50 protein-coding genes and 1 pseudogene (1 of these 51 only partly in view) are annotated in these 54102 nt (G+C 65.3%); 31 read left to right on the forward strand and 20 right to left on the reverse strand.

Translation table 11 applies throughout. The annotated features are described in order from the left end of the window. From AB0H22_RS18305 to AB0H22_RS18315, 3 genes are all read left to right on the forward strand, one after another. Positions 1 to 219, forward strand: the 3' end of a protein-coding gene (locus tag AB0H22_RS18305) for a phosphatase PAP2 family protein (protein ID WP_180751325.1). It extends 417 nt beyond the left edge of the window; only the last 219 of its 636 coding nucleotides appear in the window; the start codon falls outside the window, past its left edge; it ends in the stop codon at positions 217 to 219. A gap of 74 nt (positions 220 to 293) precedes the next feature. Further along, complete coding sequence (locus AB0H22_RS18310) at positions 294 to 665, forward strand: hypothetical protein (protein WP_180751324.1); 372 nt, start codon at positions 294 to 296, stop codon at positions 663 to 665. 1 nt (position 666) lies between these two features. Further along, on the forward strand, positions 667 to 1872 hold the full coding sequence (locus AB0H22_RS18315) for a hypothetical protein (protein ID WP_358147893.1): 1206 nt from the start codon (positions 667 to 669) through the stop codon (positions 1870 to 1872). A 46-nt stretch (positions 1873 to 1918) separates the two neighbouring features. Here AB0H22_RS18315 and AB0H22_RS18320 read toward each other — a convergent pair whose 3' ends face one another. After that, the gene (locus AB0H22_RS18320; RefSeq protein ID WP_358147895.1) at positions 1919 to 4030 is read right to left on the reverse strand and encodes a DEAD/DEAH box helicase; all 2112 of its coding nucleotides are present in this window, start codon (positions 4028 to 4030) and stop codon (positions 1919 to 1921) included. 392 nt (positions 4031 to 4422) lie between these two features. Next, entirely contained in the window at positions 4423 to 4626 is a 204-nt protein-coding gene (locus AB0H22_RS18325; protein WP_180751321.1) for a cold-shock protein, read from the reverse strand. A 305-nt stretch (positions 4627 to 4931) separates the two neighbouring features. Here AB0H22_RS18325 and AB0H22_RS18330 point away from each other — a divergent pair, with 305 nt between their 5' ends. The 3 genes from AB0H22_RS18330 to AB0H22_RS18340 are packed head-to-tail and all read left to right on the forward strand — an operon-like array spanning position 4932 to position 7613. Beyond that, entirely contained in the window at positions 4932 to 5795 is an 864-nt protein-coding gene (locus AB0H22_RS18330) for an ABC transporter permease (RefSeq protein ID WP_358147897.1), read from the forward strand. Beyond that, entirely contained in the window at positions 5792 to 6820 is a 1029-nt protein-coding gene (locus AB0H22_RS18335; protein WP_358147900.1) for a glycine betaine ABC transporter substrate-binding protein, read from the forward strand. Before AB0H22_RS18330 ends, AB0H22_RS18335 begins: the two co-directional genes overlap by 4 nt. Next, complete coding sequence (locus AB0H22_RS18340) at positions 6804 to 7613, forward strand: ABC transporter ATP-binding protein (RefSeq protein ID WP_180751318.1); 810 nt, start codon at positions 6804 to 6806, stop codon at positions 7611 to 7613. The genes AB0H22_RS18335 and AB0H22_RS18340 overlap by 17 nt, the downstream gene beginning before the upstream one ends. Here AB0H22_RS18340 and AB0H22_RS18345 read toward each other — a convergent pair. The 3 genes from AB0H22_RS18345 to AB0H22_RS18355 form a co-directional block, all read right to left on the reverse strand. Next, positions 7610 to 8836, reverse strand: a complete 1227-nt coding sequence (locus AB0H22_RS18345) for an ankyrin repeat domain-containing protein (RefSeq protein ID WP_358147902.1) — start codon at positions 8834 to 8836, stop codon at positions 7610 to 7612. The two genes, AB0H22_RS18340 and AB0H22_RS18345, sit on opposite strands and share 4 nt — an antisense overlap. Before the next feature lie 143 nt (positions 8837 to 8979). After that, positions 8980 to 10455, reverse strand: coding sequence for an amidase (locus tag AB0H22_RS18350; protein WP_358147904.1), 1476 nt, complete (start codon positions 10453 to 10455; stop codon positions 8980 to 8982). 74 nt (positions 10456 to 10529) lie between these two features. Further along, positions 10530 to 11774 carry a glycosyltransferase gene (locus tag AB0H22_RS18355; RefSeq protein ID WP_180751315.1) on the reverse strand — a complete coding sequence of 415 codons (1245 nt, stop codon included), beginning with the start codon at positions 11772 to 11774 and terminating at the stop codon, positions 10530 to 10532. A gap of 164 nt (positions 11775 to 11938) precedes the next feature. On the opposite strand from AB0H22_RS18355, the gene pafA reads away from it, so the two are divergent. The 7 genes from pafA to AB0H22_RS18390 all read left to right on the forward strand — a co-directional run bounded on the left by pafA (position 11939) and on the right by AB0H22_RS18390 (position 20325). Then, positions 11939 to 13297 carry a Pup--protein ligase gene (pafA, locus tag AB0H22_RS18360; RefSeq protein ID WP_180751314.1) on the forward strand — a complete coding sequence of 453 codons (1359 nt, stop codon included), beginning with the start codon at positions 11939 to 11941 and terminating at the stop codon, positions 13295 to 13297. Between the two features lie 162 nt (positions 13298 to 13459). Next, positions 13460 to 14485, forward strand: a complete 1026-nt coding sequence (locus tag AB0H22_RS18365; RefSeq protein ID WP_358147907.1) for a YafY family protein — start codon at positions 13460 to 13462, stop codon at positions 14483 to 14485. Further along, positions 14482 to 15462, forward strand: coding sequence for a YafY family protein (locus tag AB0H22_RS18370; RefSeq protein WP_358147909.1), 981 nt, complete (start codon positions 14482 to 14484; stop codon positions 15460 to 15462). Before AB0H22_RS18365 ends, AB0H22_RS18370 begins: the two co-directional genes overlap by 4 nt. A gap of 57 nt (positions 15463 to 15519) precedes the next feature. Further along, a complete protein-coding gene (gene tatA, locus AB0H22_RS18375) occupies positions 15520 to 15780 on the forward strand; it encodes a Sec-independent protein translocase subunit TatA (protein ID WP_180751582.1) in 261 nt (86 codons plus the stop codon). A gap of 45 nt (positions 15781 to 15825) precedes the next feature. Continuing rightward, the gene (gene tatC, locus AB0H22_RS18380; protein WP_358147912.1) at positions 15826 to 16758 is read left to right on the forward strand and encodes a twin-arginine translocase subunit TatC; all 933 of its coding nucleotides are present in this window, start codon (positions 15826 to 15828) and stop codon (positions 16756 to 16758) included. Beyond that, complete coding sequence (locus AB0H22_RS18385; protein WP_180751310.1) at positions 16755 to 19523, forward strand: RNA helicase; 2769 nt, start codon at positions 16755 to 16757, stop codon at positions 19521 to 19523. Before tatC ends, AB0H22_RS18385 begins: the two co-directional genes overlap by 4 nt. Before the next feature lie 79 nt (positions 19524 to 19602). Then, the gene (locus tag AB0H22_RS18390; RefSeq protein ID WP_180751309.1) at positions 19603 to 20325 is read left to right on the forward strand and encodes a DUF4333 domain-containing protein; all 723 of its coding nucleotides are present in this window, start codon (positions 19603 to 19605) and stop codon (positions 20323 to 20325) included. Between the two features lie 59 nt (positions 20326 to 20384). Here AB0H22_RS18390 and AB0H22_RS18395 read toward each other — a convergent pair whose 3' ends face one another. After that, entirely contained in the window at positions 20385 to 21320 is a 936-nt protein-coding gene (locus AB0H22_RS18395; protein WP_358147990.1) for a 5'-3' exonuclease, read from the reverse strand. Between the two features lie 50 nt (positions 21321 to 21370). On the opposite strand from AB0H22_RS18395, the gene AB0H22_RS18400 reads away from it, so the two are divergent. Beyond that, a complete protein-coding gene (locus AB0H22_RS18400) occupies positions 21371 to 22510 on the forward strand; it encodes a Xaa-Pro peptidase family protein (RefSeq protein WP_358147915.1) in 1140 nt (379 codons plus the stop codon). On the opposite strand, the gene AB0H22_RS18405 is transcribed toward AB0H22_RS18400, so the two are convergent. After that, positions 22507 to 22932, reverse strand: a complete 426-nt coding sequence (locus AB0H22_RS18405) for a F420-dependent biliverdin reductase (RefSeq protein WP_180751307.1) — start codon at positions 22930 to 22932, stop codon at positions 22507 to 22509. The two genes, AB0H22_RS18400 and AB0H22_RS18405, sit on opposite strands and share 4 nt — an antisense overlap. Positions 22933 to 22967: 35 nt before the next feature. Here AB0H22_RS18405 and AB0H22_RS18410 point away from each other — a divergent pair, with 35 nt between their 5' ends. Genes AB0H22_RS18410 through AB0H22_RS18425 form a run of 4 tightly spaced genes read left to right on the forward strand, consistent with a single transcriptional unit; the run spans position 22968 to position 26505 of the window. Beyond that, on the forward strand, positions 22968 to 23726 hold the full coding sequence (locus tag AB0H22_RS18410) for an SDR family NAD(P)-dependent oxidoreductase (RefSeq protein WP_358147917.1): 759 nt from the start codon (positions 22968 to 22970) through the stop codon (positions 23724 to 23726). After that, positions 23723 to 25015, forward strand: a complete 1293-nt coding sequence (gene cbiE / locus AB0H22_RS18415; protein ID WP_358147993.1) for a precorrin-6y C5,15-methyltransferase (decarboxylating) subunit CbiE — start codon at positions 23723 to 23725, stop codon at positions 25013 to 25015. Before AB0H22_RS18410 ends, cbiE begins: the two co-directional genes overlap by 4 nt. Further along, positions 25012 to 25767: a precorrin-4 C(11)-methyltransferase gene (gene cobM, locus AB0H22_RS18420; protein ID WP_358147919.1), complete on the forward strand. Its 756-nt coding sequence runs from the start codon at positions 25012 to 25014 to the stop codon at positions 25765 to 25767. Before cbiE ends, cobM begins: the two co-directional genes overlap by 4 nt. 9 nt (positions 25768 to 25776) lie before the next feature. Further along, entirely contained in the window at positions 25777 to 26505 is a 729-nt protein-coding gene (locus AB0H22_RS18425; protein WP_358147995.1) for a cobalt-precorrin-6A reductase, read from the forward strand. Here AB0H22_RS18425 and AB0H22_RS18430 read toward each other — a convergent pair. The 3 genes from AB0H22_RS18430 to cobG are packed head-to-tail and all read right to left on the reverse strand — an operon-like array spanning position 26477 to position 29781. Continuing rightward, positions 26477 to 27970 carry a precorrin-2 C(20)-methyltransferase gene (locus AB0H22_RS18430; protein ID WP_180751305.1) on the reverse strand — a complete coding sequence of 498 codons (1494 nt, stop codon included), beginning with the start codon at positions 27968 to 27970 and terminating at the stop codon, positions 26477 to 26479. The two genes, AB0H22_RS18425 and AB0H22_RS18430, sit on opposite strands and share 29 nt — an antisense overlap. 8 nt (positions 27971 to 27978) lie before the next feature. After that, positions 27979 to 28605, reverse strand: a complete 627-nt coding sequence (locus tag AB0H22_RS18435; RefSeq protein ID WP_180751304.1) for a precorrin-8X methylmutase — start codon at positions 28603 to 28605, stop codon at positions 27979 to 27981. A 9-nt stretch (positions 28606 to 28614) separates the two neighbouring features. Further along, positions 28615 to 29781, reverse strand: coding sequence for a precorrin-3B synthase (cobG, locus tag AB0H22_RS18440; protein WP_180751303.1), 1167 nt, complete (start codon positions 29779 to 29781; stop codon positions 28615 to 28617). Between the two features lie 33 nt (positions 29782 to 29814). Here cobG and cobN point away from each other — a divergent pair, with 33 nt between their 5' ends. The 7 genes from cobN to AB0H22_RS18475 all read left to right on the forward strand — a co-directional run bounded on the left by cobN (position 29815) and on the right by AB0H22_RS18475 (position 39084). Continuing rightward, on the forward strand, positions 29815 to 33453 hold the full coding sequence (gene cobN / locus AB0H22_RS18445; protein WP_358147923.1) for a cobaltochelatase subunit CobN: 3639 nt from the start codon (positions 29815 to 29817) through the stop codon (positions 33451 to 33453). A 9-nt stretch (positions 33454 to 33462) separates the two neighbouring features. After that, positions 33463 to 33867, forward strand: a complete 405-nt coding sequence (locus AB0H22_RS18450; protein WP_358147925.1) for a PPOX class F420-dependent oxidoreductase — start codon at positions 33463 to 33465, stop codon at positions 33865 to 33867. Between the two features lie 10 nt (positions 33868 to 33877). Further along, a complete protein-coding gene (locus AB0H22_RS18455) occupies positions 33878 to 34279 on the forward strand; it encodes a PPOX class F420-dependent oxidoreductase (protein WP_358147997.1) in 402 nt (133 codons plus the stop codon). A gap of 69 nt (positions 34280 to 34348) precedes the next feature. Then, complete coding sequence (locus tag AB0H22_RS18460) at positions 34349 to 34870, forward strand: FxsA family protein (RefSeq protein ID WP_180751300.1); 522 nt, start codon at positions 34349 to 34351, stop codon at positions 34868 to 34870. Between the two features lie 125 nt (positions 34871 to 34995). Next, entirely contained in the window at positions 34996 to 36531 is a 1536-nt protein-coding gene (locus AB0H22_RS18465) for an amidohydrolase (protein ID WP_219603331.1), read from the forward strand. Continuing rightward, positions 36524 to 38317 (forward strand): apolipoprotein N-acyltransferase, encoded by a 1794-nt coding sequence (gene lnt / locus AB0H22_RS18470; RefSeq protein WP_358147927.1) that lies wholly within the window; start codon positions 36524 to 36526, stop codon positions 38315 to 38317. The genes AB0H22_RS18465 and lnt overlap by 8 nt, the downstream gene beginning before the upstream one ends. Positions 38318 to 38322: 5 nt before the next feature. Continuing rightward, entirely contained in the window at positions 38323 to 39084 is a 762-nt protein-coding gene (locus AB0H22_RS18475; protein WP_180751297.1) for a polyprenol monophosphomannose synthase, read from the forward strand. Between the two features lie 12 nt (positions 39085 to 39096). On the opposite strand, the gene AB0H22_RS18480 is transcribed toward AB0H22_RS18475, so the two are convergent. From AB0H22_RS18480 to AB0H22_RS18490, 3 genes are all read right to left on the reverse strand, one after another. Then, complete coding sequence (locus AB0H22_RS18480; RefSeq protein WP_358147930.1) at positions 39097 to 39795, reverse strand: SDR family NAD(P)-dependent oxidoreductase; 699 nt, start codon at positions 39793 to 39795, stop codon at positions 39097 to 39099. An 87-nt stretch (positions 39796 to 39882) separates the two neighbouring features. Next, the gene (locus AB0H22_RS18485; RefSeq protein ID WP_180751295.1) at positions 39883 to 40218 is read right to left on the reverse strand and encodes an RNA polymerase-binding protein RbpA; all 336 of its coding nucleotides are present in this window, start codon (positions 40216 to 40218) and stop codon (positions 39883 to 39885) included. Positions 40219 to 40547: 329 nt separating this feature from the next. After that, positions 40548 to 41444, reverse strand: a complete 897-nt coding sequence (locus AB0H22_RS18490; RefSeq protein WP_358147932.1) for a metal-dependent hydrolase — start codon at positions 41442 to 41444, stop codon at positions 40548 to 40550. 198 nt (positions 41445 to 41642) lie between these two features. Here AB0H22_RS18490 and AB0H22_RS18495 point away from each other — a divergent pair, with 198 nt between their 5' ends. The 5 genes from AB0H22_RS18495 to AB0H22_RS18515 all read left to right on the forward strand — a co-directional run bounded on the left by AB0H22_RS18495 (position 41643) and on the right by AB0H22_RS18515 (position 45881). After that, positions 41643 to 41972, forward strand: coding sequence for a hypothetical protein (locus AB0H22_RS18495; RefSeq protein WP_358147935.1), 330 nt, complete (start codon positions 41643 to 41645; stop codon positions 41970 to 41972). A 146-nt stretch (positions 41973 to 42118) separates the two neighbouring features. Continuing rightward, positions 42119 to 42952 carry an ABC transporter permease gene (locus AB0H22_RS18500; protein ID WP_180751292.1) on the forward strand — a complete coding sequence of 278 codons (834 nt, stop codon included), beginning with the start codon at positions 42119 to 42121 and terminating at the stop codon, positions 42950 to 42952. Between the two features lie 10 nt (positions 42953 to 42962). Next, a complete protein-coding gene (locus tag AB0H22_RS18505; RefSeq protein ID WP_358147937.1) occupies positions 42963 to 43712 on the forward strand; it encodes an ABC transporter ATP-binding protein in 750 nt (249 codons plus the stop codon). A 15-nt stretch (positions 43713 to 43727) separates the two neighbouring features. Beyond that, on the forward strand, positions 43728 to 44744 hold the full coding sequence (locus AB0H22_RS18510; protein ID WP_358147939.1) for an ABC transporter substrate-binding protein: 1017 nt from the start codon (positions 43728 to 43730) through the stop codon (positions 44742 to 44744). Between the two features lie 39 nt (positions 44745 to 44783). Next, positions 44784 to 45881, forward strand: coding sequence for an LLM class flavin-dependent oxidoreductase (locus AB0H22_RS18515; protein WP_180751290.1), 1098 nt, complete (start codon positions 44784 to 44786; stop codon positions 45879 to 45881). On the opposite strand, the gene AB0H22_RS18520 is transcribed toward AB0H22_RS18515, so the two are convergent. After that, positions 45878 to 46765 carry a hypothetical protein gene (locus tag AB0H22_RS18520; protein WP_358147941.1) on the reverse strand — a complete coding sequence of 296 codons (888 nt, stop codon included), beginning with the start codon at positions 46763 to 46765 and terminating at the stop codon, positions 45878 to 45880. The genes AB0H22_RS18515 and AB0H22_RS18520 overlap by 4 nt on opposite strands. A 67-nt stretch (positions 46766 to 46832) precedes the next feature. Between AB0H22_RS18520 and AB0H22_RS18525 the strand changes: the two genes are divergently transcribed. Further along, positions 46833 to 47267 (forward strand): pyridoxamine 5'-phosphate oxidase family protein, encoded by a 435-nt coding sequence (locus tag AB0H22_RS18525; protein WP_180751288.1) that lies wholly within the window; start codon positions 46833 to 46835, stop codon positions 47265 to 47267. A 19-nt stretch (positions 47268 to 47286) separates the two neighbouring features. Here AB0H22_RS18525 and AB0H22_RS18530 read toward each other — a convergent pair whose 3' ends face one another. The 6 genes and pseudogenes from AB0H22_RS18530 to AB0H22_RS18555 all read right to left on the reverse strand — a co-directional run. Continuing rightward, the gene (locus tag AB0H22_RS18530) at positions 47287 to 49149 is read right to left on the reverse strand and encodes a CocE/NonD family hydrolase (RefSeq protein WP_358147999.1); all 1863 of its coding nucleotides are present in this window, start codon (positions 49147 to 49149) and stop codon (positions 47287 to 47289) included. A gap of 123 nt (positions 49150 to 49272) precedes the next feature. Beyond that, positions 49273 to 50271, reverse strand: coding sequence for a type VII secretion protein EccE (gene eccE, locus AB0H22_RS18535; RefSeq protein WP_358147943.1), 999 nt, complete (start codon positions 50269 to 50271; stop codon positions 49273 to 49275). Next, positions 50268 to 51572, reverse strand: a complete 1305-nt coding sequence (gene mycP / locus AB0H22_RS18540) for a type VII secretion-associated serine protease mycosin (RefSeq protein ID WP_255486034.1) — start codon at positions 51570 to 51572, stop codon at positions 50268 to 50270. The genes eccE and mycP overlap by 4 nt, the downstream gene beginning before the upstream one ends. Positions 51573 to 51610: 38 nt before the next feature. Continuing rightward, positions 51611 to 53008: a type VII secretion integral membrane protein EccD gene (gene eccD / locus AB0H22_RS18545; RefSeq protein WP_358147946.1), complete on the reverse strand. Its 1398-nt coding sequence runs from the start codon at positions 53006 to 53008 to the stop codon at positions 51611 to 51613. Positions 53009 to 53116: 108 nt separating this feature from the next. Beyond that, positions 53117 to 53980 carry an ESX secretion-associated protein EspG gene (locus AB0H22_RS18550; protein WP_358148001.1) on the reverse strand — a complete coding sequence of 288 codons (864 nt, stop codon included), beginning with the start codon at positions 53978 to 53980 and terminating at the stop codon, positions 53117 to 53119. Positions 53981 to 54012: 32 nt separating this feature from the next. Next, positions 54013 to 54102, reverse strand: a pseudogene (locus AB0H22_RS18555) (WXG100 family type VII secretion target); the annotation flags it as partial.

Below are 54102 nucleotides of genomic sequence, written 5' to 3' on the forward strand. Positions count from 1 at the left end.
CTCGCGGTAATCCATGGGTACGGGCGCGGCCGCACCACGCGAATCTGGCTGTGGGTGGCGGCGGTCGTCGGCACGGGAGCCGTCGCCCTGACGCGGCTGTATCTGGGCGTGCACTGGCTGACCGATGTCACCGGGGGTGTGCTGCTGGGCGGTGTGATCGTGATCGTGGCGGGATGGGTGTACGGGCGATACGCGGCCCCATACTTATCCACAGCCTGAAATTGATGGAACCGCGCACCTGTATCGGCGGTCCTACCTGATATCGAACCCGCTTCCGCCAGGTAGGAGCTGCCATGTCCGTCAACGACCGGGAAACCTTGTCGTCCGCATCCATCGACGTCGCGACGCTGCGGCTTGCAGATGGCGCCTGTGAGGAGCTCGCCACTCGCTGCGAGCTCCTACGGTGCACATTTGCGGGCGCCATCGCGCGACTGGACGCATTCGTGCCCGTGAACCACGCTATCTTCGGCGATTGCGAGGAGGGCCGGGGGTGGGGCCGGGTGGTGCGTGACACCGTCTCGGCGCCGACGGGATCGCTGGCCGCCACACTCGAACAACATCGGTCCTTGCTTACCGAGTTCGCCGAGACGTTCCGGCGCATCGAAGACGCCTACCTGGATATCGACAGAACCTCCGCCGACCGCTCCCGGAAAGCGGGGCGATGAAATGGCAGGCACCGTACGGCCCGATGAATGGCTCGGCGACAAGTGGAGCCATGACGCCATCATGGACATGCAGGCACGGATGGCGCCTGAGGACATCATGCGCATCGCCGGTGAGTGGAAAGACATTCTGGGCGAGATCGATTCGCTGTTCTCGAGCTTTCTGGACGATGTGACCGCCACCATCGGCGAGGGGTGGAGCGGCCCGGGCGCACAGGCAGCGCTGAGCACCATGCGTTCCTATGTGGGAAATTCGCGTGTCGCGCTCAGGCAGGCATATACCTTGTCGGCAGGCCTGGACGTGCTGGCAATGGCGACGCGCGAATTGCAGCAGAAGATCGCGTCCCCGTCCGCCCGCACGCCGGTGGGCAAGCTTGGGGAGGTGTATAGGTCGGGAAGTTCATTCGCGCAAGAATTCGGCCTCTGGGAAGAGGCATTGAATCATGTGCGCACCATGTACAGCGGCCCGGCGGTGCAGGCCGGTAACGCGGTCGCCAAGCTGACCGGCCCACGGGACCGACTGCTGTTCGATTCCGGTGCGGATGCGGAGCGGTCGACCGTTGTCGACCGGCCCGAGAACGAGCACGGCGAGCAGGCCGGGCGGGCTGAGGATTTCCTGTCGCGGTGGGGGCTGGGACAGCCGGAGCCGAATTCGCAGCAGCCGGCGCCCCAAGGCAATATCGGCATACCTCTGCCGATACCGCTCACGATGGCGGGTCTACCGGGTAGTCCATTCCGGGAGAAGGGTTTTGAATCAGGACTGGGGGTCGACGAGCTCGGCGAAGACGACGTTTACGCGGGCCAAAACTGGATGCGTGATCCGCTCTGGCACGAGAACCCAACCCGCAGTGCCGGGTTCGAATCCGAGACACCCACCAGTCGACAGCCGCTTTCTGCTGACCGGATGCCCTCAGTCGGTGCGGGACCCACGGTGGCGACTGCGGGCGGGGTCGGAGCGGGAGCTACCACGCGGTCGCAGGGCGCAATGATGCCGATGATGGGTATGTATCCGCCACCCGCAGGACAGCGGCGCGGCGATGAAAACGAGCATTACAGCTCGCCATACCTGGTCAATCGCGATAACACCCGCGAGCTGCTCGGGGAGCTGCCCAAGGGGTCGGCCCCGGTCATCGGGCTGTGGCAGGGCAGCTTAGATGACGATGACGACGATATCGGGCCACCTCCGCGACGTGGGTTTCGTTCGCGCTGAGTCGGCCCCCTGAGGGCTTGGTTATTTGCGATTCCAGCGGTTTCAGTCAGGCTGGGTGATGAATGAGCAGTGGCAGCACCGCTTGCGCTCCGGCCTGCCGCAGATGAGCGGCGGCCACGGTGACGGGCCACCGGGTAGACGTCGAGTCTGCGACGAGCAGCACACATCGGCCCCTGATCGCGTCCCGCAGTGAGTCGTCCACGCCGATCGCATCACGCCAGTAGGCGGCCTCCTCCCCGCCTGATGAATCTCGGTTAGGAGCCTTGCCCGCAGCCACTGGCATCACCGCTTGTCGCAGACGACCGACCGTGGCAATTCGGTCGGTTACCGGCTGCACCGGATTAGACGCCCCGGTCAGCTGCAGCGACACCGCGATCTCGGGGCGGGCGACCCATTCGTCGCGCCATCGAGCGAGAGTGGAGACCGCGGCCTGGGCCAGAGCCTCGATCGCCTCTGGCTCGTCTGCAACTGCAGCGGTGATCACCCCGCTCCATTCCGCAGCGTCGGCGTGGACCAGCACGCGGCCAGGCTTGGCGAGCAGGTCCACTGGAATCTTGCCGCGGGTACCGAACTCTCCGCCAGGCCACATCTTTCGGGGTTCAAGCACTGTGGAGTTGGTGCGCAGGGTGGCGGCGACACTCTGCATCAGCTCAGCGGGCACCGGCAGTCCAAGCCCATCGGGTGTCCGCCCGAGGCACACCGAGCAGCGTCCACAAGATGCGGCCTGCGGATCGTCGAGTGATTCTGTGAGCAGCTGCATGAGGCAGCGTTCGCCTCGCGTGTAGGCCTTCATGATGTCAGCCTCGCGGCGGCGAGTGGCGATGATGCCGTCATAGTGCTCAGCGTCGAAACGCCAAGGGCTACTGGTGGATTGCCAACCACCGTCGACCCGTTCCACTGCGCCGTCGACGGCGAGCTGTTTGACCATGAGCTCGATTCGTGTGCGCCGAATACCGGTCTTGGCCTCGAGTGCGTTTACCGATACCGATTCCGCACCGTCGCGCGTCTCAGCGGCGAGAGCAGTGAGAACTGTGCCCATCTGTTGGGGATCTGGAATCGAAGCGGTGGTGAAGTAGTCCCATATACCGGCATCGGACTCCGATGGGAGCAGTACGACCGCCGCGTGGTCGATGGCACGGCCGGCGCGCCCCACCTGCTGGTAGTAGCCGACTGGTGACGGCGGCGAGCCGATGTGGACTACGAACCCGAGGTCGGGCTTGTCGAAGCCCATCCCCAGGGCAGAAGTGGCGATCAGCGCCTTGATCCGGTTGTCACGTAACGCGTCCTCTAGCCGAGCTCGAGTGTCCGCATCGAGCTGACCGGTGTACGCAGCGACTTTCGCCTGTGGGTGTACTGCGTGGATGCCGTCCACTAGACGTTGCGCATCGGCCACAGTGAGTACGTAGACGATGCCCGACCCTGGTAACTCATCCAGGTGCTGAGCGACCCAGGCATAACGTGCCAGCGGCGACATCGGTGGCAACACGTTGAGCTGCAATGACCGGCGGGCTAGCGGTCCGCGGAGGACAAGGGTGGCGTCCCCAAGCTGGGTGGCCACGTCATCGGTGACCCGCGCGTTCGCGGTGGCAGTGGTGGCGAGTACCGGCGTCTGCGGGTTCATCCGGGTGAGCACGTCGGACACCCGGCGGTAGTCGGGACGAAAATCGTGTCCCCAGTCCGACACCGCATGCGCCTCGTCGATGACGAGCAGTCCCATGGAGCCTTCGAGTGCCGAAAGCACCCTCCGGCCAAACGACGGGTTAGCCAGCCGTTCCGGTGACACCAGCAGCACGTCGATGTCGCCAGCCACGATCTGCGCTTCGATCGCACTCCAGTCGTCGAAATTGGACGAGTTGAGAGTTGCGGCTCGCAGCCCTGCCCGAGCGGCGGCGGCGACCTGATCGCGCATCAGAGACAACAGCGGCGAGACGATCAGTGCCGGTCCGGAGCCCTCGGCGCGTCGGATCGCTGTCGCGACCCAATACACCGCGGATTTGCCCCATCCTGTGGCTTGGACCACCAGCACCCGAGCTGCGGGCTCCAATAGCGCTGCCACCGCGGTTTCTTGATCTTCTCGCAGCATCGCACCGGGACCGGCCAGCGCCGCTATCACCTCGCGAGCCTGATCCGCCCTGGCCCCGCTGAGTCGTTGGCTCATGATCCAGATCCCCCTCGTGTTCGGTTACCGGTTGGTCGCAACCTATAAGGGATGGCCGACGGGCGGCAGTACGGCAAAACCGGTCCAGGCGCACCAGGGAACTAACGTCGACGAAGAAGGTGTTGTGCGTGACGGGACAATCGCGCAGAAACCGCGAAAACGATTGATATATGGCGTGATAACCGCTTGCGGTGCATGCAGGTGATCGATTCGCCAGCAGCAGCAGGCAACGCACCGCATCGAGGGCGGGGGCCTTAAAGCGCTCCGACGACGAGCTCGTCGGCATGGTTGTTGGGTGTCGGCCAGGTGGCCTTTCGGCTTGACTTGCCGACCCTAACGATCCATGGGCCGGCAAAAGATAGTCTCTTGCCGACCCATGGATCGCGTAAAGATCAGACCGCGGTCACTCCGGTGGCCTGGGGGCCCTTGGCGCCCTGTCCTACCTCGAACTGAACCCGCTGGTTCTCCTCTAGCGAGCGAAAACCACCGCCCTGGATCTCGGAGTAGTGGACGAAGACGTCCGCACTGCCGTCATCGGGAGAGATGAAGCCGAAGCCCTTTTCCCCGTTGAACCATTTCACGGTTCCTTGAGTCATATTTCTTGTACTTCTTTCGTTTACTTTCGCGAATGCAGAACACATTCGCGATGCAGTGTACCCGGTTTACCCGGCCGGTAATGCTAATTGGAGGTAGACCGGTCAGCAGTGTTCGTAGATGCCGGGCAGGCGCGCCTTGATGAGGGGCCACCTCCGCGACATGGGTTTCGTTCGTGCTGAGCCGGACCCTTGAGGGCTTGGGTTTGCGCCGGTACCAATATCGGGTGCCTTCGACACTGTCCGCTGATTGCTGCTGTCGCCTGACGCCGTCCCGTCGCGCCTAGCCACAGAAAGCCGTTTGCATAGTGTCTGTTTTCGTCGACGTCGTTCCCGATGAGTCTTCCGCTGAAACGGCGGAAGATGTTGCGCGTCCGTCACAATGGCGCCGCCGGTTGACCAATGCCGCCCTGCCGCTGCTGTCGGTGATCGTCTTCTTCGGCCTTTGGCAGCTGGCGGCGGTAAGCGGCATCTGGAATCAGACCTTTGTGCCGTATCCGAGCAGCATCTGGAACGCGTTCATCGAGGTGTCCACCACCCACGACAACGTGCGCGGCTACGGCGGCTACCTGTTGTGGGAGCACCTGTATATGACGTTGCGCCGCTTGTTTTTCGGCGTCGTCATCGGTGTCACCGGTGGTGTACTGCTGGGTCTGGTCATGGGGTCGATCGGCTGGGTGCGCAGTGTGCTCGAACCCTGGCTGACCTTCCTGCGCACACTGCCGCCGCTGGCGTACTTCTTCCTGTTGGTCATCTGGCTCGGTATCGACGAGGCCCCCAAGATCACCCTGCTGGCACTGGCAGCACTGCCGCCCGCTGCCGTCGCCACCACGGCCGCCGTGGTCGCCGCCCCGGTGGGCCTGGTGGAGGCCGCCCGCGCGCTGGGCGCCACCCGCTGGCAGGTGGTCCGTGACGTCGTCGTCCCCTCGGCGCTGCCCGAAACCTTCACCGGCGTGCGCCTCGCGGTCGGCATGGCGTACTCGTCGGTGGTGGCCGCTGAGCTCTTCAACGGCATACCCGGTATCGGCGGCCTCGTGAAGGACGCCAGTAACTACAACAACACCCCGGTGGTGCTTGTCGGAATCTTCTCGATCGGGATCTCGGGCTTGGTCATCGACGCGATCCTGCGCGCGGTCGAGCACCGTGCGGTGCCGTGGAGAGGCAAGATATGAGACTGGGCCGAATCGCGGCGGCGCTGATGGTCACGATCGGGGCCCTATCGGGGTGCGCCATCGACCACTCGGGCCTGCAGGACGGCAAGCCGACGATCCGGATCGGTTACCAGAACTTCCCCAGCGGTGACCTTGTGGTCAAGCAAAACCGTTGGCTGGAAACGGCATTGCCCGAATACAACATCAAGTGGACACGTTTCGACTCCGGCGCCGATATCAACACGGCATTCATCGCCCGAGAACTGGACTTCGGAGCGTTGGGTTCGAGTCCCTTCGCGCGGGGGTTGTCGGCCCCGTTGAACATCCCCTACCGGGTGGCCTTCATCCTCGATGTGGCCGGAGACAACGAGGCGCTGGTGGCGAGTAATCGCAGCGGTGTCACGACGATCGCCGGCCTCAAGGGCAAGCGCATCGGTACCCCGTTCGCCTCCACCGCGCATTACAGTCTGCTGGCCGCGTTGGCACAGAACGGATTGTCGGCGAAGGATGTTCAGCTGGTGGACCTGCAGCCGCAGGCCGCGCTGGCCGCCTTCGACCGTGGTGACGTCGACGCCGTCTACACCTGGCTGCCCACGGTTGACCAGGTGCGCAAAAACGGCAGAGATCTGATCACCAGCCGACAGCTGGTCGTGGGAGGTAGGCCCACCCTCGACCTCGCCGCGGTATCCAACGCCTTCGCCGACGCACATCCCGAGGTTGTCGACGTGTGGCGCCAGCAGCAGGCGCGGGCACTGAGACTCATCCGCGACGATCCCAGTACGGCAGCCAAGGCGATCGCAGCCGGGAACGGGCTCACCCCACAGGAGGTGGCCGGACAGCTCAAGCAGGGGATCTACCTCACTCCGGAAGAGATCGCCTCACCGAAATGGATTGGTGGGGAAGGAAAGCCGGGACACATCGCCGTAGACTTAGAGAGCGCCTCGCGGTTCCTGGCCGACCAGAAACAGATCCCCGCGGCAGCGCCGCTGACGACGTTCGAGAACGCCATCTACACGAAGGGCCTACCCGGTGTCATTAGTCGATGATGTGGAAACCGCTGTCGAGGAACGGAACACCGGATCGATACGGATCAGCGGCGTTACCCACCGCTACGGCAGCGGCGCAGCCAGGACGACGGCGCTGGGCCCGGTCGACCTGACCGTCGATCCGGGGACATTCCTGGTGTTGGTGGGGGCGTCGGGCTGCGGCAAGAGCACCCTGCTGCGGCTGCTTGCCGGATTCGAGTCGCCGAGTGAAGGCGCCGTGCAGGTGGCCGGCGGCGCGCCCACACCGGGCATCACCTCGGGAGTGGTGTTCCAGCAGCCACGCCTGTTTCCCTGGCGCACCGTCGGAGGAAACATCGAGCTCGCCCTGAAGTACGCGAAGGTGCCCCGCGAGCGGTGGGCGCAACGCCGTGACCAGCTGCTGACCCGAGTCGGGCTGGAAGGCACTGCGGGCCGACGCATTTGGGAGATCAGTGGCGGCCAGCAGCAACGAGTGGCCATTGCCCGCGCCCTCGCGGCGGAGACCCCGCTGTTTCTGCTCGACGAGCCATTCGCGGCGCTCGACGCACTCACCCGGGAACGCCTCCAAGAGGACGTCCGCCAGGTGAGTGCCGAGTCGGGCCGCACCACGGTATTCGTCACGCACAGCGCCGACGAGGCCGCCTTCCTCGGATCGCGCATCGTGGTGCTGACCCGCCGTCCCGGCCAAGTGGCACTGGATATTCCGGTGGAGCTGCCCCGAACCGGTATCGACCCCGACGACCTGCGCCGCTCGCCCGAGTACGCGGAACTGCGCACCGAGGTGGGCAAGGCTGTGAAGTCCGCAGCGGCTTAGGTTGTTTCCCGATACTCCCGCAAGAGCTCCGCGGCCTCGTTCTGGTAGGCGTGCTCGGCCCATTCCCGTGGTGTCGATCCGAATCGGGTATCGGTGATTGAGCGGTCGGCCCCCACTTCCAGGAGCCTGCGAATCAGCGCGAGATCACCGGCCCAGGCCGCCTGATGCAGCGGTGTCGCACCCTCTTCGTCGCGGGCATTGACATCGGTGGGGAAGGAGGACGCCACGAGAGTGGCTCCCGTGGTGTCAATTCCGTGCCGAGCAAGCAACTCCAGCCGGTCTGCGAACCCGTGCTCGGCCGCCCAGTCGACCTGCCGTCGCCACATCTGGTCGCGGGTCTCCATGGCCTCGCCTAGACGGCGCTCCCACGGGCTCGCGTCGGTATCGGCCAACCCGTGGGCGAACAACAGCTCCAGATGCGCATCGTCGGGACGGAACATCCTGTTGTAGAGGGTCTGCTGATCCACTGGATGCGCACCCCGCTCCAGCAGCAGGGTGGCCAGCTGATCGGCGAAGGGATGGCGGGGCTGGCGCCCCGGGCCCTGCTCTCCCTCACCGAACACTCCGGTCAACGCGGTGAATGGGGTGGACAATCCGCGCCACAGGTATCCCGAGTTCGGGTCGGCGCCGGCATCGAGAAGAAGGTGCGCAGCAGACAGCACCTCCTGCGCGGTGCGCCGCAGGGGTGCACGGCCATAGCACAGGTAGATCAGCGGAAGCCATTGGTACGGACCACCGCTGGTTGTCGCCAACGTCGGTCTCGCAGCCAGATGTCGGGTGAGCGCGGCCGGATCGGCGGCAGCCGCGGCGGCCCACACATGCCGGTTCACCAGAGCAGGATCTGCGGCGAGAAGATCTGCTGCCGCCTGCCAGCGCGGCGGCGCATCGTTCTCGTCATACCGCAGTGAGGTGAGGGCACAGAACCGGTCGGCGGAATCGAGAGCGGCTTCGTTCACCGCGCTCGGATCGGTGCTGAGTGCGGCCGCGAGCTCCAGATAGTGCACGAGCGTGGCCCAGCCGGTGAACCCGTATCGGCGCGCGACCGTCAACTGGGCATCATGTAACGCGAATTGCTCACCTGCCAATGCGATATCGGGGCGTGGATGGTACTGACGCACCGTGCCGATCGCCTCGGGGTCCGCGGCTCGGACCGCGCGCTGAAGTCTGCGCGCATCATCACGAAGCCGATCGAGTGACGGATTGGTGGGAAGGGTGCTGGCCATGACGGCCTCCTCTCGTAAGCCCGATGTCCGCGAGACCAGGCCGAGAAGAGGTCGATGAACCTTCCAGTGGCACAGACAGGGAGGCTGAGCCTCTTCGGGCGGACACCGGGCGTTCCTGCACGCCCGGTGTCCACATTACCGCCCTACAGCGCGGGGCGCCGGTTCACCCACGGTTCGGTGGCTTCGAGCTGAGCGGCCAACCGTATGAGCTGTGATTCGCCACCGAGGGATGCGACGAACTGCACGCCGAGCGGCAGCCCCTGCGGAGTCTGATAGAGCGGCAACGAGATTGCCGGGCGCCCAGTCAGATTCGCCAACTGGGTGTACGGAACCCACCCGAGATTGTCGTTGATCATGCTGTCGACGATGTTGGCGTACTTGAGCAAGCGAGCGGTCTTGGTGCGTAGCAGCACATCGGAAACCGCCGCGAGCGGTGCCGGGAGATCGAATTCGCCGATCTTTGGTGGGATCTTGGCCAGCGTCGGCGTCAGCAGCAGGTCATAGTCACCGAAGAATGTCGCCAGCTCTCGCACATAGTTGTGTCGGCGCTCCACGGCCGCAACGTAATCGGGTCCGCTGGTGGTGCGGCCGAGCGCCGCGATGAGCAGGGTGTCACGTTCGAATCCCTCGTCACCGGCACCGGTCATTTGCTTAGTGAGGTCCACCTCGTACGCGGCATGCACGAACCAGGTCAGCAGGAAATCGCGTGCGAGCTGTCCGTCGTCATAGGGAGCGCTGACCTCTTCTACCTCGTGACCCAGGTGAGTCAGGATGCGGACGGCGTTCTCGACAGCGGCCACCGCGGCCGGATCGGGGTTTGGGGTGATGACAGTAGGGACCCGCACGCCGATCCGCAGCTTGCCGGGGTCCCGGCCGGCCTGTGATGCGTACGAATCCTCTGGTACCGCAGGCAGATACGGCGAGGTGGGCTCTGGGCCCGCAATGACGTCGAGCATTGCGGCGGTGTCGCGAACTGTGCGCGACACCGTCCCCGCGGTGGCCGCACCGTGCATCGGCTCGCCGGCCATCGGACCCATCGGCACCAGACCGCGGCCGGGCTTGAGGCCCACCAGCCCGCAGCATCCCGCCGGGATGCGGATCGACCCACCGCCGTCGCTGGCGCCCGCCACCGGCACGATTCCCGCTGCCACCGCAGCGGCGGAACCGCCCGAGGAGCCACCCGGGGTGCGGTTGAGATCCCACGGATTACGGCTCGCCCCAAACAGATCCGGCTCGGTGATGCCCTTCGAGCCGAATTCGGGGGTGTTGGTCTTGCCGAAGATGACGAGGCCGGCATCGAGCCAGCGCTGCACGACGGTGGAGTTCTCCGCGACGGGGATCGTGGACAACGCCCGGCAGCCTCCCGCCGTCGGGTGCCCCTTGTAGTCCTGGCCGAGATCCTTGATGAGGAAGGGCACCCCCGCGAACGGTCCGCTCAGGTCACCGGCGACCTGTTGGTCTGCCTCCGGGATATCGCGCACGATGGCGTTGATCTTGCCGTTGACGGCTTCGGCACGGGCGCGGGCGGCAGTAAGCAGCTCGGCGGGTGTGACCTGCTTGGTGGCAACCAGCTCCGCTAGGCCGGTGGCGTCGTATTGGGAGTATTCGGTGAAGTCCACGAGACCAGATTATGCGCTCGGGGACCACATTCCAGTGGCTACGCTCGTATCCACACTGCGGTCGCCTCAACTGATCAGGCGCGTGCCTTCGACAGCACATCGTTATAGATCGCGACGATCTTCTCGGTCTGCAACGACTGCCGCGGCTCGTCCTGGTGCGCGGCGACAACCTCGGTCATCTGGCGCAGCTTGGCGCGGTCATCGGCCAGCGACCGGATGGCCGCTGCGATCGCCTCGACGGACTCGTTCTCCGTCACCAAGCCGCCGCCCTCCGGGACCGATTCGCCCAGGACCCCGTCGCAGAAAATGACCGGAGTGGACATCGAAATCGCCTCCAGCAGAACCAGGCCCTGGGTATCGAAACCGTAGGAGGTGAACAACAGGGCGCTGCTGGCCCCCATCGCCGCCAGGCAGCTGTCCTGGCTGACCCGGCCACGCAACCGGATCCGGTTGGAGGCTCCATGCGAATCGACATACTTCTTAATGGCGTGTTCCAGGTGACCGTCACCGTAGATGTCCATGATGCAGTTCTTGACCTGAGTTGCCGCCTTCACCGCTTCGAGCGCCCGCTTCTCCGGGGACAGGCGACCGCACCAGATCAGCCGCAGCGGCTCATCATCGGTCGGCTTGTCATCCGCCGCTTCGCGCGCGATATCCACGAGCTCGTCGTCGACGCCGTTCGATACGACCGAAATCGGCCGACGCAGGCCCCGGTCGGTGAGGGCCTGAGCGAAATGTGTGGTCGGGGTGATCTCGTGGTCCACCGCCTGCGCCTGAGCCATCATCAGCTGCCACGCCCGCCGCGATGCCGCGGACTCCTGAACTGTCGTCAGGTGGAAGTCCTTGGGTAGGTGGCGTTCCTGCATCTGGCTGAAGATCCACGCCAATAGCAGCGGGTTGGGGCTGGCCTTCTCGAAGTACACGTCGTACCGGGTGTGCTTGGTCTGCACGACGGGGATGCCGTGGCGGTGGGCCGCCTCCACACCCGCGATGCAGACACCCAAATCGCCCTGGCTATGGATGATGTCGATGGGCTGGCGGGCCCGAATCTCCCGATCGATGAGTTCGGCGTTCGCCGCACCCGGCCAGACGAAGGTGAAGTCGTCATGCTTGCCCAACTTGCGCATCGCCTCGGCGACAAACGGCACAGGCTTGACCTCGACGACGTTCGGATCGGGGTCGGCGGTGTGGGCCAAGGGGGCGGTGAACACAGTGACCTTGTGGCCGAGCCGTTCCAGGCCGTGACGCTGCCGCGCCACCGAGATCTGTGCCCCGCCCAGGCTCTCGGGGTGAAGATCGGTGAACAGCGCTACATGCATCGTCGAAACCTGTCGTTGTGTGCCAATACGGCGTGCGGAAACCGGGCCCAACCCGCCCCGAACCGTATCGGATCGCCGGTCATGCTGCTGAGATACCCAGACAGAAGCCCGTGAGAAAGGCCAGCCTCCCTGCCGTGGCCGAGGTCACCCAGTAGGCTCGATATGTGCAACGTCGGATCATGGGTATCGAAACGGAGTTTGGCGTCACCTGCACGTTTCACGGTCATCGCCGCCTAAGCCCGGATGAGGTCGCCCGCTATCTATTCCGCCGCGTGGTGTCCTGGGGCCGCAGTTCCAACGTCTTCCTGCGCAACGGCGCCCGGCTCTACCTCGACGTGGGCAGCCATCCTGAGTACGCCACCGCCGAATGCGACAGCCTGGTGCAGCTGGTCACCCATGACCGCGCCGGAGAACGTGTCCTGGAAGACTTGCTCATCGACGCCGAACAGCGCTTGACCGACGAGGGCATCGGCGGCGATATCTATCTGTTCAAGAACAACACCGACTCGGCAGGCAACTCGTACGGCTGCCACGAGAACTACCTCATTGTGCGTGCAGGGGAGTTCTCCCGAATCTCCGATGTGTTGCTGCCGTTCCTGGTCACTCGCCAGCTGATCTGCGGCGCGGGCAAAGTGCTGCAAACCCCGAAGGCGGCGACGTTCTGCTTATCGCAACGCGCCGAACATATTTGGGAAGGCGTGTCCTCGGCCACCACCCGCAGCCGCCCCATCATCAATACCCGCGATGAGCCGCATGCCGATGCCGAGAAGTACCGGCGCCTGCACGTCATCGTCGGCGACTCGAATATGTCCGAGACCACCACCATGCTCAAGGTGGGCACCGCGGCACTGGTGCTGGAGATGATCGAGTCGGGAGTGGCCTTCCGCGACTTCTCGCTGGACAACCCGATCCGGGCGATCCGTGAGGTCAGCCATGACCTCACCGGACGCCGCCCCGTCCGGCTTGCCGGGGGACGCCAGGCCAGCGCGCTGGACATCCAACGCGAGTACTACGCCCGCGCCGTCGAGCACCTCAACACCCGCGAACCCAATGCGCAGATCGAGCAGGTTGTCGAGTTGTGGGGCCGCACGTTGGATGCCGTTGAGGGTCAAGACTTTTCGAAGATCGATACCGAGATCGACTGGGTGATCAAACGCAAGCTGTTCCAGCGCTACGAAGACCGCTACAACATGGAGCTGTCCGACCCGAAGATCGCCCAGCTGGATCTGGCCTATCACGACATCAAACGCGGTCGTGGCGTCTTCGACCTGCTGCAGCGCAAGGGTTTGGCCGCCCGCGTCACCACCGACGAGGAGATCAAGGCCGCGGTCGACCAGCCGCCGCAGACCACCCGGGCGAAGTTGCGCGGCGATTTCATCACCGCGGCCCAGGAGGCCGGACGCGATTTCACGGTCGATTGGGTGCACCTCAAGCTCAACGATCAGGCTCAGCGCACCGTGTTGTGCAAGGACCCGTTCCGGTCCGTCGACGAGCGGGTGGAACGCCTCATCGCCAGCATGTGAGCTGTTGGTTCCGGCTCCCGCGCCGAGATGACATTGTGGCTGGGGAATTCGTCGATATCGGCCTCATGGATGTCATCTCGGCAGAAACGGCTCGAACAAACTTTCGCAACACCCCCTAAAGTGCTGGCAGGAAACACGCCATAGTCCTCTAAGCTTTCCGCCGTGGCGATCTCCAAAGTCGAGCGGTTGATGAACCTGGTGATCTGCCTGCTGTCTACACGCACCTATGTCACCGCCGAACGAATCCGTGCGTCCGTGGCGGGTTACTCGGACTCGCCGAGTGATGAAGCCTTCAGCCGGATGTTCGAGCGGGATAAGAACGAACTGCGCGACCTGGGTATCCCGCTGGAGACGGGGAAGGTGTCGTCCTTCGATGCCACCGAGGGCTACCGGATCCGTCGTGACGCCTACGAGCTACCAGATATCACCCTCACCGCCGACGAATCCGCGGCTGTCGCGGTCGCCACTCAGCTGTGGCAATCGCCCGAGCTGGTCACCGCCGCGCAGGGCGCGCTGATGAAGCTGCGCGCGGCGGGGGTGGACGTCGACCCTGCCGCCGAGAACGTGTCGGTGGCCGCACCCGCCGCCATGCCCGGCGGCCGCGGATCGGAATCGGTACTGCGAATCCTATTGTCCGCCATCGACTCCGGTCAGGCCGTGCAATTCGGGCATCGTCCCTCGCGTGCGGAGCCGTATGTCTTACGCACCGTCGAGCCGTGGGGTGTGATCACCGACCGCGGTCGGTGGTACCTCGTCGGACACGATCGGGACCGGAACGCCACCCGCACGTTCCGACTCTCCCGGATCGGGGAGGACGTCGCGATGCTGGATAAACCGGGGACGGTACGGCGTCCCGAGGGTGTGGATCTGCGTGCCATCGTCGCCAACGCTGTCGGTGACGGGCCGGTGCGGATCACCGCGCGGGTGTGGATCGCCGAGGGGCGTGCCCAGGAGCTGCGCCGGATGGGTGTCGTTGTGGAACCGCACCGGCTAGGGGAGCGCGACGGGGATGTGGTCGAGATCGAGGTTGCCTCGCCCGACCGGCTGGTCCGGTCGATTGCCTCCCACGGGGCTGACGCGGTGGCGCTGGAGCCGGGGCCGGTGCGCGACGAAGTTGTGGCCCGTCTCCGCGAGCATGCGGCCGATGAGCCGCTTGCGCGAAGAGGATCGAATGGGGTTTCGGCATGACCGAGCTGTCCAACCGTTTGACGCGATTACTGAATATGGTCCCGTACTTCCAGGCCAATCCGGGTATCAGCGCCGCCGACGCCGCCGTCGACCTGGGCGTCACCACCAAACAGCTGATGGCGGATCTGAATCAGTTGTGGATGTGTGGTCTGCCCGGTTACGGACCCGGTGACCTGATTGACCTGTCCTTCTCGGAGGAGAGCATCGAGGTCACCTTCTCGGCAGGTATCGACCGCCCGCTGCGTCTCACCTCGCCCGAGGCGACGGCGCTGCTCGTCGCGCTGCGCGCGCTGATCGATATGCCGGGCACTGTCGATCCGGAGGCCGCACGCAGTGCGATCGCCAAGATCGAGGACGCCGCCGGCGCCGGCGATGAGCCGCTCGCGCGCGGAGGTTTAGACACCGATGAGACCGCGCAGACACCCGCCCCCACCGAGTCCGCAGCGGTATCCGCGGTGCGCTCGGCGGTACGCAATCGTAAGGCGCTGCGCATCGAGTACTACTCGGCATCGCGAGATGCGTTGTCGGAGAGGATTGTCGACCCCATCCGCATCGCCGTCGTGGGGGACCATAGTTACCTGGAGGCGTGGTGCAGAGCCTCCGAGGGTGTGCGGTTATTCCGGTTCGACAGGATCGAACAGGCCGAGGTGCTCGACCAGCGAGCCGCGCCCCCCGCACCGGCGGTCCAGACGGCTACCGACACCGGACTCTTCGAGGCCGATCCTTCGCTTCCTGCGGCGACGGTGCTCGTCGCCCCGAGCGCATCCTGGGTCTTCGACTACTTCCCGATGCGTCCCACCGGTGCCCAGCACGCCGACGGATCGGTGGAGGCCGCCATGACCTATGCCTCCGAGGATTGGATGGCCCGGCTGATCCTCGGATTCGGTTCGGCGATCCAGGTGCTGGCGCCGGAATCGTTGGCGCGGCGGGTACGAGGGGATGCTGCGGTGGCGCTGGCGGCGTATCGGGCCAGCTGACCGCGGCGAGCCCTGGGGTAGCATTCAGGGCATACACGACGTCTGGAGGTGACCACATTGGGCGGTCTACAACCCATGCACTGGGTAATCGTTATCGTCGTATTCGCGCTGCTCTTCGGAGCCAAGAAGCTTCCCGACCTCGCGCGTTCGCTGGGTAAGTCGCTGCGGATCTTCAAGTCGGAAGTCAAGGAACTACAGAACGATGGGAAGGGCGCCGAGAGTGCTCCACAAGCCGTGGAGCAGCAGCAAGTGCCTCCCGCTACATCGGTGGAAGCACCGCCCATCGAAACGACGCCCGGTCACAAGCCCACTGCCTAGCCGCGTTTCGCCGCGGGTTAGGTCGGCCGGATAGGTCATGGGTTCATGAACAAGGTCCTGGCCGCTCTCCGGCTGAGCCGACAACCGAAGAATCCCGACGGCACCATGTCGCTCGTCGAGCATCTGCATGAGCTGCGCACACGTCTGCTGATCTCGGTGGCGGCGGTTTTGCTGACCACCATCATCGGATTCGTCTGGTACGAGCACACGATGTTCGGTCTGGAGAGCCTCGGCGAATGGCTGCGTGAACCGTACTGCTCGCTGCCTGCGAGCGCGCGGGCCAATCTCAGCGTCGACGGCGCCTGCCGCCTCTTGGCTACCGCCCCCTTCGAGCAGTTCATGCTGCGTCTCAAGGTGGGGCTGACGGCCGGTGTGGTGCTGGCCTGCCCGGTGTGGTTGTACCAAATCTGGCGTTTCATCACTCCGGGCCTGTACCGCAACGAGCGCAAGTTCGGCGTCATCTTCGTGACCGCCGCCGCAGTGCTGTTCGTCACCGGCGCGTTCTTGGCCTACCTGGTGCTGGCCAAGGCCCTGCACTTCCTCTTGACCGTCGGTAGCGACGTTCAGGTCACCGGCCTCAAGGGTGACGAGTACTTCAGCTTCCTGATCAACCTGCTGTTGGTCTTCGGTGTCAGCTTCGAATTCCCGCTGCTGCTCATCATGCTGAATTTCGTGGGGATGTTGTCGTACGACAAGCTCAAGAATTGGCGCCGCGGCATCATCTTCGGCCTCTTCGTGTTCGCGGCCTTCGCGACGCCGGGAGCCGATCCGTTCTCGATGACGGCTCTGGGCCTCGCGCTGACACTGCTGCTGGAGTTCTCCATCCAGATCGCCCGCGTGCACGACAAGCGCAAGGCCAAGCGTGAGGCGGCGCAGGCGCTGCGCGACGACGAAGCGTCCGCTCTGGAGGCTCCAGAGGCCATTGCCACACCCGAACCGATCGGACGTCCCGAGCGGTTTGACAACATGGGCAAGTGACCGGCATCGGAACTGACGCGCTCGCGGAGTTTTCCCAACGGCTGAGCTTTGCCCTCGATCCCTTCCAGGTGCGCGCGTGCACCGCGTTGGAAAGCGGGCACGGTGTGCTGGTGTGCGCGCCTACCGGTGCGGGTAAGACCATCGTCGGAGAATTCGCGGTGCACCTGGCGTTGGCGGCCGGGCGCAAATGTTTCTACACAACCCCCATCAAGGCGCTGAGCAACCAGAAGTACAACGACCTGGTGTCGGTGTACGGGCCAGAGAAGGTCGGTCTACTTACCGGCGACTCGTCGATCAACTCCGATGCTCCGGTGGTGGTGATGACCACCGAGGTACTCCGGAACATGTTGTATTCGGATTCGCCGGCGCTGCATGGTCTTTCGTACGTCGTGATGGATGAGGTGCACTTCCTGGCGGACCGGTTCCGCGGTGCGGTGTGGGAAGAGGTGATTCTGCACCTGCCCGAGGACGTCGCGCTGGCCAGCTTGTCGGCCACGGTGAGTAATGCCGAGGAGTTCGGCGGCTGGATCAAAACCGTCCGCGGCGACACCACGGTCGTCGTCGACGAAACCAGGCCGGTCCCCTTATGGCAGCACGTCATTGTGGGACGGCGTCTCTTCGACCTCTTCGATTATGGCAATGAGCCCCTTGGGCGAAGAGCATCAGGTTCTGATGTCGACCCCGAGCTCACCCGGTACATCACTCAGCGCCGCCAGGCCGATCGCTTCGCCGACTTTGACCGCCCACGCCGTCACGGCCCGCAGCACCGTTCATCTGGATCTCAGCCCACCCTTTACCGTCCGCCATCGCGCCCCGAGGTAATCGCCCGGCTCGACGAAGACGGCCTGCTTCCGGCGATCACGTTCATCTTCTCGCGTGCCGGATGCGATGGTGCTGTTGCGCAATGCCTTCGGTCCCGGCTACGGCTCACCACGGAGGAAGAACGGCGGGAGATCGTCGCCGTCATCGACCGCCGCACCGAAGGACTGCCCGAGGGCGACCTGGATGTGCTCGGGTACTGGCAGTGGCGTGACGGGCTGCTGCGCGGTATCGCCGCCCACCACGCGGGCATGCTGCCGGTATTCCGGCAGACCGTCGAGGAGCTGTTCACCAAGGGGCTGGTGAGGGCGGTATTCGCTACCGAGACACTGGCATTGGGGATCAACATGCCGGCGCGCACGGTGGTGCTGGAGCGGTTGGTGAAGTTCAACGGAGAGCAGCATGCCCCGTTGACCCCGGGGGAGTACACCCAGTTGACGGGACGAGCGGGGCGGCGCGGAATCGACGTCGAGGGACATGCCGTCGTGTTGTGGACACCCGATGTGGAGCCCAGCGAGATCGCAGGCCTGGCGTCCACGCGCACCTTCCCGCTGCGTAGTTCCTTTGCTCCGTCGTACAACATGACGATCAATCTGGTGCACCGCATGGGCCCGGAGCCGGCACGTGAACTGCTGGAGAGATCCTTCGCTCAGTACCAGGCCGACCGTTCCGTGGTGGGATTGGTGCGCGGAATCGAACGCGGTCAGAAAATGCTCGACGAGATCGCCAATGAGCTTGGCGGGCAAGACAGTTCTGTACTGCAGTACGTTCGGTTGCGCGCCAGCCTCACGGAACACGAGCGAGCCGCCGCACGCGCTTCGCGGCTCGAACGCCGTGGTGCCGCCAACGATGCCTTGGCCGCGCTCAAACGGGGTGATGTCATCGCGATCCCGCACGGTCGGCGCAACGGTGTGGCGGTGGTGCTGGAGCCCGCCGCTGACGGCGATGACCCTCGTCCGCTGGTCTTGACCGAAAATCGTTGGGCCGGAAGGATTTCATCGGCAGATTACTCGGGAGGTGCCGAACCGCTCGGATCTATCGTGCTACCCAAGCGCGTCGAGCATCGTCAGCCCCGGGTGCGACGTGACGTGGCGTCGGCGTTGCGCTCGGCCATCGACGAGGGCCGGGTCCGCAGACCGCAACCCGGCGCGCGGCGCAAGGACGATGCAGACGCCGACGGCTCGGATCTGGGAGCCGAAGTCGAGCGGTTACGCCGCGAAATCCGGGAAAATCCGGTGCATCGCGCCCCCAAACGCGAGGAGTTGGCGCGCACGGGGGAGCGCTATCTGCGCATCGAACGCGATAACGCACAACTGCAGAAGAAGGTTTCGGCGGCGACCAATTCACTCGCGCGCACCTTCGATCGGATTCTGGCGCTGCTCACCGAACGCGGATACATCGAGAGCAGTCCCGAGCTCGACATGAAAGTCACCAAGGACGGCATGCTGCTGGCTCGCATCTACAGCGAGACCGACCTGCTGGTAGCCGAATGCCTGCGACGTGGGCTGTGGGCGGGGCTGAAACCAGCCGAGCTGGCCGCGGTGGCATCGGCGGTGTTGTTCGAATCGCGTGGTGACGCGGTGTCGGTGACGGGAGATGCGCCGACGGCCGCGCTGCGCGCGGCACTTGCCGAGACCCACCGGGCCCTGGCACGGCTGCGACGTGACGAACAACAGCACCAGCTCTCCCCGACTCGCGAGATCGATGAGGGCTTCGTCGCGGCGGTATACAGATGGGCTACCACTGGCGACCTGGCGGCGTCCTTGGACGCAGTCGGCGACACGGGCACCCCGCTTCCCGCCGGTGATTTCGTGCGGTGGTGCCGGCAGGTGGTGGATCTGCTCGACCAGATCCATAAGGCGGCCCCGGATGCCGATGTTCGCTCGGCGGCGAGGGCTGCGGTTACCGACGTGCGGCGTGGCGTCGTCGCCGTTGATGGCACATAAGGTCGAGCAAACGCTAAGGTGGAGCGTCAGCACGCTCGTACACACCGGTAAGAAACAATGTCGCGACACGGGAGGAACGATGAGCGGTCCACAGGGAACGGAACCTGGCGGACAGTGGGCGCCGCAGCCTGGGCAAGGCCAAGAGCCGTGGCAGACACCGCAATCCTCAGATCCCGCGCAGCAGGGTGAGCAGGGCTGGCCACAGCAGCCGGCCTACGGTCAGGGACAGCAGTATCCGCAGTACCAGCAGCCGGGTTTCCCGGCTGGTGGCTTTGGGGATCCGAGCCAGTTCGGCCAGCAGCAGCCTGCCCAGCAGGGATTCGGCGATCCGAGCCAGTTCGGGCAGCCCGGTGCTTACGGCCAGCAGGGACAGTACGGCCAGCAGCCCGGATACCCAGCCCAGTATGGACAGCAGCCGCAGCAAGGCCAGCCGTTCCCGCAGTTCGGTGCCGGTAAGCCACAGCGTTCCACCAAGACCATTGCGATCATCGGCGGCATCGTCGCCGCCGCCGTGATCCTGATCGTGGTGCTGATCACCGCTTTCCTGGCCCCCGGATGGGCCATGACCACCACCCTGGACGTCAACAAAGCCCAGGAAGGTGTGACCAAGGTTCTCACCGACGAGACCAACGGGTACGGCGCCAAGAACGTCAAGGACGTCAAGTGCAACGACGGGAACAACCCCGAGGTGAAGAAGGGCGCCACCTTCAGCTGCGATGTCAGCATCGACGGCACCAAGCGCCAGGTCACCGTGACGTTCCAGAACGACAAGGGCACCTACGAGGTAGGCCGACCAAAGTAACCGGCTTTCGCTGAAACGCCGAGTGCACACCGGGAAGGTATGCACTCGGCGTTTTTCTTTTAGGGGAGTCCGTCCAGCGCTTTCTGTAGGCGTTTGATCGCCGACCCGATGCCCAATTCGGCGCCTAGCTCAGCGACTCGTTGCGGATCGCGCGCCGTCAGCGGTAACGCGTCGCTGTCCCGGTCGATCGTCACCGGCGCATCCACCGCCACGCGCACCACCGGTTCGGCGGCCGCGATGTAGTCGGTCGCCGCCAGCAGCTTGGCGCGGACCGCCTTGGGCAACCCCGTTTTTGGATCGTCGGCCGCGGCGCGGATGTCGGCCAGCGATCCGTACTCGGCAAGCAGCTTGGTGGCGGTTTTCTCGCCGATGCCGGCCACACCGGGTAGCCCGTCGGATGGGTCGCCGCGCAATAGGGCCAGCTCCGCGTATGCCGCGCCCGCTCGGTCGGCGGGCACTCCGTACTGTTCGGACACCTCGGTTGGGCCGAACAACGTGGCCTTGGCGAATCCACGTCCCATGTAGAAGACGCGGACGGGCACCGGGGCGTCGGTGACCACTTGGAGCAGGTCGCGATCACCGCTGACCACAATCACGGGATCCCGACGTTCGGTCGCCGCGAGGGTGCCCAGCACGTCGTCGGCCTCAAATCCGGGTGCGCCGGCCGAAGCGATACCGAATGCATCCAGCATCGCGGCAATCATGTCGACCTGGGGTGTCAGCTCGTCGGGTACCTCTTCGACATCGACGGCGGCGGAGTTTTGCTCAACCACGCGGTGCGCCTTGTACGAGGGAATCGCGGCTACCCGCCAGGCCGGACGCCAGTCCAGGTCCAGGCACACCACCAGCCGATGCGGTTGATGCAGGGTGATGAGCTGCGACACCGTGTCGAGGAACCCGCGCACGGCGTTGACAGGTCTGCCGTCGGGGGACTTGATCGAATCCGGAACCCCGAAATAAGAGCGGAACCAGAGGGAGGCGCCATCGAGGAGCAGGACGGGCCGCGTGAGATCTTCAGACACGGCCCCAAGATAACCTGGACCGCATGGCAGTCCAGCGTTTCGAATCCGATGTGTACGCCAACCGCCTGCAGCGTGCCGCCCAGGAGGCCGCGACCGCCGGAGTGACGGGGTTGGTTATTACGCCTGGATACGACCTGAGGTACCTCACCGGGTCGCGCGCGCAGACATTCGAGCGGCTCACCGCGCTGGTGGTGCCGGCATCGGGTACGCCCACCGTGGTCGCCCCCCGGATGGAGCTTGCGGCGCTGAAGGATTCGGCGATCGGCGACCTCGACATCCCGATCAGCGACTGGATTGACGGCGATAACCCCTACGAGCTGGTTTGCGCGGCGCTGGGGGCTTCGGACAGGGAGTCGAGCAGAGTCGCGGTCACCGAGTCGATGTCCGCGCTTCATCTGCTCCCATTGACCGACCTGATCGGGACTGTGCCGGTACTGGCCACCGGGGTGTTGCGTCGATTGCGGATGGTCAAGGACGCCTCCGAGATCGATGCGCTCCGTAAGGCTGGCGCCGCCATCGATCGGGTGCACGCGCTGGTGCCCGAGCTTCTGGTGCCGGGACGCACGGAGGCGGAGGTGGCCGCAGATATCGCTGAAGCGATTGTGGCCGAGGGGCATTCGGAGGTCGCCTTCATCATCGTCGGTTCCGGTCCGCACGGTGCCGATCCGCACCACGAGTGCTCCGACCGTGAGTTACAGCTCGGGGACATTGTGGTGGTGGACATCGGCGGAAGCTACGAGCCGGGCTACAACTCCGACTGCACTCGTACGTACAGCATCGGTGATCCCGACCCCGATGTGGCTCAGCGGATTTCGATTCTTGAGCATGCACAGCAGGCGGCCGTCCAGGCTGCTCGCCCCGGGGTGACCGCCCAGTCCGTCGATGCCGCCGCGCGCCGGATCCTCACCGAGGCGGGGATGGGGGAGGCGTTCGTGCATCGCACCGGACACGGAATCGGTTTGTCGGTGCACGAAGAGCCCTACATCGTGGAGGGCAATGACGTGATCCTGGAGCCGGGTATGGCGTTCAGCATCGAGCCGGGTGTCTACTTCCCGGGGCAGTGGGGCGCGCGGATCGAAGACATCGTCGTCATCACCGAAAACGGTTGTGAGTCCGTGAATTCACGGCCGCACGGCCTGACGGTGGTACCGTTCGGCCGCTAATCGGCCGCAGCGTCTCCTCGGTTCAACAGATCCGAGGAGCCCAACACCCGCTCGATCTTCACCTCGATGACCACACGCTGCGGGTTGACGCGCGGGGTGCGGTAGCGCTGCGCGTAACGCAGCTCAGCATCACGTACGGCGTCCTTCTCGGTGACAACGGTGGCCGCGCCCTCCAGGGAGAGCCAGCGGGCACCGTCGACCTGGCTCAGCACCGCGACGGCACCGCGTTCGGCGTTGACGGCCTTCTGCGAGCCGCCGGTGGTGATGACCCGCGCGATATGGGTTGCGGGGTCAAAGGTGAAACCGACGGCCACCACATGCGGGCTGTTGTCCTGCCGCAGGGTGGTCAGCATGGCCAGATGGCGCTCGGAGAGAAACGCCAGCGCATCATCGGTAAGTCGGGTCGTAGGGGTGTTCGACATCAACTCTTACGCTAGCGCAGGACATAATCGCTGACGTGACCGACACGGTGCGACACCCCGGCCAGCTTGTAGTGATTTTCGGCGGCCGCAGCGAAATCGGCGTTGAGGTGGCGACTCGCCTCGCGCCGGGGAACACCGTGGTCCTGGCTGCGCGGCGAGCAGATGACCTGCGCGACGAGGAACTACGCGTTCGCGAGGCCGGGGCCGTCGCGGTGGACTGCATCGAGTTTGACGCCGACCGGGTCGATACCCATGAATCGGTGCTGGCCTCGATCATCGAGCGACACGGAGCCATCGGTGTGGCGGTGCTCGCGTTCGGACTGCTGGGCGATCAGTCCCGGGCGGAGACCGATGCCGGGTACGCGGCGGCGATCGTGCATACCGACTACGTGGCGCAGGTCGCGTTGCTGACCGATCTGGCCGTCCGGATGCGCGGCGCCGGTCGAGGCGCTGTGGTGGTGTTCTCGTCGATCGCCGGGTGGCGGGTGCGGCGCGCCAACTATGTGTACGGGTCGGCCAAGGCCGGGCTGGACGGTTTCGCAAGCGGGCTCGCCGACGCACTGGATGGTTCCGGTGTGCACCTGTTGATTGCTCGCCCCGGCTTCGTAATCGGCCGGATGACAGAGGGGATGTCGCCGGCCCCGTTGTCGAGCACGCCAGCCCAGGTGGCGGAGGCGACCGTGCGGGCGCTGCACAACGGGAAGCGCACTGTCTGGATTCCGCGGGCGCTGGGGTCGTTCGCATTCGTCATGCGGTGGGTACCGTCGTTGGTATGGCGCAGGATGCCGCGATGAGCCGCTTGGGCGAAGAGCATCAAGCGCCGATGAACCTCTCGGGTGAAGAGCATCAAGAACCGATGGGTGAGCGGATCACGGTGGTCGGAATCGGTGCCGACGGGGTGGACGGGCTGTCATTGCGCTCCCGCCGTGAATTGCAGCGTGCATCAGTTATTTTCGGTTCATTGCGGCAGTTGGAACTGCTGGCGGAAGAATCCCTGACGGCCGAGTGTCGCGGGTGGCCATCACCGCTGCTGCCCGCCCTGCCCACCATGTTCGACGGTCTCGGTGACGTCCACGTCCTCGCGAGCGGCGATCCCATGTTGCACGGCGTTGGCACCACGTTGACTCGCCTGTTCGGTGCGGGGCGGGTTCACGTGCTGCCCCACGTATCGAGTGTGTCGCTGGCCTGCGCTCGAATGGGTTGGGCAGTCAACGATGTCGAAGTCGTCAGCCTGGTCAACGCGCCGGCCGTCACGGCGCTACGGCACGGCGGGCGGGCGGTGGTGCTCAGCCGCAACGCCGATACCCCGGCGGAGCTGGCGCGGATCTTGACCGACGCCGAACTGGGGGCTTCGCGGTTGACGGTGTGGGAGCAACTGGGCGGTGCGGCCGAGAATCATGTGGAGGGGATTGCCCGCGACTGGCACGCCGCACCGGGTGATGCGTTGAACATCATTGCCGTCGAATACGTTCCGGCAGGGGATGGCACCGTCCTACCGTTGGTCGCCGGGCTGCCCGATGACGTCTTCGATCACGACGGGCAGATCACCAAACGCGAAATCCGGGCGGTCACGTTGGCGTCGCTGGCACCGCGGCCGGGTCAGCGGCTCTGGGATGTGGGTGCCGGATCCGGCACCATCGCGGTCGAATGGGCGCGCAGCGGTGCCGGCTGCAGCGCCTCGACCTTCGAGGTCAAACCCTCCCGACGGGCCGCCATCGCAGCCAACGCGAGGAAATTCGGTGTCGATATCGAGGCTTTCGCCTCGGCGCCAGAGGATTTCGAGAGGGCCGCCGCTCCGGACGTGATCTTCGTCGGCGGTGGCGTGACAAGGCCCGGACTGCTCGAGGCGTGCTGGGAGTGGCTACCGGGCGGGGGGCGGATCGTCGTCAACGCGGTGACCGCAGAATCCGAAGCGCTTTTGTTGCAATGGTATTCCCGCCATGGTGGAGAGCTGCGCAGGTATCGCGTCGAGGAGGCTGCCCCGCTCGGGGCCTTCACCAGCTGGAGATCCCGGCTGCCCGTCACCCAGTGGAGCGCGGAAAAGCCGACAATCGATGGCATCCCGCACGCGGGTCATCCATGACCGTTTACTTCATCGGCGCCGGACCGGGTGCCGCCGATCTCATCACGGTACGCGGGCAACGCATCCTCGAACGATGCCCGGTATGCCTCTACGCGGGGTCGATCATGCCGCGGGACGTGCTCGCGGGATGCCCGCCGGGCGCCCGGATCATCGACACCGGGCCACTGACCTTAGACGCCATCATCGAGGAGTTATCCGCTGCCGACGCACAGGGATTGGATGTCGCCCGGCTGCACTCAGGCGATCCCTCGCTGTATAGCGCCGTCGCCGAGCAGCGTCGTCGACTCGATGCCCTGGGCATCGGCTATGAGATCGTGCCGGGCGTCCCCGCCTTCGCCGCCGCGGCTGCGGCCTTGGGTGCGGAGCTCACCGTTCCCGGCGTCGCACAGACCGTGACGATTACCCGGGTGTCGACTCTGTCCACGTCGATGCCCGCGGGCGAGGATCTGCGAGCCCTGTCCGCGCCGGGGGCGACGCTGGCCTTGCATCTGGCTGCGGCTCAGATCGATACCGTCGTGGCCGATCTCGTCGCGGGGGGATACCCGTCGGATACGCCGGCCGCGGTGGTCGCCTATGCCAGTTGGCCATCCGAAATCATCCTGCGGGGCACCCTCGCCGATATCGCGGATCAGATGAAGGAGTCGGGCGTCACCAAGACGGCGGTGATCTTTGTCGGGAAGGCGCTTGCGGCAGAGGGGTTTACCGATAGTTACCTGTATTCGGCCGGACGCCGGAGAGGGGCGACGCATTAGATGAAAATCTTGATCCTCGGAGGTTCGGCCGAGGCCCGTGAGCTGGCCGAGCGACTGGTGCCCCGGTTCGATGTCACCACCTCACTGGCGGGCCGGGTACGCAATCCGGCGGTACCGGCGGGCGCGCTGCGTATCGGAGGTTTCGGTGGCGAGGCCGGGCTACGGGAATGGTTGCTGGACAACGCTATTGATGCGGTAGTCGATGCCACCCACCCGTTCGCCGCGACCATCACCGAGAATGCGGCTGCGGCATGCGGCCGATTGGGCATTCCGCACGTGATCCTGCGTCGTCCGCCCTGGCCGGCAGGGGATGCCACCATCGTGTCCTCGGCGGTGGAGGCCAAGGATGTGGTGACCGCGCAGGGCTTTTCGCGAGTCTTCGTGACCTCCGGGCGGTCCAGTATCGGGGCATTCTTGTTCTCCGATGCCTGGTTCCTGATCAGGGTGGTGGAGGCAGTGCCCGCCGATGAGCTACCTGAGCGGCACCATCTGCTCTTATCCCGCGGGCCCTACACGCTTGCCGAGGAGACGGAGCTCATGCGCCAGTACGCGGTCGAGGTGCTGGTCACCAAGAACAGCGGGGGAACGATGACCTCGGCCAAGCTGGAAGCCGCTGCGGCGCTGAATATTCCAGTCGTGATGATCGACAGGCCGCCCCTGCCGGAGAACGTTAGCGCGGCGTCCACCGTGGACGAGGCGCAGCGGTGGGTTATTGAGCGGGATACCGACGCGGTGTGAACACCAGCGGCCCGGAATCGGTTTCTTGCCACTGGGTTTGCGACGAGCCGACGATCAGCAGGGTGCGCATGTCCACCACCGACGGGTCGAGCTCACCGAGCGTGGTCACTCGCACGGATTCTCCTGCGCCACCGACATCACGTCCCAGTACCACCGGGGTCGCCGGGTCGCGGTGTTCGAGCAGCACATCACGCATGGATGCAACCTGCCATGTCCGTGACTTTGAGGCCGGGTTGTACACGGCCAGCACGAGATCGGCCGCGGCCGCGGCACGCAACCGGGACTCGATGATCTCCCACGGCTTGAGACGATCGGACAGTGAGATCACGGCATAGTCATGTCCGAGGGGTGCCCCGACTCGGCTGGCCACCGCCTGTGCCGCTGTCATCGCCGGAAGTACCCGCACCCTGACATCCGGCCACGCCCGGGCCTCTTCCAACACCGCCGCAGCCATCGCGAACACGCCGGGGTCTCCGGAGGACACGACTGCCACCCGTCGGCCGCCCGCCGCGAGTGTGAACGCCAATTCGGCCCGCGCCGGTTCGTCGCGGTTGTCGCTGGCGTGACGAATTTGGCCGTCGCGGGCCGGGATCCGATCTAGGTACGGGCCATAGCCGATGAGATCGGTGGCACGCGCCAGTTCCCGGCGCACCTCGGTGGTGGTCCAATCGTGATGGCCCGGTCCCAGGCCGACCACCGTCACCATCCCGTCGAGCTCGGTGTCGGTGGTGGTTTGCGCTCCAGGAACCAGGACCAGCGAGAAGTACGGCACCGAGGACGGGTCGACCTCGGCCGCCGGTAGTACCCGCTGTCGTGCGGTGCTGGCCCGCTCCACGTAATACGCGCGGTCCAGCACGCCTGCCGTATCCAACGCCTGCTGCACGGCGCCGTAGGAGCGCCCCAGCTTCATGATCACCGCAGCTTCGGAATCGCGTAGCCTGCGGACGATTTCGTCGGCAGGCAGCGTGCCGGGGATGACGGTGAGAATCTCGTCGCCCTCGACGAGCGGTGTCCCCGTCGCTGCCGATGCGGCGCTCACCGACGTCACCCCGGGAATGATCACCGCATGGAACCTGTCGGTCAGGCGCCGGTGCATGTGCATGTACGAGCTGTAGAACAGCGGGTCGCCCTCGGCGAGCAACGCCACGTTCCGGCCGGAATCCAAATGGGCGGCAATCCGATTCGCGGACTCTTCGTAGAAATCGTCTATCGCACCGCGGTATCCGCCCGGGTGGTCGGTGGTCTCGGTGGTGACCGGATAGACGAGGTGTTCCTCGATCTGTCCAGGCCGCAGATACGGTTCGGCGATCGAACGGGCGATGCTGCGGCCGTGTCGCGCGCTGTGGAACGCCACCACGTCGGCCTCGCCGATGATTCGGGCGGCCTTCACGGTCACCAGCTCGGGATCGCCGGGGCCCAGGCCGACACCCCAGAGGGTGCCGCGGGGGTCGTCGGGATCGGTCATGTCATGAGTCATTCCTGGTCGCTCGCAATCGCATTCACCGCGGCGGCGGCCATCGCGCTGCCGCCCCGGCGACCCCGCACCAACAGGTAGTCCACGCCGCGCGGCCGGTCGATCAGCTCTTGTTTGGACTGCGCCGAGCCGACGAAACCGACTGGCCCGCCGAGGATGGCCACCGGGGGAGCCAGCCCTTCGTCGAGGAGTTCGAGGATTCGGAACAGGGCGGTGGGGGCATTGCCGATCGCGGCGATCGAACCGGGCAGTCGATCAGCCCAAAGGTCCACGGCAGCAGAAGATCTAGTGGTGCCGGTGCGCTGAGCCAGGTCTGCGGCACGGGGGTCGGCGACCAACGACACCACCTCATTGGCGGCGGGAAGGCGCGAGCGAGTGATACCGGCCGCGACCATCGACGAATCGCACAGGATGGGGGCACCGGCATCCAGGGCTGCCCGGGTGCGCGTCACGACGTCGGGGGTGAAGGCGATCTCGCTCGGCAGATCCACCTGCCCGCAGGTGTGGATGAGACGGACCACCACGCGCGCGACATCATCCGGGAACGCCGACAGGTCGGCCTCGGCCCTGATGGTCGCGAACGACAGCCGATAGATCTCGGCTCCGTCCCGCACGTAGTCCAGCACGCGCTAACCCTACGGGTGCCGCTCCAGTGGTCGATAACCCAGTTCCGTCGCCACCAGCACCTGCCCAGTACTAGGGCTACCGCAGGCTCGCGGGCAGCCGACCCAATGCCGGTGCACCGGTGAATGGATACCGCTCGCCAGCTCCTCGGTCACTTCGAGACGCACATCGGCGTGCACGTCGGTTCGTGAGCGCCCGCACCCCGGCGATCCTGTGCACGAACTGATATTCAGCCAGGGAGACCGTTCGTCGAACACCAGGCCCATGGGTGCCAGCACCCGCAGTACCGCATCGGCGTCTTCGTGGGGCAGATCGCAGAGCAGCACAGATCGCCACGGGGTAATGACGACGGGTTTCTCGGCCGCGGCCAGTAGCGCCGCCACGCTCGCGGTCAGCTGACCCAGCGGAACCGCGGCACCAAGCGTCACCAAGCCGTCGTCGCCAACGCCGCCATTTTCGGGATGCTGTTCGATCCATCCCACGGGTGCGTGCGGTGCGGATGCCGTATCGGGTGGGCCTTCCAACAGAGATACGCCGATCGCATCGGCGAGTGTTTCCGCACCGTTCGGTAGTTCCGTGACACGCCATGCGTTTCCCCGAATTCGTACGAAGGTCTCGGCGATCGCGAGCATGTGTTCGACGGCGGCTTCGGGGGCGTCGCGGCATTCGGAGGCGGGGCGCCCGGCGAGGAACAGCCGCCACCCTCCGGGCTCATGCCGCAATCCGATATCGGCACCCATGGCCGCCAGGTCGCCGCGACCGTCGTCGAGGCTGAACAGGAACCGGCCCGGCAGCTCGGTGAGGATGGGGGATGCGATGAGCCCGCAGTCGAGCGCTGGAACCAGGGGCCGAATGTCGGGGAAGTCGCCGACGCGGCCCGACAGCGGTGAGGCCACGATGTTGCGTGCCCGTTCGTGGCTCGGAGACGGCAGCAGCCCAGCCGCTGCCAGCAGGCCGGTCACGGCCTCGGCATCGCGAATCGCCCGAATCTGGAGATTGCCGCGCGAGGTCAGCTCCAAGACCGGCGCACCGAAGTCCCCGGCGGCCTCGGCCAACGCTCCCAGCTGCCCCGATGTCAGCATTCCCCCGGGCAGCCGTATCCGTGCCAACGGCCCATCAGCCGCCTCATGCAGACGCAGCGCACCGGGGCACGCGTCATCCGGGCTGGAGTGGGTCACCTACTTACCGTAGGACTACGGTACGAATGGGGTGTGAAAGACGCCCCGCCTCCCGCCATCCTGGTGTTGTCGACATCCGACACCGACCTGCTGACCGCGCGCGGCAGTGGTGCGAACTACCGATGGGCCAACCCTTCTCGCATCCACCTCGACGACCTGCCCGGCCTTCTCAACGAGGCGGGAGTGGTGGTCATTCGACTTCTCGGTGGCCGCCGCGGTTGGGAAGAGGGCATCGACGCCGTCATCGCCTCCGGCGTGCCGACCGTCGTGGTCTCGGGTGAACAGGCCCCCGATGCCGAGCTCATGGAATGCTCCACCGTCCCGGGCGGGGTCGCACTTCAGGTGCACCGATACCTGGCCGAGGGCGGGACGGCGAATCTACAGCAATTGCACGCCTTCCTATCCGACACCGTCTTGATGACGGGATTCGGTTTCGAGCCACCGGCCGCGAACCCGGCCTGGGGAGTGTTGGAAAGGCAGAGCAAGGCCGCCGATTCCTCTTCTCACGGACCCACCGTCGCGGTGCTCTACTACCGGGCGCAGCAGCTCGCCGGCAACACCGGATACGTCGAGGCGTTGTGTGCCGCGATCGAGAACGGTGGGGGACGGGCACTTCCGGTGTACTGCGCGTCGCTGCGCACCGCGCCTCGCGAGCTCTTGGAAGCGTTGGCGGCCGCCGACGCCATGGTGGTCACCGTGCTCGCCGCCGGTGGGGCCACCCCGGCGTCCGTGGGTGCTGGAGGAGCCGATAACGACTGGAACGTCGCCCACCTTGCGGCCCTTGATATCCCGATTCTGCAGGGGCTATGCCTGACCAGCCCCCGCGAGGATTGGGATGCCAACGATGACGGCATGAGTCCGTTGGATGTCGCCACCCAGATTGCCGTCCCCGAGTTCGACGGCCGCATCATCACCGTGCCCTTCTCGTTCAAGGAGATCGACGGCGACGGGCTCATCACCTACGTTCCCGACGCTGAGCGCTGCGCACGGGTGGCAGGTATCGCCTTGCGGCATGCGAAACTTCGATCGATACCCGCCGATGAGCGCCGGATTGCGTTGGTGTTCTCCGCGTACCCCACCAAGCACGCCAGGATCGGCAACGCGGTGGGCCTGGATACCCCGGCGAGCGCGGTGGCGCTACTGACCGCGATGCGTGAGGCGGGCTACGACGTGGGCGCCGACGGTGACATTCCCGGACTACCCGCAACCGGCCGACCCGCCGGCGAGGGCGACGGTGACACGCTGGTTCACGCCCTGATCGAGCGGGGTGGCCAAGATCCGGCGTGGCTCACCGCGGAACAGTTGGCGGGCAACCCGATTCGCGTACCGGCACGGCAGTACCGGGAGTGGTTCTCCCGGTTGTCGCCCGGGCTCGCCGAGCAGGTTGTCGAGCACTGGGGCCCGCCGCCGGGGGAGCTGTTCGTCGACACCAGCGTCAACCCCGATGGCGATATTGTGATTGCTGCGCTACAGGCAGGCAACACCTTGTTGCTCGTACAGCCGCCCCGTGGATTCGGGGAAAACCCGGTAGCCATCTACCACGATCCTGACTTGCCGCCCAGCCACCACTACCTCGCCGCGTATCGCTGGTTGTCGGCCCCGCGTGAGGAGGGTGGGTTCGGTGCCGACGCCTTGGTGCACCTTGGCAAGCATGGCAATCTTGAGTGGTTGCCCGGGAAAACCGTTGGGCTGTCGGCGGATTGCGCTACCGATGCCGCCCTCGGCGACCTACCGTTGATCTACCCGTTCCTGGTCAACGATCCGGGCGAGGGTACCCAGGCCAAACGGCGCGCACATGCGACCCTTGTCGACCATCTCATCCCGCCCATGGCCCGAGCCGAAACCTATGGCGATATCGCGCGTTTGGAGCAGTTGCTCGATGAGCATGCGAACATCTCGGCGCTGGACCCGGCGAAGCTACCGGCCATCCGCCAACAGATCTGGACGCTGATGCGTGCGGCGAAGATGGACCACGATCTGGGACTGGAGGAGCGCCCCGACGAGGACGTCTTCGACGACATGTTGCTGCATGTGGACGGATGGCTCTGCGAGATCAAGGATGTGCAGATCCGCGACGGTCTGCACATCCTGGGCAGTGCGCCCGAAGGTGCGGCCCAGGTTGATCTGGTGCTGTCAATCCTGCGCGCCCGGCAGATGTGGGCCGGCGAGCAATCGGTACCTGGATTGCGTCAGGCGCTCGGCCTGGCCGAGGACGGCACCGACGACCGCACGCGGGTGGACGAGGTTGAACAGCAAGCACATTCGCTGCTGGTCGCGCTGCAGGCGGCGGACTGGAATCCGGATGCGGTCAGCGGTCTCACCGATGACCCGCAGGTCGCGCAGATCCTGCGATTCGCGGCCACCGAAGTGGTACCCAGGCTCAACGGGACCAACGGTGAGATCGATGCGGTCTTGCGGGCCTTGGACGGCCGATTCATCGAGGCCGGGCCTTCCGGCTCGCCGCTGCGTGGGCTGGTCAACGTGTTGCCGACCGGGCGCAACTTCTACTCGGTAGACCCCAAGGCGGTTCCGTCGAAGCTGGCCTGGGAGACCGGGCGGGCGATGGCCGATTCGCTGTTGGAGCGGTACCACGCCGACTACGGAAATTGGCCGCGGTCCGTGGGGCTTTCGATCTGGGGAACCTCGGCAATGCGGACCTCGGGCGACGATATCGCCGAAGTTCTTGCGCTCCTGGGTGTTCGGCCGGTCTGGGACGATGCGTCTCGGCGTGTGGTGAGCTTGGAGATCATTTCATTGGCAGAACTTGGGCGCCCGCGAATTGATGTCACGGTGCGTATCTCCGGATTTTTCCGCGATGCCTTCCCGCACGTGGTGACGATGCTCGATGATGCCGTCGCGCTGGTGGCGGGGCTCGAGGAACCTGCCGAGCAGAACTACTTGCGAGCACACGCGCAGGCCGATCGCGCCGAACATGGGGATTGGCGACGCGCCACCATGCGCATCTTCGGCTCCAAGCCCGGAACCTATGGGGCGGGGCTGCTGCAGCTGATCGACAGTCAAAACTGGCGCAACGACTCCGATTTGGAGCAGGTCTACACCGCGTGGGGCGGATTCGCCTATGGTCGTGGGCTCGACGGTGCCGCCGCGAGCGAGGATATGCGCCACCAGTATCGCCGGATCGCGGTGGCGGCCAAGAACACCGACACCCGCGAGCACGATATTGCCGACTCCGACGACTACTTCCAGTACCACGGCGGTATGGTCGCCGCGGTGCGGGCGCTCACCGGCAAGGCGCCGGCGGCGTACATTGGCGATAACACCCGACCGGACGCGGTGCGTACCCGCACGCTATCTGAAGAAACCACAAGGGTTTTCCGTGCACGTGTGGTCAATCCGCGATGGTTGGAGGCAATGCGCCGTCATGGCTATAAGGGCGCCTTTGAGATGGCCGCGACCGTCGACTACCTGTTCGGATATGACGCCACCGCGAACGTGATGGCAGACTGGATGTACGAGCAGCTCACCAACAGCTATGTGCTCGACGAACAGAACCGCAAGTTCATGCAACAGTCCAATCCCTGGGCGTTGCACGGCATTGCGGAGAGGTTGCTGGAGGCCGCCAGCCGGGGCCTGTGGGAGAAGCCCGATCAGCAAGTTCTGGATGATTTGCGAAGAGTGTTCCTCGAGACCGAGGGCGAGCTGGAGTCGTAGCATCGGGAGATGGCCCGGGACAAAGGATTGGACATTGGCGCAGTAGCGGCGGGCCGCTACATCTTGTTGACCACCTTCACGAAAGACGGTGTGCCCAAGCCGACTCCGATGGGCTTTGTCGCCGAGGGCGACGAGCTCCTGCTCACCACGAGTGCGAACACCTGGAAGGTCACGCGGATTCGGCGAAACCCGAGGGTGACGGTGGCCGTCTGTACTCAACGTGGTCGGGTGATCAGCCCGATATCCGATGCCACCGCTGAGATCGTTGAGGATCCGGCCTCTGTCGCGCGCATCCGGGCAGCGGTGGTCAAACGGTATGGACTGCCCAGCCGCATCGCGACGGCGTGGTTGGACCGGCGCAATGGCGCCAGAGTGGGGATTTCGGTAACGCTTGGCGCGCCGGAAACGCTTTGACGTCCCTAGACTGGGCGCCATGGGTGCAAACCTCCCGACGCCGACCTTCGACGAAGTCTGTGCGGCCAAATACGTCCTACTGACCACCTACACGAAGGACGGCCGGGCCAAACCCGCCGCGGTCTGGGCGGCGCCCCAGGACGGTGAGCTCCTGGTCTGGACCGAGACGAATGCGTGGAAGGTGCGGCGTATCCGCAACACACCGCGTGTGACGCTCGCCGTCTGCGATGTGCGCGGCAAGGTCCGCAGCGGTGAGATCGAGGGAACCGCGCGGGTCCTGGATACCGAGGGCACCGAGCGGGCGCGCGCGGCCATCACGCGGAAGTATGGCGTGGTGGGGTGGGTGCTGGTCAGGGCGAGTGTCTTGCGTCGGGGTACGAGCGGCACCACCGGACTGGCCATCTCCGCCTGATTCTCTTCGCGCCAGCGGCTCATCGGCGTAATCCGGGAACCCGGCATGGGGTCGGCTCGTTGACTCGATATGTGGCCAGGCCTGTTTCTGCTCTACGTCATCCTCGAGGTGTCCGCCCTGGTGGCGTTGACCTCCGCGGTAGGCATCGGTTGGACCATCATCGCCGTCGCGGCGGCCTTCGTTGTCGGCCTGATCCTTGCCGGTTCACAGGGTCGTCGTGCCATTGACCAGCTGCGACGCGGAGTTCGGTCACCCGGTGGAGCCATCGCGGATGGCGCCCTGATCGCGCTCGGAACCGTTGCGGTGGTGATCCCCGGATTGGTGTCTTCTGCGATCGGGCTGCTGCTACTCTTGCCGCCGACCCGTGCCGTGCTGCGGCCGGTGCTGACCGTTGTCGCAGCGCGCCAGCTGAGCCGGCGCGCGCCCCTGATCACCGTCGTCCCCGCCGGATACGGCGCGTTTCAGGCCGCTCGGACCCGTCCAAGCACCGTCGATTACATCGACGGCGAGGTCATCGATGTCGATGAAGGTCAGGCGGGGCCGAGTAGTCCGTCTCAGCAGTACCGACCCGGCCGCGACCTGCCTGCGTAGACGTCGCCCGAACCCGGCAGACTTACCGAGTGCAGACTCAGCTCGACGCTCTTCGCGCAAGCGGCTCATCGCAACTGCTCGTCAACGGGCGCGTGCATAGCCCATCGCATCCTGCGGCGACCGCCATGGCCGTGACCGGTGACGTCGTCAGCTGGATCGGCGAGGACGATCTCGGTCGCGCAGAATTTCCGGCCGCCGAGATCATCGACCTGGAGGGCGCCTTCGTGGCACCCGCGTTCGTCGACGCCCACGTCCACGTCACTGCGCTCGGGTTGTCCATCATCGGACTCGACCTGTCGGATGTGAACTCCCGGGAACAGTGCCTGGATCGGCTGATTGCCTACGCCGAAGAACATCCCGACGACGTGATCTGGGGGCATGGCTGGGACGAGTCCCGATGGCCGGATCGGCAGCCCTTGACCACCGCCGATCTCGATACGGCGGCGCCCGGGAAGGCTGTCTATCTCAGCCGGATCGACGTGCATTCGGCCGCGGCGTCGAGCGCGCTCCGGAGGCAGGTGCCGGGACTGGCCGAGGCCTCTGGGTTCCACCCCGAACGCCCGCTGAGGGCGGAGGCCCATCATCTGCTGCGGGGCCGTGCGCGCGCCGCCCTATCTCTGGAGGGCCGCGCCACCGCACGGCGTGCGGCCCTCGACCGCGCAGCATCGCTGGGCCTGGTATCGGTGCACGAATGCGGTGGGCCCGAGATCGGCGGGCTTGAGGATTTCCGCGAGCTGCTGACCACGGAACACGGAGTGCAGGTCACCGGATACTGGGGCGAGGCCGCGAGCGACCCGGATCACGCGCGTGAGCTCATTGCCTCGACGGGGGCCGCCGGGTTGGCCGGTGACCTCTTCGTCGACGGAGCACTGGGATCACATACCGCCTGGCTGCATGAGCCGTACCACGATGCACCGCACACCTGCGGCGTGAGGCACCTGGACGCTGAAACGGTTGAAGCTCATCTGGACTCGTGCACACAGGCCGGTATCACGGCGGGATTCCACGTGATCGGTGATGCCGCCGTCACTCAGGTGATCGACGCGCTCGAGCGGGTCGCGCACCGTCATGGTGTGGCGGCCGTCGCCCGGTGCGGCCATCGCCTTGAGCACCTCGAAATGGTCACCGCGGCGCAGGCGGAGCTGCTCGGTCGGCTGGGGATCATCGCCAGTATGCAACCGGCCTTTGACGCCCTATGGGGTGGCGCCGACGGCATGTACGCGGACCGACTCGGCCCTGATCGAGGTACTCAGCTAAACCAACTGGCGCTGTTAGCATCCCAAGGCGTGCCCCTAGCGTTCGGTTCCGACGCCCCCGTCGCACCCATCAATCCGTGGGTGACGGTGCGGGCGGCGGCTCATCACCGCACTGCGAGCAGTTCTGTATCGATGCGCGCTGCTTTCAGTGCCGCGACACGTGGCGGCTGGCGTGCACAGGGCATTCACGACGGCGTGACCGGCGCCCTGACCCCGGGAGCGCCGGCCAGCTACGCGATATGGAAGACAGGGGACTTGACCATCAACACCAGCCAGCCGGGAGTGCAGCGGTGGTCCACCGACCCGCGTTCGCGGGTCCCGGCCCTGCCGGATCTCGCGGATGCCGCTGCTGTGCTCCCTAAATGTCTGCGAACTGTGCACCGCGGCACGGTGATCTATGGCTGACGAAGCTGTCGAAGAGGACCTGATGGACCTCCAGGAGCCGGTCGATGCTCCGGTAGACGAGGAGCAGGAGGCCGCCGGTCCGTCACGCGGCGCGGCATTTACCGAGGCTCTGCGCGTGCGCGCCGCCGCGGCGGGCCAAGCATGGCTGCGTGCGGCACCCCGCCAGGTCGGGGCCATTATCGGAGGTCTTCTCCTGTGCGCGAGTTTCCCTCCGTGGGGTTTCTGGTGGGCAGCGTTCCCCGCACTGTCGATCTTTGGACTGGTGCTGTGGTCGCCGAGGACCGCACTGCGCGGTGGGCTTGGGTATGGGCTGCTCTTCGGCCTCGCGTTCTATATCCCGCTGTTGCCCTGGACGGGCGAGTTGGTCGGTACGGTTCCGTGGCTGGCGTTGTCCTTGCTCTGCGCGATCTCGGTCGCTCTCTTCGGTGTGATGGCAGTGGTCGTGCGGAACCTGCCGGGCTGGCCACTGTGGTTCGCCGCCGCATGGTCCGCCGCGGAATGGGGCAAGGCGAGCGTTCCGTTCGGCGGATTCCCCTGGGGTCGTATAGCTTTCGGACAAGGCGACGGACCCATGCTGAGCCTGGCGCGATACGGGGGAGCGCCGCTGGTGTCCTTCGCGGTGGCCCTGGCCGCATTCGCGGTCACCGCGCTCGGCATCGAGATGATTCGCTGGTGGCGCAGCCCGGCCGTGAGTCCGTCCGGTGCCCGTCCGGTGCCCTCGGTGCTGCTGCCCGGTGCCTGTGTGTGTCTTGTCCTATTCGCCATGGCGGTGAGCTGGCAGCAGGTTCGGCACGCGAGCCACGGAGCCACCGATGGGCGGACCGTCACCGTCGCGGCGGTGCAGGGGAATGTTCCCCGCCTGGGGCTGGATTTCAACGCGCAACGGCGTGCTGTGCTGGATTACCACGTCAAGGAAACGATCCTGCTTGCCCAGGACGTCAAGGCAGGGAAGGCCCCGGCGCCGCAGTTCGTGGTGTGGCCGGAGAACTCCTCGGATATCGATCCAATCCGCAATGCGGACGCGGCCGAGGCCATCACGGAGGCGGCGCAGGCGATCGGTGTGCCCATCCTGGTCGGTGGAGTGCTGCGTCACCCTGATTCCACCCCCGGAGAGCCCAAGTCGATCAATTCGATCATCGTCTGGGATCCGGACACCGGCCCGGGTGAGCGTCACGACAAACAGATCGTGCAACCGTTCGGTGAGTACCTGCCGTGGCGGAGCTTCTTTGCGCACTTCTCCGAGTACGCGGACCGCGCGGGGTATTTCGTCCCCGGAGAAGGCAACGGTGTCGTCACTGCCGGGGGTGTGAAGATCGGCGTGACCACATGCTGGGAGGTCCTGTTCGACAGGGCGTCGCGGCTGTCCACGCTCAACGGCGCCGAGATTCTCACGGTGCCGAGCAACAACGCCCTGTTCGGCACTGCGATGAGTGAACAACAGCTGGCCATCTCCAAGGTTCGGGCCGTCGAGCACGACCGGGAGGTCATCGTCGTCGGCACCACCGGGATCAGCGCCTTTATCTCTCCCGACGGAGTCGACGCGGGCCGTACCAAGTTCTTCCAACCGGCCTATATCGATATGCAGGTGCGGCTGCACAACGACCTGACACCCGCCACCCAATGGGGTCCATGGGTCGAATGGGCTCTCGCGCTGATCGCCGGACTTGCCGTCCTGGCCTCGGCTGGCCTGGCGGTACTGCACAATGGAGGGCTGAAGCGGCGCAAGGATGTGCCGGATGGTTCAGAACTGAACACAGCAGAACAGCCCTCTACTAAGGAGACTTGAGCGGAGTGGATCCCACGACCGAACGTCCGAGCGCCCGGACCCTGGTGATCATTCCGACCTATAACGAGCGGGAGAACCTCCCACTGATCCTTGGTCGGCTGAACAAGGCGCAGCCCGAATTGCATGTGCTGATCGTCGACGACGGCAGCCCGGACGGTACCGGCGAACTGGCCGACGAGTTCGCGCTCGCCGATCCCGACCGCGTGCATGTCATGCACCGCAAGGAGAAGGGTGGCCTGGGAGCCGCCTACATCGCCGGCTTCGGTTGGGGTCTGGCACGTCAGTACTCGGTGCTGGTGGAGATGGACGCCGACGGCAGCCACGCTCCCGAACAGCTGTCCCGGCTGCTGGGCGCCGTGGACGCCGGAGCCGACCTGGCGATCGGCTCGCGCTACGTGCCGGGCGGCACGGTCGTGAACTGGCCGTGGCGGCGCCTGGTGCTCTCCCGCAGCGCGAATGTCTACGCCCGGCTGGTGTTGGGCGTCAAGCCTCACGACATCACCGCCGGATACCGCGCGTACCGGCGTGAAGTGCTCGAAAAGCTGGATTTGGCGGCTGTCGAATCCCACGGCTACTGCTTCCAGATCGATCTCACCCTGCGCACCATTGCGTACGGTTTCGAGGTTGTCGAGGTGCCGATCACTTTCACCGAACGCGCGATCGGCGAATCCAAGATGAGCGGGTCGATCATCAACGAAGCCCTGCTCAAGGTGACCAAATGGGGTGTGAGAAGCAGGCTGGACCGGGCCCGCGGCGTTAACCGCTGAGGTATTCAGACCTCAAGCATTGCGGGCCATCAGGCCACCATCGACGGGGATCACCGTGCCGGTGAGGTACGACGCGGCCGGTAGGCACACGCTCAACGTCATATGCGCGACTTCCTCGGCGCGACCGTAGCGGCGCAGCGCGGTGTGTCGGCGGGCATAGGTGTCCTTGTCCTGAGCGGAGATCGCCGCTGTCATCGCGGTATCGATGGGCCCCGGGCAGATGCAGTTCACCGTGATGCCGTCGCGCCCCAAGTCGACCGCCAAACTCCTGGTCAGACCGGCCAGGCCGGACTTGGCTGCAACGTATGGGCCGTCATACGGGGTGGCGCCGAGAGCCTCTGTGGAGGCGATGTTCACCACACGCGGGTACGGAGCTTCACGCAGGAACGGGAGTGCTGCGCGGACAATCTGTAGGGGTGCGGTCAGATGGACGGCAAGCGACCGATCCCAGGTGTCGTCATAGTCGGGGTCATCGAGTGACCTGAATGCCGCGAAACCGGCGTTGTTCACCACGATGTCCAGACGGCCGAACCGTTCGGCCACAGCCGCGACGACCTCGGCGATCTGTGTGTTGTCGGTGACATCCAGCGCCCAGGCCGCTGCAGAATCGCCGATCTCGTTGGCGACTGCTTGCGCATCTTCCAGATGCAGATCGGTGACCGCAACGAATGCGCCATCCTCGGCGAAAACCCGAGCAGTGGCCTGCCCCATGCCGCTTGCGGCGCCGGTGATTAGAACGGCTGAACCTGCTACGGATCTACCGGATCCACTCATAAGAGCGGGTTACGCTGCCGCGCCTTAGCCTCTGCGCCGGCCCTTGATCAGTTCCAAACGCTCCTTGAGCAGCTCGTCGAGCTCCTCGACGCTGCGGCGCTCCAGGAGCATGTCCCAGTGCGTACGCGCGGGCTTGACCTTCTTGGGCTCGGGCACGTCGCCGTCGAGGAGGGTGCCTTCCAGGCCGTTACGGCAAGCCCAGTTCGCCGGGATTTCGGCATCGTGAGCGAAGGGAACCTCGAACTCTTCACCGTTGTCTGTGCGGTAGCGGGCCATACGGCGGGGCGCGAGGTCGTGGTCACGATCGGTTTCATAGCTGACGGCGCCGAGCCGGCTGCCCCGTAGAACACGATCTGCCATGTGTACTTCTCCTCTTTACTGCGGGCCGGGATGATCAGGCTCCCGCGCTCGAATTGCTGGTGACTGCTTACCTCAACGCCGTCCCGGCGGCATTAGTTCCCTGTTCATGCAGGTTGTAGGCCTCATTATAGTTCGTCATCGACCGCTGGGCCGCGCGCCACGAGGCCACCCGGGTGACAGCCTTTCGCCCCGTGATCCTGGCCGAGGTACTCGGGTGCCTGGTTCTGGTCACCGGCTCCGAGATTTCTGCGTATTTCCAGTCCACCGCAGGTAATCACGATGGTCGGAAAGAGTGCCCTATTTCGCTGGCAAGTTGGTTTGTCGTGCCTCTATTTGAGGTGGTCCACCAACTGGCCCTGGTCGCCGAATAGTTCGTCGCGCCAATGGTCCAGTACCGCGCTGGTGTCGATATCGTCGGGATGGAAGCCGCGCTTCAGGTACGGCTTCCTCTCGGTGTACAGGCCCTTCAGGAACGGGCCACGCAATAATCGCACCGTCTCGCCGAGTAATCGCAGCGGTTGCTTGCGTCCTTCGGGATCGTTGGCGGCAACAGAGATCCAGACGCCGACGGTGAAGAGGGGGATCGCGATCGCGGCCATTGCTCGCATAGTCGAGATGCGCAGCCATTCGGGCCCGCCAACGGCCCGATAGACGTCGAACGCGACTGATTTATGTTCCAGCTCCTCGAAGGCATGCCAGTTCAGTAAGTTCCGTACCTCGGGATCGGTCATCAGCTCCCGGATCTCCGGTCGGGTAAGCAGGCGTTCGGCGAGAACCGCCGTGAAATGCTCAGCTGCGGCGGTCACTGATAGTGCGCCGAGCCGGGACAGGCGCAGCAGTCGCGCATCTGGGTATGCCGTATCGAGGTACTCCTCGGTCTCGTCTGCCAGGTTGCCGAGCAGCTCGATGAATTGGAAGCTGTATCCCACGGAGGCCAGTTTCCGGTTGAGTTCGCTGTGTTGCATGCCATGGGTCATCTCTTGTCCGATGAATCCCGCCACCCGCTTCTTGAGGTGCGGATCGGTCATTTGTGCCCCGTAACGACGCACAGCTCGAACGAAGAATTCCTCGCCCGGGGGGAAGGCGGCTGACAGGATCCCTACCAGGTGACTGAAGGCAATGTCGTCGTTGATGTAATACCGCTGCATGGGTTCGGGTTCGCCGAACCGGAACCGGATTCTCCTGGTCTTCGGATAGACAACTTGGGGTGCGACTTCGGCGGTCATAATTCCCCTTAACATCGGCGGTGATGCCCGGACCGTTCGATTACTAGTACCAAATGTATCAGGTACTTGATGTTCTATCAAGCCACTTTTAGTGCCTGTGAACTGGCATTTTCTAATTTCCAGTGGCGCTAACCCCCGGTGAGCCCTGGAGCTCTCGTCGTATCGGCCAACCCGCCGTCACCGCTACAGTTCTGAGGCGTGGCACGTCGCAAACATGCTCAGCCCTGCAAGTGGTGCGGACGTGAAGTCGCTGACGCCGAGCTCGGTCGCCGGCGCCAGTATTGTCGCCAATCCTGCCGTCAACGTGCCTATGAACAGCGCGCGGCGGTTAAGGGCACGTCGGTGCCTGCCGATGCCGTGGTGCTCACCGCGGATGAAGCGGCCGACCTCGCCGATCGGGTGTTTCAGGCGCGATGTGCCGCCGAGGACGTCGCGACCGCGGTCGATGAGGGCGCGACCCAGGACGAGCTGCGCCAGTTGTGCGAGGAGTTGCTGCGCGCCGCCAAGGCCGCCGACGGCTGGCGCTGATTTCTCGCGCGAGCCTCTACTCGCGCGAGAAAGGAACTCATTGCGAGATTAAACCTTCACGGAATCCGAACGCGCCCATAGTTTGTCAACATCGATCGATACCTTGTCGATGCCAGCCGCCGACCGTGAGGATTCCCGAGCTTTTCATGACCACCCGTAATGCGTTGGTGGCCGCCGCGGCAACTGACACCGATGCGCCCGCGCCCACCCCGTCCTGGCGAGAGTGGATACTCAACCGCCGCTGGGAGATCATTCGATTCCTCTCGCCGTTCACGGTGCTTCTGATTTGGCAGGCGGCTAGCGCCTGGGGTCTGATCGACGCGGATATCCTGCCGGCGCCGTCGACGATCGCACGCGCCGGAATCGAATTGATCGGCAACGGCCAACTCGCCGAGGCGCTGCGCGTCTCCGGAATCCGTGCCGCCGAGGGTCTACTGCTGGGCGGCACCCTGGGGGTTGTTCTGGGCACCGTGGTGGGGTTGTCACGGCTGGTCGACGCGGTGGTGGACCCGACCATGCAGATGGTCCGGGCGCTGCCGCATCTCGGGCTCATCCCACTGTTCATCCTGTGGTTCGGTATCGGGGAGCTGCCCAAGGTGCTGATGGTGGCGCTCGGAGCGGCGTTCCCGCTATACCTCAACACCACCTCTGCGATCCGGCAGGTAGACCCCAAACTCTTCGAAACCGCTCAGGTGCTCGGGTTTTCGTTCTGGCAGCGTTTGCGGGTCATTGTCGTCCCGGGCGCGACACCGCAGGTGCTTGTCGGATTGCGTCAGTCACTGGCGCTGTCCTGGCTCACGCTCATCGTCGCCGAGCAGATCAACGCCGATGCTGGGGTGGGGTTCCTCATCAACAACGCACGCGACTTCCTGCGTATCGACGTCATCATCTTCGGCCTGGTGGTCTACGCGTTGTTGGGCATTGTGACCGACGCCATCGTGCGCGTGCTGGAACGGCGTGCACTGCGATATCGATCATGAAAGGCGCACCATGACAGCAGTTTTCGAGGTTTCCGAACTGTCGCGGCAATCCGCCACACCGGCCGCCGAACTGACATCGGTGACCAAGTGGTACGGACGTAACCGGGTGCTCGACGATGTCTCGTTACGGGTCGGCCGCGGTGAGATCGTCGCGCTGGTGGGCCGCAGCGGCTCGGGTAAGTCGACGGTGCTGAGGGTGCTGTCCGGGCTGGCCGGCGAATACGGCGGTGAACGGCGGGTGCTCGGGGCCCCGGCCGTAGCCTTCCAGGAGTCACGGTTGTTCCCGTGGCGCTCGGTCCGCGACAACGTTTCGTACGGGCTCACCCGCACCAAACTGTCGAAGGCGGAAGCACTTTCCCGGGTCGATCGAGCGCTCGACGAGGTGGGGCTTGCGGATAAGGCGCAGGCCTGGCCGCTGACCCTCTCGGGTGGCCAGGCGCAACGGGTGTCTCTGGCCCGTGCGCTTGTCGCGGAGCCTCAGCTGCTGCTGCTCGATGAACCCTTCGGTGCACTCGACGCACTGACCCGGCTGTCGATGCACCGCCTGCTCTTGAACCTATGGCGGGAACACGAGTTCGGCGTGCTGCTGGTCACCCACGATGTAGACGAGGCGATATCGCTGGCCGACACCATTCTGGTGCTGGACGAGGGTCGGCTGGCGCACACATTGCATATTCACAACCCGCGGAAACCGCAGGGGAAACATGACGGCGAGACGGAGAAGTACCGAGGTGAACTCCTTGCGCAGCTTGGTGTTTGACGAAAGGGGAGGGCAGTGAAGCGCTGGATCGCTGCGACCGCGGCCGTGAGTGTATTGGTGCTGTCGGCGTGCACCTCCGGTCGCGAAGACAAGGGCGATTCCGCTGTGCCGCAGCTCGTCCCGCTCTCGGAGCTGACGGGGCTTACTCTCCAGGTGGGTGATCAGAAGGGGGGCACCGAGGCGCTGCTGCGCGCAGCGGGTGAGCTCGACAACGTGCCGTACAAGATCGACTTCTCCACCTTCACCTCCGGACCGCCACAGATCGAGGCGGCGACCGCGGGCAAGATCGACTTCGCCGTCACCGGTAACACGCCGCCGATCTTCGGGGCGGCCTCGAACGCGAAAATCAAAGTGGTATCCGGGTATTCCAATGATGCCTCGGGCGACCAGATCCTGGTCCCTGCCGATTCCACGGTCCAGTCGGTGGCGGACCTGCGGGGTAAAAAGGTGGTGGTCGGCAAGGGCAGCTCGGCACACGGTCACCTCTTGTTGCAGCTGCAGAAGGCCAATCTCACCGTGAAGGACATCCAGCTGGTGTTCTTGCAGCCCGCCGACGCGTTCACGGCGTTGAGCCAGGGGCAGGCCGATGCCTGGGCGATCTGGGACCCGTACACCGCCCTCGCCGAAAAGCAGCTGAAGGTCCGCACGCTTGCCACCGCGAGCGACGTCTCGAACGGGTATGGATTCGGTGTCGCCTCGCAGGCGGCGCTGCGCGATGCCAAACACAACACCGCGCTTTCGGACCTGGTGCAGCGCATCGCTCGGGCGAGCAACTGGGCCCAGGCCCATCAGCAGGAGTGGTACGGAAAGTATGCCGCGGCAATCGGAATCGACCCCGCCGCCGCGGCCCTCGCGCAGTCGCGCAGCTTGCGTCCGCCGATACCGCTGACCGATCAGGTGAGTGCCTCGGAGCAGAAGCTGGCCGATCTCTTCGCGCAATCCGGTCAGATCCAGGGCAAGCCCAAATTCGCCGATTTCGTCGACAGCCGATACGACAGCGTGCTGGCGCAGTTCTTCACCAAAACGCAGTAGAAGCTCCCGGTTTCTCAGCTCATAAGGAGGGCAATTCCCGTGGCCGCCAAGTTTTTCTGGTTTCTCCCCACCAACGGCGACAGTCGTTCCATCGTGGGCGCCTCACATGCGTCATCGCATCACACCATTCCGGCGGGGTATCGGGAGCCGAGCCTGCGATATCTCGGCGAAATCGCCCGTGCGGCCGACCGGCTGGGCTTTGAGGGCGTGCTGACCCCGACGGGCACCTGGTGCGAGGATGCGTGGCTGACCGCGTCGGCACTACTGGAGCAGACCGAGCGCCTGAAATTCTTGGTGGCGTTCCGGCCCGGGCTCGTCCCACCGACGCTTGCCGCGCAGCAGGCGGCCACATTCCAGCGATTCTCGGGTGGGCGTCTGCTGCTGAACGTCGTCAGCGGAGGCGACGATGCCGAGCAACGTCGCTTCGGCGACTGGCTCACTCACGATGAGCGCTATGAGCGCACCGGTGAATTCCTGCAGATCGTCCGGGATATCTGGAAGGGCGAACCCGTCGACTACTCGGGTAAGCACTACACCGTGACCGATGCGCGGGTGTCGGAGCCGCCGACGCCGTTGCCGCAGTTGTATTTCGGCGGGTCCTCCCCGGCGGCACTGCCGATCGCGGCTGATCATGTCGATGTCTACCTGACCTGGGGTGAGCCGCCCGCCGCGGCCGCCGCCAAGATCCAGGCGGTGCGGGCACTGGCGAAGGAGCGTGGCCGCACCCTGCGATTCGGCATCCGGCTGCACACCATCACCCGGGACACCTCCGAGGCGGCATGGGCCGTCGCCGATTCACTGGTCGCCGAGCTGACCCCAGACCAGGTCGCCGCGGCCACCGCGCTGCATGCGAAGTCGGAGTCCGAAGGGCAGCGGCGCATGACGGCGTTGCACGGTGGGCGGCTCGACAAGCTGGAGATCTATCCGAACCTGTGGGCGGGAGTCGGATTGGTGCGCGGCGGTGCGGGCACGGCGTTGGTCGGCAGCCACGAAGAGGTCGCCAATCTGATCTCCGAGTATCACGCGCTTGGGTTCGACGAGTTCATCCTGTCCGGGTACCCGCACTTGGAAGAGGCGTACTGGTTTGCCGAGGGTGTGCTTCCGCTGCTCAAGAAGCGGGGAGCGCTGGCGGCTTAGCTCAAATGGGCGCTCTCATCGTCAAGATCGTTGCGCTGCAATCCCATTGGTGTTGACATCGGTATGTCGCCACCCGCGATGACCTGACGGGTAATGGGGGTGAGGGTGCGAAAGAGCGTCTCCACCTCGGCGTTCGTGAGCGCATCGAGCGTCGGTAGTGCGGCCCGGTCGGTACGGTCCTCGATATCGGTCTTCAGGGCGTGGCCCTCGGCGGTCAATAGGCCGGCGCCGTCGAGTAGACCGCGTTGAGAAAGGGCCTGCTCGATATCGGCCCACTCGGCGTCGTCATAGTCCCGAGTGCGCATGATGTGGTCCTTGGCCGCCCTGCCTGCCGCGACCTGCAACACATTCGACTCGCGACCATTGATGCCGGCGGCGACCAGGACAGCGATGTGGGCGTCACCACGCTGCTCGCGTAGCAGGGTGGCGGCATGCCACAGTGCCGCCACGGGTTCGTCCGGCCACGGGACGGTGGACAGTGCGGCATACAGCGGGCGACCTGCCAACGAGGCATTGCGGGCTGCCTTCCCGAGTAAATCGGCAGCGGTGCATAGATTTTCGTCATCCGCGAGGCCAAAGCGTCGCAGCGCTGCGACGGCACCGGCTTGCCGCGCGGCCAGAGCCTGTTCGGGACTCGCGGTATCCCATGCGCCGTCGAGGGACTTGGCTACCCGGAATGATGCGAAGTTGTAGAAGACGGCCTCGACGAGGCGCGGCACCACTGCACCCAGCGGAGCCGATCGGGTAGCGAAGTACCCTCGCCAGAATCCGCGGTAGCCAAGCTCATCGACGGCGGCACGGGCTTCCGCTGTGAAGTAGGTGATTCCGTGTACCGGCTCAAACCGTTCGTAGAGGCGACGGGCGAGGGCAGGGGGACGTGCCATGAGCCCAGTGAACCACGGGAATCTTTAGACCGGTGCGGCTGTCGGTCGGTGATCGTAGGGTGGGGACATGGGATTGAGTTTGGAAGAACGACAGGCATTTCTGGCCGAGCCCCATGTGGCTGCCATCTCGGTGAGCGCCGGGTCGGACCGTGCTCCGCTAACCGTGCCGATCTGGTACTACTACACCTCTGGCGGCGATCTGTGGATTCCGACGGGCAAGGGTTCGCGTAAGCATCAGCTGATCGAGGCGGCAGGTCGGTTGACGCTCATGGTCGATCGGGAACAACCGACGGTGCGCTACGTGAGCGTGGAGGGGCCGGTGACCAAGATCGAGCCGCTCGGCCACGACCAGCATCGGCAGGTGGCCGCGCGATACATACCGGAGGAGCTGCTCGACGGGTACCTCAAGTACTCGGAGGGGTACGGGGAGCAGATCGCGGTCTATGTCTCGCCGGAGCATTGGCTTTCGGCGGACCTCGGCGGCCCCGAGAACTGGGGCTAGCGCCCGGTTGGTTACGGATTTAGTTTTGGGCTGGCATCGGGAAGTTCTCGGTGCCCGGATCACCGGCCGGTATGACGGGCAGCGTGAGCGTGGATGGATGCGCCGCATCATGCAGGATCGTCTGCGTCGCGGTGCGTAGCTCGGCGTTCTGTCCGAACGGTGCTCCCGTATTTGGGTTGGGCGCGTACTGGGGGAAGTCGCTGCTGGAAATCTCCAGCCGGATGCGCTCGCCGGTGCGGAACTGGTAGCTCACCGGCCATACATCGATGCGGTACTTACTCGGCTGGCCCGCCGGGACGAGGTGCCGCTCGGACAGCGATTGCGCCATTGAGGTGCGGACGATGCCGTTGTTGAGGTTGATGGCAGCGCCATCGACCCGAACGACAACGAGTTTCGCGGTGAAATCGGTGTCCGGTGCTGAGGATGCCGCCCACAGATCGACACTGATCGGACCGGTGACCTCGGTGTCGGCGGTGAGTGGCTCGCTGGTGTACGTCAGCACATCGGGACGCTGCTCGACGACGTTCTGGCCATAGCGACCTTCTGGTGCCGAATCGGCGGCGCAACAAGAGTGCCCACCGGCGCTCGGTACCGGATTCGCGGGGTCGTAGACGTAGGTATCGGGCGGGTCGTGAGGCGAAACCGAGTTACCAAGTGTGCCAACATGTTTTGCTCCGGAGCCGCCGAGCTGATACACCGTCCAATCCGTTTGTGGCAGTGGCCAGGTCGGGGCGGTCTTCCAACGGTTGGCGCCCATCAGGTAGTAGTCGACGCGGGGTGTTCCGGAAGTGACGCCATTGTCGGCGCCCTTGAGGAAGTGGTCGAACCATGCCAGCTGTAGTTCATTGACGGGGCTGTTGGCACCGGCCCCCAACTCCTTCAACAGTGTTGATGGACTTGATGATTCGCGGCCCCAGGCGAGGTGGTCCCACGGACCGATGACGATGCGCTGATCGCGGCGCGCCTCGGGTGACCCGCCGCGGGCGGCCATACCTGTGAAGTTCTCCAGGCCGCCACGTAGGAACGAGTCGTACCAGCCCTCGAAGTGCAGCACCGGAACCTTCACCTTCTCGTACCGGTCTCTGATGCTCCACTGCTTCCAGTAGTCATCGCGGGTCGAATGCCGGATCCAGTCGAAATACCACGGTGCGACCTGAGGATTGTCCGGCTGCATGGGTGGAAGATCTTTGTATGGAAGGAAACTGAGCCAGCGACTCCGCTCTGTGGCTGCAGTCTTGAGTTGTTGGACTGCAGCGTCATCGCCACGGTTCTGCGCCGCGGAGGTGGCGATGGTTTCTATAGCCCACGGCAGCGCAAAGCCCAGCCGGAACGCGCCGCCCTCGTACGTCCAGCCGTCGTAGTAGTCGGAGGCGGTATTGGAGGGGACGATGGTTGTCAGGTGCGGGGGAGTTGTGGTGGCGGCGAGCCACTGTGTCGCACCGACATACGAGGAGCCGTACATTCCGACCTTGCCGCTGGAACCGGGTAGTCCGGCCGCCCACTCCACGGTGTCGTAACCGTCGTCGCCGTCATTGCCGAACTCGGTGAACACCCCGTCGGAAGCACCCTGGCCGCGAATGTCTTGCACCACTACGAGATAGCAGTGCGAGGCGAACCAGTCGGGGGTGCGGAACCGTGACGGTTTGACCTGTGCGCTGTCTTTGCCGTACTGAGTGCGCATCAGGATGACCGGCACGGGGTCCTTGAGCTTGGGGCGATAGACGTCGGCGCGCAAGACCGTGCCATCGCGCATGGCCGCCGGCACATCGGACTTCTTGGCGACAGCGCATGGGCCGCGGCCCCCCGACGGGGGCCAGGAGTTCTGAGGCGAGCCGGTAGGGCTGCATGCGCTGAGGACGAGGCCGACGGCGACTACGAGCATTCCGAGACGACTGGCCGAACCTGCGATCACCCCGCCAGGGTATAGCGACCTTCGTACTGTTCTTGCGCCGGAGCTGGACCGCCGCATACCTCAACACCGCTGCGGCGGCCTAGCGGACTGCTCTTAGACCAGTGCCGGCGCCTCGTCCTGCTGCGTGAGATCGTCGAGGAACTCGGCGGTGACGGAGCTGGCTGCTCCGCCGAAGGTGGCGGACGACAGCGGGTCCAAGATCTGCAGGATGCGCAGGTGCTCCCCCCAGCACGGCATCAAACCGGCCAACGGAGCGTGGGCGGCCGGCTTCTCCTCCGTGCGCAGTGCGCAGACCACGGTCAGCTGTGGAGCATCGACGGTCCCGGTCAGCTCAAGAGCTGTCCAGCGCTCAGAGAGCGGGGCACTCCAGACGCTCGCGAGGGTCTGAGTCAGGTCGCCATTCACCGTGGCACGGTAGGCGGCCAGGTATCCGTGGTCGTCGGTGACGGCGCGCGACCCTTCCTTTACCTGTGCGGGCAGCGGTGCGTTCGGATTCTCCGCGGCGCTGACCTGCCAACCCAGTTCACGCAGGTGATCGGACAGTCGGCGTCCCACCGTATCGGCGGTCTCGCGCAAGGGGACTCGTGAAGAACGCGCCTGTAGGGCGGCGAGGTTTTCGGCGGCGCTCAGGGTCAGGCTCACCCAGATCTTGCCCTCGACGCCATCGATATCGGCGGTGGTGACCCGGATCGACGAGCATCGCACGCCATAGCGATCCAGATACCCGGCGAGGAGTCCGACCGGCACATCCTCACCGGACGCGGGCGCCTTGAGCTCAAGGGCCACGGTGGTACGCGCGTCAACGCCGGAAGGGACGATCTGCGCGATACCCGCGGGGGTCCGGCGAGAGAGCCTGCGGGTCAGCATCTTCGTCCACCGTCCGAGCATCTCGGTAAGGAAGGTGCCACGCCACCACACCAGCAGCACCAGCGCGAGCACCCCGGCGGTGATGGCGATCCAGCGGTCGGCCGGGTCCCGGCGGTAGAGCGCGAACGCACCCGCCGCGACCAGCGTCGCCACCAGGGTCAGCCGCAGCGTGCACGGCACCGGTGGTCGATACAGCTTCAGTTTCCTACTCGTATTCGTGCTCACTCAGTGCTCTCCTGTCTGCGACGCGCACTCAGCGCGGCGACGACGATTACCGCGATCAGGCATGTACCGGCGCCCAAGAAAGCGAGTCGCCGGGGAAGGGGATTTTCGGGGATGGGTGCGGGCGGTGGGACGACCGCGCGAGCGCTGGGGCCGGTGGGTCCGCCCTCCTCTGGGGGAACCTCCCAGGTGAGCGCGGCTACCGGGTCGATCGTTCCGGCCCCCACGAGATTGGAGGGAGACCGACCCGCGTCACGAGCGGTTCTTTTCAGACGCGAAATCACCTGGCTTGCCGTCAGTTCGGGGAACCTGCTGCGAACCAGCGCCGCGACACCCGAAACGTATGCCGCCGAATAGCTCGTTCCGTAGAGGGGGACCGGCTTACCGTCCTGGCCGATCATTCCGTTGGCCAACCCGCCCTCGGCGTCGTTGGACAGCGATGTCACGTTCTCGCCGGATGCCGCAATACCCACCCATGGGCCGGCCATCGTGAACTTCGAGGGACTGCCGTCGATTGCGACAGAGCCCACCGACAACACATAGGGCTGCCACCACGAGGGCACCGAAACAGACTCCACCCCAGACCAATTCCTGGGGTCCGCACCGGCGCCGGTGAGCGGATTCTGCTGGCAGTTGGCGCCGCCGCCACTGGTGTTACCGGCCGCGGCGACTACGACCGCGTCCTTCTCACTGACGGCGTACCGCAGCGCCGCACCTAGTGCGGCTTGGTCGATGGGCTTGGCCGCCGGAACGCAGACACGCGACGAAATGTTGATCACGCGTGCCCCGAGGTTCGCGGCGTGCACGATTGCCCGGGCCAAGGTGTTGACGAAGTTGTTGGCTTCGCTGGTGGTTGGATCACCCCCGGTGACGCGCGGGGAGAACTTGGCGGACGACTGGCGGATCGAGATCAGCTTGGCCGCCGGTGCGACACCGGAGAATCCGTCTGGGCCGGGTTGGGCACCGATGATGCCGGCGACCATAGTCCCGTGGCCGTCACAGTCGGTCAGGCCGTTGGTCGACTGCACGTAGTCACCGCCCGGCTCAACATGCAGCCGCGGGCTCGGCTGTACGCCGGTGTCGATGACGACGATGCTCTGACCCTCACCGTGGGAGAAGCGCCAAGCCTCCTGGAGCTCCTGTGAAGGCTTTCCAGCCGTACCTGTGCCCGGGAGCAGCACGGTGGTACTGCACGCGGCGGACTGCATGCCGGCGCTGGCGCTGGGGGCCGAGTCTCGGGGCAGCGCAGCGGGATCCGCCTCGGGAGGCGCAACCGCGTACACCGGGGGAATCGTCGTCGCCATCAGGGTGGCGGCGACGGCGCCCACGCACAAAAACCGCATCATCGGTTGAGAATCCAGGCGAACAGCCCGGTGAGGTACGCGATGACCGGCAACAACGAGGCGTCGATTCCGGAGGCGAAAAAGCCGAGGATCCGTCGACTGGGCAGCGAGTAGCTTTCCGCCTCACCGATCTTCGGGTTGAACACCACGACCGTCAGCGCGGCAACCAGCACGGCCAGCACGCCGAGCGCAACCAGTGCGCCGGTGTAACGACCGGCGATGGCGAAGATCACCAGCAGTGCGGTCGTCACCAGGAACGGAACTGCCAGCAGCCAGGCCTTGCAGACCGCTGAATCCCACACCCGCGCCCGCAGTGCCGCTCCGGCGCTCACCGCGAACACCAGGTACCAGGCCCACGGGCTGGCCAGAGTCGAACCGCCCACCAGTGCCAGCGATCCCAGGATTGCCAGAAGTGAAGCACCCGCGATAAATCCACTCTGATGCGAATCGCTCAGCTGTACGCGTCGCGGCAGGTCCTTGAGTACCGACATCGCCGGGGCGGAAGGAGTCGCGTCACCCGGTGCCGGAATGGTCGGCAGCGGGAATCGGGCGGCGAACGCCGACAGCTGTGCGGCACGCACGGTGACCAGCAGCGCCACGATGATCAGGCCGGAGCCCAGGGCGAGCAAGGAAGAATGCCACAGGATCTGGGCGCCCGCAGCGCCTGCGATACCGATGGACAGCACCGTCGTTGCGGTGAAAAAGGCGATCAGCTGACGGGCCACGATCAGGTAGATCAGCGACCACGCCGCCACTCCGGCCGCTCCGAGGAGCACACGCGGCGCCAGTCCATCCCCGGGCACGGCCAGCGCAAGTGCGGCGGCAATGGGTGCCAGGGCGGTGATCGCCAATTCCGCACCCAGACGCGGTGAGCGCACGTGTGCCACCAATGCCCCGATCGCGGCGGCAACCGCGACCACTGCCAGCCCGGCAAGGCTCAAAACCGATCCGGTGCGCACGTTGTGCACGATGGCCAGAACCGTTGCCGCCACGATCAATCCGAGGGCGCCGAAACGGGTGGTGCGGGCGATGTGCTCGGCGCCCCAGGGGCGCTTACGCGATTCGGAGAAAATAACGGCGGCGTCGGCGATGTCCTCGACGATGCCGGGTGCAGCAGGTCCGACGGGGGTTGGTCGCAGCGTCAACAGATCGCCGTCGAGGACGCCCACGGTGTCCAGAGTCGCGTCGGCACTGAACGGGGCGCCGTTCACCGGCGCCAGGCTCAGCCGCTGTGGGGTCGTGGCCTCGGTGGCTGTGTGGCTGTCGGGGGCCACCAAACGGTGTATCGCGGGAATGATGTCGCGCATCGGCAGCTGCGTTGGAAGCGCGATCTCGGTCAGCTTTTCTTCACCGAGCACGGCTACCCGGACGATGGGCATCACGGCGTTGTCAGACATGGTGTTTCGTTTGACTCTCTCGGTAGGGGGTTGGGCCCAAAGGGATTGGGCACATTGGGATTGGGCACAGTTGGATCGAACACAGTGGGGATCTGGAAGGGGGCAGCATCAGTGGAAGTCTCGAGTCAGGCGGGCATCCGGAAACCAGTGCCCGTCCGAGAGCGTGGCCATCAACTGGTCGACGGCCACCGCGATCGCGAACGGGGTTCCGGGTGCGAAGGTTGACAGCCAGACGCCGTCATCGGCGCGACGCGGGCTGACGAGGATGCGTCCAGTGCTGGTGTCCACCACACTGATACCCACCTCAGAGGTCTGCTGGGTTGCGTTATCGCGTTGTCCGGCAACTACTTCTACATAGTTCCGGGCTCCGATGAACGCCGATTCCACTACCGGCTGCGCGGCGGGCGGGACACCCAGGTATCCCATGACATCGGCCAGTGAGGCGCCAGAGCGCAGCTGCTCGTCGGCCTTGGCGCCGACTTGGGTGGGCAAGGTGAACTCGGGGAACCGCGCAGGTTCGCGCCATCGCAGCCCCGCCACCACACTGGGGACCAGCGCGGAGGAGTCGTCGGCGTCGACCACCGTGAAGGTAATCAGATGGGCGTTGCGTAGGGACACCACAGTCAGTCCGCGGCCCTGTGACTGTCTCCGCGCGATAATGCCGCGCATCACGTCCGGATTCTCCGAACCTGCCGCGACATAACGCAGTTCCAGCCAACGGTCGGGGCGGCACACGGTGCGGATCCAGCCGGCTACGGCAGGATCCACCGCCCCGTCCGCTCCAAGGACGCCGGCTCTGGTGAGTTCCTGGACGCGCTGAGCGTTGAATCCCGCGCGCTGTGCTTCATCCCGGAAGGGAACGGTGATCGCCAGCACCCAAGGAAAGGTGCCAGCGCCCAACGTGTCTGCGAGGAACCAGGCCTGGTCGACCGTCAGCTCGACGGCGTCCGGCGACCGAAGGGCCTGGTTCATCGCACGATCAGGTGCAGGAGCACCAAGGGCGTTTATGCGCCCCATTTGGCTCCTTCGGCCATGTCGCGGGCGTTCATGGACAGGGTGTTGGTTTCGTGGGTGTTGCCCATGGCGCGGTAGGC

The sequence above is a fragment of the Mycobacterium sp. NPDC050853 genome, from assembly GCF_040653875.1.
GTDB lineage: Bacteria > Actinomycetota > Actinomycetes > Mycobacteriales > Mycobacteriaceae > Mycobacterium.

Coding starts and splice junctions, on each gene's coding strand:
- AB0H22_RS18310 (WP_180751324.1), top strand. CDS start 294: ATGTCCGTCAACGACCGGGAAACCTTGTCGTCCGCATCCATCGACGTC.
- AB0H22_RS18315 (WP_358147893.1), top strand. CDS start 667: ATGGCAGGCACCGTACGGCCCGATGAATGGCTCGGCGACAAGTGGAGC.
- AB0H22_RS18320 (WP_358147895.1), bottom strand. CDS start 4,030: ATGAGCCAACGACTCAGCGGGGCCAGGGCGGATCAGGCTCGCGAGGTG.
- AB0H22_RS18325 (WP_180751321.1), bottom strand. CDS start 4,626: ATGACTCAAGGAACCGTGAAATGGTTCAACGGGGAAAAGGGCTTCGGC.
- AB0H22_RS18335 (WP_358147900.1), top strand. CDS start 5,792: ATGAGACTGGGCCGAATCGCGGCGGCGCTGATGGTCACGATCGGGGCC.
- AB0H22_RS18345 (WP_358147902.1), bottom strand. CDS start 8,836: ATGGCCAGCACCCTTCCCACCAATCCGTCACTCGATCGGCTTCGTGAT.
- AB0H22_RS18355 (WP_180751315.1), bottom strand. CDS start 11,774: ATGCATGTAGCGCTGTTCACCGATCTTCACCCCGAGAGCCTGGGCGGG.
- AB0H22_RS18370 (WP_358147909.1), top strand. CDS start 14,482: ATGACCGAGCTGTCCAACCGTTTGACGCGATTACTGAATATGGTCCCG.
- tatC (WP_358147912.1), top strand. CDS start 15,826: ATGAACAAGGTCCTGGCCGCTCTCCGGCTGAGCCGACAACCGAAGAAT.
- AB0H22_RS18390 (WP_180751309.1), top strand. CDS start 19,603: ATGAGCGGTCCACAGGGAACGGAACCTGGCGGACAGTGGGCGCCGCAG.
- AB0H22_RS18400 (WP_358147915.1), top strand. CDS start 21,371: ATGGCAGTCCAGCGTTTCGAATCCGATGTGTACGCCAACCGCCTGCAG.
- AB0H22_RS18405 (WP_180751307.1), bottom strand. CDS start 22,932: ATGTCGAACACCCCTACGACCCGACTTACCGATGATGCGCTGGCGTTT.
- cbiE (WP_358147993.1), top strand. CDS start 23,723: ATGAGCCGCTTGGGCGAAGAGCATCAAGCGCCGATGAACCTCTCGGGT.
- cobM (WP_358147919.1), top strand. CDS start 25,012: ATGACCGTTTACTTCATCGGCGCCGGACCGGGTGCCGCCGATCTCATC.
- AB0H22_RS18430 (WP_180751305.1), bottom strand. CDS start 27,970: ATGACCGATCCCGACGACCCCCGCGGCACCCTCTGGGGTGTCGGCCTG.
- AB0H22_RS18450 (WP_358147925.1), top strand. CDS start 33,463: ATGGCCCGGGACAAAGGATTGGACATTGGCGCAGTAGCGGCGGGCCGC.
- AB0H22_RS18460 (WP_180751300.1), top strand. CDS start 34,349: ATGTGGCCAGGCCTGTTTCTGCTCTACGTCATCCTCGAGGTGTCCGCC.
- AB0H22_RS18465 (WP_219603331.1), top strand. CDS start 34,996: ATGGCCGTGACCGGTGACGTCGTCAGCTGGATCGGCGAGGACGATCTC.
- lnt (WP_358147927.1), top strand. CDS start 36,524: ATGGCTGACGAAGCTGTCGAAGAGGACCTGATGGACCTCCAGGAGCCG.
- AB0H22_RS18480 (WP_358147930.1), bottom strand. CDS start 39,795: ATGGGGCAGGCCACTGCTCGGGTTTTCGCCGAGGATGGCGCATTCGTT.
- AB0H22_RS18485 (WP_180751295.1), bottom strand. CDS start 40,218: ATGGCAGATCGTGTTCTACGGGGCAGCCGGCTCGGCGCCGTCAGCTAT.
- AB0H22_RS18490 (WP_358147932.1), bottom strand. CDS start 41,444: ATGACCGCCGAAGTCGCACCCCAAGTTGTCTATCCGAAGACCAGGAGA.
- AB0H22_RS18500 (WP_180751292.1), top strand. CDS start 42,119: ATGACCACCCGTAATGCGTTGGTGGCCGCCGCGGCAACTGACACCGAT.
- AB0H22_RS18505 (WP_358147937.1), top strand. CDS start 42,963: ATGACAGCAGTTTTCGAGGTTTCCGAACTGTCGCGGCAATCCGCCACA.
- AB0H22_RS18520 (WP_358147941.1), bottom strand. CDS start 46,765: ATGGCACGTCCCCCTGCCCTCGCCCGTCGCCTCTACGAACGGTTTGAG.
- AB0H22_RS18525 (WP_180751288.1), top strand. CDS start 46,833: ATGGGATTGAGTTTGGAAGAACGACAGGCATTTCTGGCCGAGCCCCAT.
- AB0H22_RS18530 (WP_358147999.1), bottom strand. CDS start 49,149: ATGCTCGTAGTCGCCGTCGGCCTCGTCCTCAGCGCATGCAGCCCTACC.
- mycP (WP_255486034.1), bottom strand. CDS start 51,572: ATGGCGACGACGATTCCCCCGGTGTACGCGGTTGCGCCTCCCGAGGCG.
- eccD (WP_358147946.1), bottom strand. CDS start 53,008: ATGTCTGACAACGCCGTGATGCCCATCGTCCGGGTAGCCGTGCTCGGT.
- AB0H22_RS18550 (WP_358148001.1), bottom strand. CDS start 53,980: ATGAACCAGGCCCTTCGGTCGCCGGACGCCGTCGAGCTGACGGTCGAC.